Below are 57,671 nucleotides of genomic sequence, written 5' to 3' on the forward strand. Positions count from 1 at the left end.
GGGCTCACCTCTTACCTTTCCGAACAGAGAAGTTAAGCCCGTTAGCGCCGATGGTACTGCACCCGTGGGAGAGTAGGTCGTCGCCTTTTTTGCCTGCCAGGCGGCAGGTTTGCAAGCCCCCAGCATTATTTTGCTGGGGGCTTTTTGTTTTTATGCACTTCACCTTTTATGGCGCATATATTATTTTACTCGTAAAATGACCTCAGTTAACTTGTTCTAAGTGTGGTTATGGTTAATACTTCTATATTCTTTAATAATATACAATACCATTGTGCTGTGTTTTAGTATGAGCTATGGGGTATCGTTAAGTCTAGTCTTCAACTTCCTAAGAGTTAGGTTTTTGCTTTCTTGTTAATACTTAAAGATGTAATCGATTGAAAAAATGCAATTAATTCACAATACTTTCTGTTTAACAAGGTATTTGATTGTGTTATATTCCTAGCAATTTCGGTTATACCAAGTTCTTCGTTGCTTATCTAATAAGTATTGGGTTCTAATTAGGGTGTATCGTTAAAAATTTATTGGTTTTTTTGTAAATATGATAATTAATTTCTACATTAGTGTAATCGATTACAAAATTGTCTGTTGTTTTATCGAGTTACTGGATAGGTGTTTAACTGATTGAAGCTAAACCACCCAAATCGTAATAAATGGAATGCAAGTAACCAACTATAATCATTTAATACATACCTAATGGTTAAAAAACTACTTTCCCTATTAGTGTTGTTGCTATTATCAACCCAAGTCAGTTATTCTCAAGAAGCCTTAATCGATTTTAACTTTCAAACTGCCGAAATGCCCGAAGGTATTACATCGGATGGAGCCATTTCAACTGGAGGTCCAGTTAACAATTGTACAGAATGTTCTGAAGGGCGTCTTGTAGTAAGTACTGGAGGTTATTTGCAGGCCGATGTGTCTAGTTGCGGAGTGTTTTTGGTTAAAATGAAATCTTCCGGGAGCACACCAAGGACTGTTACCGTAAAGTACCAACATTTGGGTTCGGAAGATTATATAATTGCAGGAGATGTTTCTGTGGCACAGTCGGGAACTGGAGTCTACATACTAACAGATCTTTTTCCTGAACTTCAAACTCCGGGATCTACTTCTATTCGTTTGGAAAATGCTCCAAGTGGTGGGCAGGTGCATATTCATGATTTGTTTATAGAATCCAGTGCCGATTTATTTTCAGAAGCTGACATTCTCACGTTTAGCTTACCAGGTCAAATTGGAGAGGAAGTAATAGATACAGATGCCAATACTGTTAGTGTATCGGTTCCTATTGGAATGGATTTGACTTCAGTTGTCCCTGAATTGATAGAAATATCTCCTTCAGCAACTATTTCACCTTCGGTGGACACAGCAAGAGATTTTTCAATAGGAAATAATGTTAATTATACAGTAATGTCACAAGATGGTAATACCATTAAAGATTGGTTGGTAAGTGTTTCCGAAGTGGTGTCTAGTGAAAAAGACATTACCGCTTTCACATTGGTCGAAAATCAAATTGGGGAGGCTATTATTGACAATGAATTGGGGACAATTCAAGTTACCGTACCCCAGTCCGTGGATGTTACTAATCTTGTTCCAACCACGTTGACAATTTCGCCCTTTGCGGGCATAACACCTTCTTCAGATACCCCTCGTGATTATTCAAGTCCAGTTGAATATATCGTGACGGCTCAAGACAACAGCACAAAAACTTGGACGATTACTGTAGTGGAAGAATTGTCTTTTTACAGTTTGGACGTGTCAGTTACAGGAATTGGAAATGTGACTTTAAGTCCGGAAGGCGGTATTTATGAAGAAGGAACGGTGGTAACCCTTACTGCGGAGCCTATTTGGGATGCTACCTTTACTGGATGGGCCGGAGACTTAAGCGGCAATGAAATGGTAGAAACCCTTACTATGGATGGTTCCAAAAGTGTGACGGCTACTTTTTCAGCAGATGTGGAATTGGATTTTGAGATTCCTGTGGGATTTGCTTCCGTTGATACAGGTACGGAATATCAAAATTACGATTTCAGTTTTAATGGTCCTGTAAGTGGTGGTCAAGGAGCAGCGGATACTCTTTGGGTGAATGGTCCTGACGATTTTGACATGCTGGCTTGGCATTTATACTATAGAAATAGGGCCTACAAAGGACTTTCGGGAACCAATGGCGTTACCGCAACGCCAGAAGTCATTGTTTTTACAGAAGGGGTTTACGATGAAGGAACTTCCGATTCTTCGGCTTGGGGGAATCATATGCTAACGATTCAAGAACAAGGAGATTTAACTATTATTGGTGAACAAAACGTGGTTTTAAAGTTTGGACTAAACATTAAGCGTTCTTGGAATGTGTTGATTCGCAACCTGACGTTTTATGATTATTATGATGATGGGATCAATATTGGAGAGCCAGAAACCCACCACATATGGGTAGACCACTGTACAGTTGGACATCCTGATACAAGACCAGAAGATCAAGATCATCCTGATGGCGGTATTGACGTTAAGGGAGGAGCAAGTTATATAACCTTATCTTGGAATATTTTGAGAAATAGTTGGAAGACCAATCTTATTGGGCATTCCGATAGCAATGGATCGGAAGATTTGGGGAAATTGAAAGTGACCCTTTATGCCAACCATTATTTCAATAGTAATTCTAGAAACCCTAGAGTGCGTTTTGGAGAGGTACACGTGTTGAACAATTTGGTGGAAGGGATTACGCTTTACGGTATAGCGGCTTCCAATCAATCGCAAGTGTATGCCGAAAATAATTTCTACCTCAATACCCGATGGCCAATGTATGCCGATAGGTCGGTTTCCGATTTCCAAGCGGTTTATGGGGTGAATACTGATAATACCTTTACCTCAAAAACGGGAAATTACACTGCAACTGCATTAAAACAAATAGGGAATGCCTATGACGATAGTGAACTGCCTGTGATTACCTCGCAAATCAATCCAGAGATGTTGAATCCAGGAGGTCGCTCGATAAAATTTGATGAGTTGAATCCTGAAGGAATTTTTGAACCCTCTTCCTATTATGACTATGAAGCATTTCCCGCCGATGTTGTTGAAGAATTGATTCCTCTTTATGCTGGAGCCGATGTCATTGATTTCTTTCAAACGGAGTCTCTTGGTGTATTGGATTTAAAGGAACAGCCGTTTAAGCTGTATCCAAATCCGGTGGAGGATTATTTGGTGTTGCTGCACACTTCGGCTCAAAAACATGGGACTGTAGAAGTTTACAATTTATCAGGTGTTGTGGTGCTGTCTTTAAAAGTAGAGGAAATGAGTACGCTTACACGTTTGGATCTTACTGAATTGGCCAATGGATTTTACGTGATACAATATAAAGATGCTCAAAAGCAGCAGCAATTCAGAATTGTTAAAGGATAATTTATAAACGTATAGATATTGAATAAAGCCCTGAATAGTTTAAAGAGTTGGTAATTTTTGAGAAAGAGAAAGGTTCTCTTTTGACGGATTATATATTTAATTTTAAAACTAACATTATGAAAAAACAATTACTTAAACTTGTATTGATTGCCATTCCTATTGTAGGATTGATGTCATTTAAGAGCTCCCCAATGTTTTTTGATGCTGGCTGGGTTATTTATCAAGCTGATGTACTGCCAGATGTGTTTGACCCTCCTTTTCAAGAATCAAGTGCAGGAACTAGTTTTACCAATGCCATTGTGGTCGACCCTGACGATGCAACGAATAATTTATTGGAAATGGAATGTCCGGGAACATCATTTTACTGGCGGATGAATTTTGCCAATAATGATGTTACTGTAGACAACTTAACGGTGGTCATGAGGGTGAAAGGGAATCCCAATTATGATGTGCCTATGGATATAGATATGCACTATAATGACGTGAGAACCCGTATATCATTCGACAAAGATTATAACGAATTATCTAATGTAGCACGCGTTAGAAATGGGGAAGGGGAAACAACCGAATTAGGTGTTGATTTGGATGAGTGGCATATCTATCGTTTTACCATGACGGCAGAGCAAGCCATGCTTTATATAGATGAAAGTGACACCCCTGTTATGACAGTTATTCCGCAATCGTCCGAAAGCGGAAACAGTCACTTCCGTTTTGGTGATGGTTCTTCAACAGAAAATGAGTTTGGAGCCTCCGTTGACTGGGTGGTGTGGGATAGTTCTGGAGCATATTCCCCTTCAGAGTTGGCCTTGCCAGAGGCTGTCTTGAGCGTAGATTCGTTTACAGCTAATAGTGCTTGGGTAGGTCCGGTACCTACGAAGGATATGTTATATGTGAACCATCCAAATGCAAGCGGTGATTCTCAAATTAAGGTATTTAACCTTTCTGGAAAATTGGTGAAATCTATCGAAACCCAAGGAAATTTGGAGAGAACTGAAATAGATATGAGCCAATTGGCCGCAGGTTTGTATATTGTGAATTATAAAAACGGAAACCAAGAACAGCAGTTCAAGGTCCTGAAAGAATAATTTCAATTTGGTGAAATAGAAGCAAGAGTTTATCTCAATAAAAAAGTCCAACCAATCGGTTGGACTTTTTCTGTATGTATTGTTTAGATTAGTCTCTCAAGACCCCTCTGGAAATTACAATTTTTTGGATTTCTGAAGTCCCTTCATAGATCTGGGTGATTTTAGCATCACGCATCAAACGCTCGACATGGTATTCTTTTACAAATCCATTGCCGCCGTGAATTTGAACAGCCTCAACAGTTTGTTCCATGGCCACTTTTGAAGCGTATAATTTTGCCATGGCACTAGACATATCATAGTTATTGCCTTGATCCTTGTCCCAAGCAGCTTTGAACACCAACATACGGGCAGCCTCAATTTCGGTTGCCATATCGGCCAATTTAAAAGCAATAGCTTGGTGGTTGCAAATTTCAGTTCCAAAGGCTTTTCTTTCTTTGGAATATTTCAAGGCCAATTCATACGCTCCTGATGCAATCCCTAAAGCTTGGGAAGCAATCCCGATACGTCCACCAGATAAGGTTTTCATAGCAAACTTGAATCCGAAACCATCTTCACCAATTCTGTTTTCTTTTGGAACTTTTACATCGTTAAACTGAAGCGTGTGCGTGTCACTTCCTCTAATACCCAACTTGTCTTCTTTAGGACCAATGTGGAAACCTTCCATGCCTTTTTCAACAATAAAGGCGTTGATTCCTCGGTGTCCCTTTTCACGATCTGTTTGGGCAATTACCAAATACACATCGGCGCGGCCACCATTGGTAATCCAGTTTTTGGTACCGTTCAATAAGTAGTAGTCGCCTTTATCAATAGCAGTAGTAGATTGAGACGTTGCATCACTACCAGCTTCAGGCTCGCTTAAACAAAATGCTCCAAGATTTTCTCCTGTTGCCAATTTGGTAAGGTATTTTTCTTTTTGGGCTTCGGAACCATAGGCTTCAAGGCCATAGCATACCAAAGAATTGTTTACTGATACCATTACAGAGGCAGAAGCATCAATTTTAGACAATTCTTCCATAATTAATACATATGAAATGGCATCCATACCGCTTCCTCCATATTTAGGATCTACCATAATTCCTAAAAATCCTAGGTCTCCCATTTTTTTGACCAACTCATCAGGGAATTCCTGTTTGTTGTCACGTTCTATCACGCCCGGAAGCAATTCTGTTTGAGCAAAATCACGGGCAGCATCGCGAATCATTAGATGTTCTTCGGTAAGCTTAAAATCTATCATGAAAAATAAATTGTTGAATTATTAAAAAATGTGAGCAAATATAGTATTTTGCTACGATTTTTTCAATAAGGGGAATTATTTTTACACATATGATAAAAGACACCTTTAAAATTATAGGAGTAATGTCCGGAACTTCATTGGATGGCGTTGACCTGGTTTGGGCAAGCTTTCATTTTGACCAAAAATGGATGTATAAGATCCATCAGGCTGAAACAGTTGCATATTCTGTGGAGTGGGAAACTAAATTGAAGCGTTTGGTGGACTTTTCCAAAGCGGAGTTGGCACAAATAGACCAAGATTATACCCAATATTTGGTTGGATTAATAGGTCAATTTATCTCCAAACATCAAATAGCTTCTTTGGATGCGGTGTGCTCTCATGGGCATACAGCCTTGCACCAACCAAGTGAGGGGGTGACTTATCAAATAGGAAACTTGCCTATCATTTCACAATTGTTGCAACAGAAGGTAGTATGTGATTTTCGAGTTCAGGATGTGGAATTGGGAGGCCAAGGGGCGCCATTGGTGCCTATTGGCGATGCCCTGTTGTTTTCGGAGTATGACTTTTGTCTTAATTTAGGAGGTTTCGCCAATATTTCAACAGATATTGAAGGAAGCAGAATTGCCTATGATATATGTCCTGTAAATATTGTGTTGAACCATTATGTAAGACAATTAGGCTTCGATTTTGATGATCAGGGTAAAATAGCCCGTTCGGGAAATCTGGATGAAGGGCTTTTGGAACAATTGAACTCTCTTGAGTTTTACCAAAAAGGTTTTCCAAAATCTCTTGGATTGGAATGGGTGGAAACTTCCATTCTTCCATTGATAGATGCAGCTCAACTTCAGTTAAAGGATGTTCTTCGAACGTTTACAGAACATGCCGCCATTCAAATTGCAAAAGAGTTTACTTCAAAAACCAACGGAACTGTTCTAACCACGGGAGGGGGAGCCTATAATTCATTTTTAATAGAAAGAATTCAATCAAAAACTGAAGTAAAAATAATCATTCCAAATCCTGCGATTATCGAGTATAAAGAAGCTCTCATATTTGGATTTTTGGGAGTTCTAAAATTGGAAAATCAGCCCAACTGTCTAGCCAGTGTAACGGGCGCCAGACATGACCATAGCTCAGGTCAAGTGTATTATCCGTAAAATAATTTTAAAATTGATATTTAAGGATTTTTAGTTTTTTATATTTGTTGCGCAAGAAAAATGACGAGAATTTGTATCATTTTTAAAGGAAGCCTTAATGATACAAATTATATACAATACAGATTAATAGCATTACATGAAAGATTTACTTCAAAAGTACGAAGCAAAAGAACCAGAAATAATATTTAATTGGAAAGACCCAGAAACAGAAGCCGAAGGCTGGACAGTGATCAACTCCCTAAGAGGAGGCGCTGCTGGTGGGGGAACTAGAATGAGAAAAGGATTAGACATGAACGAAGTGTTATCACTTGCCAAAACCATGGAAGTGAAATTCACCGTGTCCGGACCGGCCATTGGAGGAGCCAAGTCGGGGATTAATTTCGACCCTCAGGATCCTAGAAAAAAAGGCGTTTTGGAACGTTGGTACAAAGCCGTTTCTCCACTTTTGAAAAGTTATTATGGAACGGGAGGAGATTTAAATGTTGATGAAATTCACGAGGTAATTCCAATTACCGAAGAAAGTGGGGTTTGGCATCCTCAAGAAGGGGTTTTTGAAGGACATTTCAAGCCAACCATTGCAGATAAAATCAACCGTATTGGTCAATTGAGACACGGAGTAATCAAGGTTATTGAGAATCCTGTGTTTTCGCCAGATGTAAGAAGAAAATATACTGTGGCCGATATGATTACGGGATACGGTGTGGCTGAAGCTGTAAAACATTTTTATGAAATTAAGAATGAGTCTGTGGTAGGAAAACGTGCCGTAGTACAAGGTTTTGGAAACGTTGGTGCTGCCGCGGCTTTCTATTTGTCTCAAATGGGAGCCAAAGTAGTTGGGATTATTGATGTTGTAGGAGGTTTGATTAAGGAGGAAGGATTTTCGTTTGAGGAAATCACAGAATTATATCTTAATAAGAAAGGAAACAATCTCGCTGCCGAAAAACTAATTCCTTTTGAAGAAATGAATGAACGAGTTTGGGGCTTGAAAACTGAAATCTTTACACCATGTGCTGCATCACGATTGGTGACCAAAGGGCAAATTGATCAAATGATTGATAATGGATTGGAAGTGATTTCCTGTGGGGCCAATGTACCTTTTGCCGATAAAGAAATTTTCTTTGGACCAATTATGGAGTATACCGATAGCAAAGTGAGCTTGATTCCTGACTTTATTTCCAACTGCGGAATGGCTAGGGTATTTGCTTATTTTATGGAGCAACGTGTGCAAATGACTGATGATGCCATTTTTAGCGATACTTCTAATATTATTAAGGAGGCTATTAAAAACGTACATAGTAAAAACGATACAAAAACTGGTATAAGTGCCACTGCTTTTGAAATTGCATTGAGCCAACTTATATAAATTTAATTTATGGAAACTATAATAGTATTAGTATTTGTAGTGGGCTATTTGGCCATTACTTTGGAACATAATTTAAAAATTGACAAGTTAATTCCAGCTTTAGTCATGATGGCTATTAGTTGGGCCTTGATTGCTTTGGGGATAGATGCATTCCCTCAGTGGTTTGATTCAGCCAATCATACCCTAATGGAAAACTTCGGTTTACTCGGGCATGAAGAAAAAATGCATTTGATGGAGGAGACCCTGCTTCACCATTTGGGGAAAACTGCCGAGATTTTGGTTTTCCTTTTAGGAGCTATGACTATTGTAGAGATTATTGATTATTTTGATGGATTCTCTACTATCAAAGGGTTTATTAAGACAAAAAACAAGAAAACCATGCTTTGGATTTTTTCCTTATTGGCATTTTTCTTGTCTGCAATTATAGATAACTTAACGGCAACCATTGTACTAATTTCTATTTTGCAGAAATTGATTCAGGATAGAAACACGCGTATCTGGTTTGCTGGTTTAATTATTATTGCCGCCAATGCAGGAGGAGCTTGGTCGCCTATTGGAGATGTAACTACCACGATGTTGTGGATTGGTAAAAAAGTTTCGGCAGGACATTTATTTGCCTATCTGTTTGTGCCTTCATTATTATGTATGTTGGTACCTACATTTATTGCATCGTTTTTGCCAGCTTTCAAAGGGAAAATTGAAAATGAAGAATCTGATGACGAAGGACCAAAGTCTAAGTTTAGCGCTACCATGTTTTATTTGGGATTAGGAGGAATTGTATCTGTACCAATTTTTAAGCAGGTAACACATTTACCACCTTATGTTGGAATGATGTTGGCCTTGGGTGTTGTGGCTATTTTTGCAGAAATTTACAGCAATACTAAGTTTACTTTAATGGATTCAGGATCGGATGATGAGGCATTCCAAGGGCATCATAGTCCAGTACACCATTCTTTGTCAAGAATTGAAATGCCTAGTATTTTATTCTTCTTAGGAATTTTATTGGCTGTTGCAGCAATGGAATCTTTAGGAATTTTATTCGGGTTTGCTCAATCTTTACAAGATACCATGCCTATGTTAGGTACCGAATTACATCATGAAGGTGTTTCAGATTTGGTAGTTATGCTTATGGGAGTAGGCTCTGCGGTTATTGACAATGTACCATTGGTAGCTGCGAGTTTAGGAATGTTCTCAGAGCCTTTGGACAATGAGTTGTGGCACTTTATAGCCTACTCAGCCGGAACCGGTGGTAGTATGTTAATTATAGGGTCTGCAGCTGGAGTTGTGGCCATGGGAATGGAAAAAATTGACTTTTTCTGGTACTTGAAAAAGATTGCTTGGTTGGCACTTATAGGATTTTTGGTTGGAGCCGCAGCCTTTATGGTCACTAGAACTTTTATCTAAAATATACTTTCGTAGCAAAACGAACGTTAAAACAATAATTAGAACTAATACTCAAAACTTATAACCATGATGTTATCTTTTAACCTACAAGAAGGTGCAGAATTACTTACTGAAGAACAACCAGTAGAGAAAACACTTTCTATTATTGAATTAATAGGGAGTGGCGGACTTGCTGGACAAGTTATAATTGCTGTTCTGTTTATTTTGTTAATTATGGCCGTCTACATTTATTTTGAACGCCTCTTTGCCATTAAGGATGCCTCCAAAATAGATGCCAATTTCATGAATCAAATTAAGGACCATGTAAGCAATGGTAAAATAGATTCGGCGCAAATGTTATGTGCTCAAGTAAATACTCCAGTATCTAGATTGATCAATAAAGGGATTACTCGTATAGGAAAACCTTTGGAAGATATCAACACAGCTATTGAAAGTGCTGGTAGATTGGAAGTATATGGTTTGGAGAAAAATGTAAGTGTTTTGGCCACAATATCCGGTGCAGCCCCAATGATCGGATTCCTTGGTACAGTAATTGGTATGATTTTATCCATATTCGAAATCGCCAATTCAGGAGGTCAAATTGATATTAAATTATTGGCGGATGGATTGTACACGGCCATGACTACTACAGTTGCTGGATTAATTGTAGGTATTGTTGGATACATTGCTTATAACCATTTAGTGGTAAAAACCGATAAGGTTGTATACCAAATGGAAGCAAATTCTTTAGAGTTCTTAGATCACTTAAATGAGCCTATCTAATGAATTTAAGAGGAAGAAATAAAGTCACGCCAGAATTCAATATGTCGTCCATGACGGATATTGTATTTCTGTTATTGATCTTTTTCATGTTGGCATCTACTCTGGTAACCACAAATGCCATTGACATTTTATTACCTAAGGCCAGTGGAAAAACCGAAAACAAAAAATCGGTAGCGGTTAGCATTACAAAAGATTTAAGATATTATATAGACCAAAAATTGGTAGGAGAAAGTGTGTTGGAAAACCAATTGGTTTCCGCTCTTGCTGGACAGGACAAACCAACGGTTGTATTGCGTGCGGAGAAATCTGTACCGGTAGACAATGTGGTTAAGGTTATGGACATTGCGAATAGAAACAAGTTCAAGGTTATTTTAGCAGTAAAACCGAATAATTAATATGAAATATTTTGAGACCAAATATGAGCGCAACTCGGCCAAGATTACCGCATTGATTATGGTGATCTTGATATTGTTGTTATTTGTAGTTGGTCATAAATATTTGGATCCCCCAGAAGAATACGGGGTAGCTGTAAATTTTGGGAATTCTGCTGTGGGTAGTGGTGATGTACAACCAACAAAACCTTTGGCGCCCCCTACGGAAACTGTTGAAACACCGGTAGAAGAGGTAAAGCCAGAAGAAACTGTGCAACCGCAACCAAAGGAAGTAGTAGAAACAGCTTCCAAAGCTGAAGATGTGCTTACAGAGGAAAGTGCCGAAGCTATTGCCGTCAAGAAGAAAAAGGAAGCTGATGCGAAAGCCAAAGCTGAAGCTGAACGCGTAGAGCGTGAAAAGCGTGAAGCAGCTGAGAAAAAACGTTTGGAGGAGGAGAAGAAAAAGCAGGAAGAGGCTAAAAAGAAACAAGCCCTTGATGCGTTGATTGGAGGTGTCAGCAATTCCAAAGGTACCGAAACCGGAGGCGAAGGTCCAGATGGAAAACCTGGAGATAAAGGCCAATTAGATGGTGATCCTTATGCACCAAGTTATTTTGGAGGTAGTGGTCCTGGTAAAGGAGGCGTTGGCTATGGTCTTGGAGGACGTGGAAGACCAAGTAAGGAAATATTCAAGCAAGATTGTAACGAATACGGATTGGTAGTTGTACGTATAGAAGTAGATAGAAGTGGTAATGTCGTTGCCGCCGAACCTGGTATTAGAGGTACAACAAATACACACCCTTGCTTATTGGAACCTGCTAAAAAAATTGCCCTATCCCATAAATGGCCAGCAGACCCCAAAGCACCTGCCAGACAGGTAGGATTTGTAAGCATTAATTTTGATGTAACCCAGTAGAGATATGAATTATCAGGAAACTGTAAACTGGATGTTTAAGCAGTTACCTATGTATCAAAATTTAGGTACATCTGCCTATAAGAAGGATTTGAGCAACACTTTGTTGCTGGCTTCAGAGCTACATCATCCGGAAAATCATTTTAAAAGCATACACGTGGCTGGTACCAATGGAAAAGGGTCTACCAGCCACATGTTGGCTTCTATACTTCAAGAAGCGGGGTATAAAGTGGGGCTTTATACATCACCACATTTAAAAGATTTTAGAGAGCGTATCAAAATCAATGGTGGAGAGATTTCGGAGGATTTCGTTGTTGATTTTATAGATAAGCATCTAGACTTTTTTCAAAACCATCACCTGTCATTTTTTGAAATGACGGTTGGTATGGCATTCGATTATTTTGCCAAATCCAAAGTGGATATTGCGATAGTGGAGGTTGGCTTAGGAGGTAGGCTTGATTCTACCAATATTATCACGCCTTTGGTTTCGGTGATAACAAATATTGGTTTGGACCATACGCAATTTTTAGGCGATAACTTATCCGCTATAGCCAAAGAAAAGGCTGGTATTATTAAAGCAAGTGTACCTGTAGTGATTGGCGAAACCCAGGAGGAAACCCAAACAGTTTTTCAAGAAAAGGCTAGGGAAGAGGGAGCTGAGATTTATTTTGCAGATCAGGAAATAAGCGCTGTTTATGAATCTGATTTAAAAGGCTTGTATCAACAAAAGAACATCAAAACCGTATTACAAGCTATTAAATTGTTGCCCGAGGAAGAGTTTATTATTTCAAATGAAGCTATTCAGTCAGGTTTAAATAAGGTGACTGTGAATACGGGATTGAAAGGACGTTGGCAGATTCTTGGGGAAAACCCAAAAATTGTTTGTGATACAGCGCACAATAAAGAAGGGCTTAAATATATCGTCGAGCAATTGGCCAATGAAGTTTATGAACAGCTTCATATAGTTTTTGGAGTAGTTAATGATAAATCTTTGGGACCAATTTTGGGATTAATGCCTAAAAATGCCACTTATTATTTTTGCAAACCGGACATGCCTCGAGGATTGGATTCTGATGAGTTAAAAAATTTATTCGAGGAGAATGGCTTTCAAGGAACGTCTTATTCTAGTGTAAATGAGGCGTTAAAAGAAGCTAGGAAAAGTGCAGGAAAAAATGACTTGATTTATGTTGGTGGAAGCACTTTTGTGGTGGCCGAAATAATTTAAAAAATATTTCAAAAAAGCTTTTGAGATATGGAAAACTAGACTATATTTGCAGTCCAATTAGGAAGGGCGCGTAGCTCAGTTGGTTCAGAGCACTTGGTTTACACCCAAGGGGTCAGGGGTTCGAATCCCTTCGCGCCCACAAAAAAAGCTTCTCAGATCGAGAAGCTTTTCTTATTTATGGAGGGTCTTATGTTTATTGAAATTAACAAAATCTAGTTTTTTCGGGGTTTTAAAATTTTTTAAAAAAATGTTTTGAGATTTGAAAAACTAGACTATATTTGCACCCTCAACAAGCAAGGGCGCGTAGCTCAGTTGGTTCAGAGCACTTGGTTTACACCCAAGGGGTCAGGGGTTCGAATCCCTTCGCGCCCACAAAAAAAAGCTTCTCAATTTGAGAAGCTTTTTTTATTTAAACTAGTTCCAGAATCCGTTCCAGAGCCATTCCTCGAGACCCCTTTATCAAGATAAATTCATTCTCAATTGAAATCCCTGACAAATGGTTTTTCAAGTCTTCAAATAATTCAAATTTTAAGGTGTTTTTGCTATTGGACATGGTATTGTTGAAATGCTTTCCAATAATATAAACAGAGCCATTGAAATGCGTTTCTAGATAGTTTAAAATAGCCTGATGTTCTTCGGCAGAAGTGCTTCCCAATTCAAACATATCACCTAGGAATACTGTTTTGTGCTGCTCTGTGGTGTACTGAATAAAATTCTCCAAAGCAGCCTTCATGCTAGTAGGATTGGCATTGTAGGCATCCAATATAATCTTGTTGGTTCCTTTCTCAATTAACTGTGATCGATTGTTACTTGGAATATAGGTTTCAATACCCTTTTTTATGTTGGTTGTTGAAATTTTAAAGTAGGATCCAATTGCTATGGCACTACAAATATTGTTGAAATTGTAAATACCGGTAAGATTGGATTTGATCTGAGTATTATCATAATGTACGATGACTTCGGATTGGGCATTGACCAATCCTATATTAACATCCACATTAGTTCCTTCTCCAAAAGTGCAAATAGGGGAGTAGGAGCCTATTTGTTTTAATTGGGTTGCATCGTTTGCATTAATGAAAACTGTTTTGTTGTGTGCTTTTAAATATTCGTATAACTCAGATTTAGCAGTAATCACCCCTTCCAAACTACCGAAACCTTCCAAATGTGCTTTGCCAAAATTGGTAATCAAACCATAATCAGGTTGAGCGATAGAGCATAGGAAGGCTATTTCTTTGTGGTGATTTGCACCCATTTCAACAATACCTATTTCTGTTTCTGAAGTCATTTCCAAAAGTGTTAGGGGAACACCAATATGGTTGTTTAGATTACCTTTTGTTGCGGAAGTTTTAAACTGCGTTGAAAGCAACCCATTTATCAGCTCCTTCGTTGTTGTTTTGCCATTGCTTCCGGTTAAGGCAATGATTGGAAGTTTTAATTTAGTACGATGGTAAGAGGCCAATTCTTGTAAGGCTGTTAAAACATCATCTACCAATAGCATTTGTTTATTGGTAGCATATTCCTTCTCATCAATTACAGCATATTTTGCACCATTTTCAATAGCTTGTTGAGCAAAAGTGTTGCCATTGAAATTGTCGCCTTTCAGGGCAAAGAAAATGGCGTTGGATGTCACTTTTCGAGTGTCGGTTGTTACGGAGGCACACTGCGAAAAAGCACTATATAATTGTTCTATATTCATGAATTAAAAGTAATAAAAAAGTCCTAACAGTAATGTTAGGACTTTTTAGATTTTTAACTAAGATATGATTAGTTCTTTGTTTTGTTTTTCATTTTAGATTTAGATCCAACTCTAGACATTGCACATCTGAATCCGATGTAATCTGTAGCCATATCCTGAGGGAAATATCTACGTTGTGCAGGGTCTAACCAGTAGTCTCTATCTTTCCAAGATCCACCTTTGTAAACTCTTACGTTATCGTTGATCAAAGAAGTTCTAGCGTTAGACTTGTCGTATTCTTTAATTAAAGCTCCAGCAGAGTCTCTTTCGATGTGGTGCATTGGAGAGTTGTACATCTTTCTAGTAGAGGATACGTCTTCTCCTTCTTCACTCTCGTCGAAGTTGTCTTGGTAGTAACGAGATGATCTAACATCACCGTCTCTAAAGTTTCTGTTGTCAGAAGTGTCAAAGTTTGTTCTCAAGTAAGTTTCGTTGTCATCTACAGGAACCTGTAAGATTTCACCTGGAAGGTTTCTTGCAACGATTTTACCATTACTTAAAGTGTCATAAACAATTTCGTCAGGAGTCACAATCTTTACAGTTCCGTCTTCTCCGATAGCGTTTTTAGTATAAACGTTTCCACGGTAGTAGTTGAAATCGTTGAATTCATCATCAACAATAGGTCTATAAACGTCAGCTACCCATTCTGCAACGTTACCAGCCATGTCGTATAAACCGTAATCGTTAGGAGCGTAAGACATTACTTTGGCAGTGATATCTGCACCATCATCAGACCATCCAGCGATTCCACCGTAATCTCCTTTTCCTTGCTTGAAGTTAGCTAACTGGTCTCCTCTTGATTTTCTCTTTCCAGATCTAGTGTAAGCACCAGTCCAAGGATATTTCTTTCTTCCTCTATAAACGTTGTAGCTTCTCAATTCGCTCATACCTAAAGCTGCATATTCCCACTCAGCTTCAGATGGTAGACGGTATTTTGGAGAGATAACCCCAGTTTCTCTGCTTGCGTAAACATTGATTTCGTTTCCTTCAGCATCAGTCATTGGCTTAAGGTTCCCGCCTCTCAATACTTCTTCGTTTCCTCCAAAAGTTTGTGTTGGAGCGTTGATATAAGTATCGGTGTTAAAGTTGCTATCTGCAGATGCATCTGTTAAGTGAGAATCTCTCTTAAGGTAACCTGCATCTTGTAAGTACATTTCGTTAACACGGTCTGTTCTCCAATTTGCAAATTCTACAGCTTGAATCCAGCTAACTCCTACAACAGGATATTCTCCATAACCTGGGTGACGAAGGTAGTTTTCTGTCATCATTTCACTGTAACCTAAACGGTTTCTCCATACTAAAGTGTCAGGAAGAGCTCCTTCGTAAATTAACTTAAAGTTTGGATCGTCTGGTGGGTACACTCTTTTGATCCAATCTAAATACTCTAAGTACATCATGTTGGTTACTTCCGTTTCATCCATGTAGAAAGACTGAACGTGTTGTTGATTTGGAGCATTGTTCCAATCGTGCATCACATCGTCTTGTACTTTACCCATGGTAAAAGTTCCTCCTTCAATGAAAACTAATCCAGGAGCAGTTTCTTGTTCTTTAAAGCTTGTGTTGTATTGGAAACCTCCTTCTCTGTCATTAATCGTCCAGCCGGTGGCTCTCGAATTATTCTTCGACGAGGAAGATTTGTTACAACTAAACAATGCTAAAGATAACGTTAGGGCTAACAGTATCCTTAGATTTAAAACGTGTTTCATATCCATACTTTTAAGTAAGCTAAATTAATTTTTAGAGACGCAATATAGTAATTAACGGCAAATTAACAACCTTTTTTTTGAAAATTTACCGATAAAAGCTGTATTTCATCCTTTTTTTTGAGCATTACATCGGATTTTTTACGGTTTATCGATGTATTTTGTCTTTAAATAACGGTGGGCTAATTTAATTATTGTTGTAATTTTGAAGAAAAATATAAGGCCTAATACTATATAAGTCATACAGTCGTTAATTGATTATGAAAAAAAGTTTACACATTCTTGTTCTTTTAATAACATTTTTCGGGTTTTCCCAACAACAGCAATTTCAAATTAATTGGGAAGGGGAGAAAGTTTTTGAGACTTCCATTTCAAAAATGACATTACCAGCTTTTAATGCTTCCAATTATGTATACGATGAAGAGAGAGGTCTTTTGTTTTTTGCTGCTTTGGAAAACGTTTCGAGGATTGATGAGAGTTCAATTACATTATCCAATATAAGTTTTAGTACGATTTCCAAAGCCGATTTAAAGGATTTGCCTCTTAATAGTATTCCAAAAGAACCTAGAGTAAAAGCTTATAATACTAACGCTCGTGGTGTGTTGGGAGTGAAAGTAGAAGTAAGTCCTATCATTGAAGAGCAAGGCGTATATAAACGAATCAACAGTTTTAGTGTACAGTATAGTTTAGGTAACTCTGCATCTAGAAATGGTCTGAGCACTATGGATGTTCCTGAAATTGTGAATTCTGTTTTGGCAAATGGAGATTGGTATAAATTTTATGTGGATAAAACTGGAGTGTTCAAATTAACGAGGAGCTTTTTAAACGAATTAGGGGCAAATACCAATGTAGATCCAAGGACTATAAAAATATTTGGAAATGGAGGCGCTATGTTGCCTATGGCCAATGATGTGGATTATCCTTTTGATTTAACTGAAAATGCAATACAGTTTGTTGGAGAAGAAGATGGTGTTTTTGATAGTAGTGACTATATATTAATGTATGCTGAAGGACCAACAGGGTACAATGATGAGAGCGAAACAAATATCAATGCGTATACCGATAAGGCTTATTATTATGTCAATATAAGTAGCGGAGAAGGAAAAAGAATTCAACCCCTTTCTCAACCAGAAGCAGAAGCAGATTTAATTATTGACACTTTTCAAGATTATCAATTTCACGAAGTAGATGATTACAATTTGGCAAAAATTGGTAGACGTTGGTTCGGAGATCGTTTTGGCATAGAAAATCAAAAGGAGTTTATGTTTAGCTTTCCAAATCTAGTGACTTCAGAGCAGGCTAAGGTAAGAGTGTATACCGCAGCGGTTTCTGAAGTGCAGACGTCCATGACGGTAAAACTAAATGGTAATCCCTTGACCAACTTTAATTACGCAGCCATTAATAGTCCTAATTATGCTAGTGGCGGGAATTATGATGGAAATGTTGCGTTGAGTTCGTCTGAATTGGTTTTTGATTTAATATACAGCAATAATGGCAACCCTTCATCCTACGGTTATCTAGATTTTATTTCGGTAGAGGCCACTAGGGAGTTAAGGTTCGAAGGAGTGCAATTACGCTTCAAAAACAATAGTGTAGCTAATGTTGGTGGCGTGGTTGAGTATCATTTGTCAAACAGTAGTGCTGTTTCTCAAATTTGGGATATCACCAATAAATATGAAGTTGCAAGTTTGGAAAACGAAGAAAGTAGTTCCGAGTTTAGTTTTAAGGCTCAAGCAGGAGCATCTCGAACGTACTTAGCTGTAGCGACTTCCGATTATTACCAGCCTTTAAGAGAGAGCAATACTTCTGTTGCTAATCAGAACATTAAAGGAACTATTTTTAAAAATAGCCAAGGTGAGTTTGAAGATGTAGATTATATAATTGTTGCTCCTAATGTTTTTGCCTCGCAGGCTGAGCGTTTGGCCCAAATTAACAGAGACCAATATGGTCTGGTTGTAAAAGTGGTTACTTTAAATGAACTTTATACGGAATTCAGCTCAGGGAATCAGGACATAAGTGCCATTCGCAATTTAATGAGATATGTCTACCACAATGCCAGTGTTCCAGAAAACCGGGTAAAATACCTGTGTCTTTTTGGAGATGGTTCTTATGATTACAAGGATCGATTGTCAGGAAACACTAATATGGTGCCATCTTGGCTATCTAAGAGAAGTTTTGATTTGAGAGATTCTTATATATCTGATGATTTTTATGGGATGATGGATGTTAATGAAGGAGATATGACTAATTCCAACTTGTTGGATATAGCAGTGGGAAGAATTTTGGCTGAGGATTTACAGAGAGCTACTGAAATGGTAGATAAAATAGATACTTACCACAAATCTAGTTCTTACGGAAGTTGGCGTAATAATTTTGTCCTTATAGCGGATGATGTAGATGTAGCTTGGGAAAATGAGCTTCAGGATACATCTAACTCCATTGGGGATATGGCCACGAGCGAACACCCATCCATTAACGTGGTGAAAATCTTTTGCGATGCATATCAACAAGAAGCCTCTGCTGGAGGAAACACATATCCGCAGGCGGAAGAAGCGATTATAAAGTCAATTGAAGCAGGAGCTTTGGTAGTGAATTATTTTGGTCATGGGGGAGAAGATGGTTTGTCGAAAGAACGTATTTTCTCAAAAGCAGATTCCCAGGAGTTGCAAAACACTTGTAAATATAACTGTTTTGTAACCGTTACTTGTGAATACACCAAGTTTGATGATCCACATCGACCTACTGCAGGAGAGTATACTTATTGGAATAAGGAAGGAGGGGCCATTGCTTTAATTACAACTACGAGGCAAATTTATATGAGTGTTGCTGTTCCATTTAACAATCAACTAGGAGACTATCTTTTTGAGTTTGGTGGCAATCCACATGTGTCTATAGCAGAAGCCTTGAGGCAAACTAAAAACGCGGCATCAGTTTCTGGCTATGCCCAAAAGTTTATGGTGTTCTGTATTGGTGATCCAGCTTTAAAATTGGCTATGCCAAGACCAGATATTCGTTTGACCAAAATTAATGATGTGCCTTTGGGAGGGGATACCGATGTCTTACAAGCTTTGGGTAGAGTGAAACTTTCGGGAGAAGTTATGGATGAACTTGGAAACCCAATGACCAGTTATAATGGAGTGCTGACAGCTACAGTTTTTGATAAAAATATCCAAAGACAGACCTTGGGTAATGATGGCACTACTGATAGCAATGGTGTCATCAAAATGGATTTTGAGACTCTAGGAGAAATCCTTTTTAAGGGACAGGCAACCGTGACAAATGGTCAATTTGATTTTGAATTTGTGGTTCCTAGGGATATTGGTATTCCTGTAGGGAATGGAAAAGTGAGTTTCTATGCTAAGACAGAAAATCCTTTGCAGGATCAAGCGGGGGCCAGTTTTGATATTCAAGTAGGAGGTATCAATGAAAATGCAGAGGAAGATAATATTGGACCGGTTATTAATCTATATATGAACGACACTAATTTTGTATCAGGCGGTATTACCAATGAATCCCCAACATTTTTGGCGAAGTTACAGGATGATAATGGAATTAATACAGCTAGTGGAATTGGGCATGATATTGTAGCTATAATTGATGGCGATGAAACAAATCCTATTGTGTTAAATGATTACTATACAGCCAATATTGACGACTACCAAAATGGAGAAGTGTCTTATCCATTTCGTAACTTAGAGGCAGGTTTACACACTTTAACACTTAAGGCGTGGGATGTGTATAATAATTCTGCGACTTCAGAGTTACAGTTTGTGGTGCATGATAAGGACCAGGAATTGGTGATTAACAATGTGTTGAATTACCCAAATCCATTTGTGGATTACACCGAATTTTGGTTTAACCACAATAGTTCAGACAATTTGGACGTTTCTATACAAATATTTACTGTTTCAGGTAAATTGGTGAGAACACTTAATGGTCAAACGAATGCCGATGGAGGATGTTGCAATGAAGGAGCTTCATCATTATCAAGAAGTATCACTTGGGATGGAAGGGACGATTTTGGAGAAAAAATAGGCAAGGGTGTTTATGTCTATAAACTAAAAGTAAGATCAAACTTATTAAATAAGCAGGTTGAGAAAATCCAAAAGCTTGTGATACTCTAATAAACAATTATATTTGCGAGTGCTTGTTAGCACCAATACAGAAGAATTTTAACTAATAACATGAAAAAATACTTTTTAATACTTATCACATTAACTGCTTTCAATGTTTCAAGAGCTCAAACCAATACGGTTGTAATCCCTGATCAAAACGATTCTAGAGTTATTACAACAGGAGTGCCGTTTTTATTGATTGCATCAGATGCGCGCGCTGGAGCCTTGGGAGACATGGGAGTGGCAACTGGAGTAGATACTTATTCTCAGCAATGGAACCCTTCAAAATATGCATTCTCAGAAACCAAATCTGGTTTTGGGGTTAGTTATACGCCGTATTTAAGTAAGTTGGTAAATGACATTTTTTTGGGAAATATTACTTACTTCAATAGAATTAACGAAAACAGTGCCTTTGGAGCTAGTTTTAAATATTTCAGTTTAGGTGAAATAGAATTGGTACAGGATGAATTTTCTCAGGCTTTGATAGAGAAACCAAATGAATTGACTTTGGATGTATCCTACTCACTTAGATTGGCAGACCAATTTTCTATGGCGGTAGCAATGCGTTATTTACGTTCAGATTTAAGAATTCAAGCAGTTGATGCCAATGCTTCTTCCGCCAGTTCGATAGGGGTGGATATTGCTGGGTATTATCAATCGGAAGAAACGGCTTATAACGATTTTAATGGTCGTTGGAGAGGAGGTTTTGCTATTCAAAACATTGGACCAACCATTAAATACGATGATGCAGGAAGGGAAAACTTTATTCCTACCACCTTACGTTTGGGAGGTGGATTCGATTTTATTTTTGATGACTATAACAAATTGTCCCTTACCGGGGAGGTTACAAAGTTATTGGTGCCAACACCTCCAATTAGAGGAAATGAGTATGAATATATAGACAATAATGGAAATGGTGAGTATGATGATGGAGATGACGAATTGGTTGGTTATCCCAACAGTCCTGTTAATAGCGATATTATAGTGGATGGAAAGGATGACGATGTAAGTTTCTTTAAAGGTATGTTCCAATCCTTTGGTGACGCTCCAGGTGGTTTTAAGGAAGAAATGCAGGAGATAACTTGGGCCCTAGGTGCCGAGTACCGTTATCAAGAAGCTTTTGCTTTTAGAGCCGGGTATTTCCACGAAAGTGAGGAAAAAGGAGCCCGTCAGTTTTTTGCTTTAGGGGCGGGGTTTAAATACTCAATGGTAAACATAGATATGTCTTACTTGTTTTCGGCGTCAAAAGTACAAAGTCCATTGGAAGGGACATTGCGTTTCTCATTATCGTTTAATTTTGGAGATGGCGAGTACATGGAATATTAATAGTTTTCCAATTAATAAATCAAAAAGCACTATTCTTTTGAATGGTGCTTTTTTGTTTTGAAGAGCAGTCCATTCATAATTCTAAAGGGGGGAAAGTTAATTAGTGAGGATATTTTTTTACCTTTAAGAGATAACTCACAATATGAAAGAGGTTAAAATTGAGACCGTTTTTCAGGTTTATAAAACTATTTCTGAAACGCCTGAAGATATTCAGAAGCTTATGATAAGAGCCGTTGAGGCTAGACAAAAAGCATATGCACCATATTCCAAATTTCATGTAGGTGTAGCACTTCTGCTTGACAATAATGAGGTGGTTTCAGGGAGTAACCAAGAAAATGCCTCCTATCCATCGGGGCTTTGTGCCGAAAGGACGGCCATCTATTACGCCGGAGCACAATACCCAAAAGCCCGAATTTTAAAAATGGCGATAACTGCTGCCTCTCAATTAAAAACAACCTCAGAACCTATTCCTCCCTGTGGCGCCTGTAGGCAAGCAATTGCAGAATATGAACTTCGGCAAAAATCCCCAATCGAAATATATTTTATGGGTGAGAAAGGGAAAGTTGTAAAATCAGAATCTTTATCAAACCTGTTGCCTCTTATATTTGACAGCTCTCAGCTATAACGTTTTCGGTAAATTTTTGTGAAATACGGTTTTTTCATTAATAAGTAATGTAGTATTTTTGTTATTCCGTTTATTAAATTAACGCCAAATGCAAAAAATAACAAAAGAAGTTTACCTGAAATGGTATGAGGACATGTTGTTCTGGAGAAAGTTTGAAGATAAGCTTGCTGCAGTATATATTCAACAAAAAGTAAGAGGATTTCTTCACTTGTACAATGGTCAAGAAGCCGTTTTGGCAGGAGCTTTACACGCTATGGACCTGTCCAAGGATAAAATGATAACAGCTTACCGTAACCACGTTCAGCCAATCGGTATGGGAGAGGATCCTAGACGTGTAATGGCCGAATTATATGGAAAAGCAACGGGAACCTCACAAGGACTTGGAGGGTCAATGCACATTTTCTCTAAAGAATTCGGTTTTTATGGAGGTCACGGTATTGTAGGAGGACAAATCCCATTAGGAGCAGGTATGGCCTTTGGTGATAAGTACAAAGGAAGCGATGCGGTAACCATTTGCTGTTTTGGGGATGGTGCAGCGCGTCAAGGATCTTTGCATGAAACCTTTAACTTGGCAATGCTTTGGAAGCTTCCAGTAGTATTTGTGTGTGAAAACAATGGGTATGCCATGGGAACCTCTGTAGAGCGTACTGCAAACCACACCGATGTTTGGAAGTTGGGATTAGGGTATGAAATGCCATCTGGACCAGTAGACGGAATGAACCCGGTTAAAGTTGCCGAAGCCTTTGATGAAGCCATTCAAAGAGCTCGTAGAGGTGAAGGACCAACTTTCTTGGAGTTGAAAACTTACCGTTATAGAGGACACTCTATGAGTGATGCTCAGCATTACAGAACCAAAGAAGAAGTAGAAGAGTACAAGAAAATAGACCCTATTACTCAGGTTAAGGATATCATCTTGGAAAAGAAATATGCCTCAGAGGCCGATATTAAGAAAATTGACAAGCGCGTTAAGGACTTGGTTACAGAATGTGAGAAATTTGCAGAAGAATCTCCGTTCCCAGAACTTAATGTGATGTACGATGCGGTTTACGAGCAAGAAGATTATCCATTTATACAAACTAAACTATAAGTAAGTTATGGCAGAAGTAATTAACATGCCGCGTTTGAGCGATACAATGGAAGAAGGAACTGTTGCTTCTTGGTTGAAAAATGTAGGTGATAAAGTTGAGGAAGGAGATATCCTTGCTGAAATTGAAACCGACAAGGCAACCATGGAGTTTGAATCCTTTCATGAGGGAACCTTGTTATATATAGGAGTAAAAGAAGGAGAGACCACAAAAGTAGATGAGCTTTTGGCGATTATAGGTGATGAAGGAGAAGACATATCAGGCTTGATTAATGGTGGAGGAAGTGCGCCTGTTGCAACTGCAGAGAATGCAGAAGCTCCTGCACCAGCCAAAACTGAAACGTCTAGTGCAGAGGTTGCTATTCCGGAAGGTGTAACGGTGGTAACCATGCCACGTTTGAGCGACACTATGGAAGAAGGAACTGTTGCCTCTTGGTTGAAAAAGGTTGGAGATGTTGTTGAAGAAGGCGATATCTTGGCTGAAATTGAGACCGACAAGGCTACTATGGAATTTGAATCATTCCAATCTGGAACTTTGTTGTATGTTGGTTTGCAAGAAGGGGAATCCGCAAAGGTTGATTCCTTGTTGGCTATCATTGGTCCTGCAGGAACAGATGTATCTGCCATTGCAGCTAACTTTACAGTAGGAGGAAGTGATTCTGCTCCTGAGACAGCTCAGACAGAAGCGCCAAAAACAACAGAAACTCCAAAGGCAGAAGTTGTCAAGGAGGCTACTCCAGCTGTTTCTACAACTACTAATGGAAGATTATTTGTGTCTCCGTTAGCTAAAAAAATGGCTGAAGAAAAAGGTGTGGACTTATCTCAGGTTAAAGGTTCGGGAGAAAATGGACGTATCATTAAGCGTGATATCGAAAACTTTAAGCCTGCAGCGGTAGAAAAAACTGCGGCTCCGGCATCTTCGACTCCAGTGGCTACTGTACAAGGAGAAGAGCAGTTTGATGAGAAATCAAACTCGCAAATGCGTAAGGTTATTGCCAAGCGTTTATCTGAGTCAAAATTCACAGCACCACATTATTATTTGAATGTGGAGTTTGATATGGAAAATGCCATTGCTTTCCGTAAGCAGGTTAATGAACTTCCAGATACTAAGATTTCATTCAATGATATGGTTGTGAAAGCCTGTGCCATGGCGCTTAAGCAACATCCTCAAGTAAACTCTCAATGGTTTGCAGATAAAATGAGATTGAACCACCATGTACATATTGGTGTAGCGGTTGCTGTTGAAGATGGATTGGTGGTGCCAGTGGTTAAGTTTGCAAACGAATTGAGTTTGTCGCAAATTGGAACTGCAGTTAAAGACTATGCAGGAAGAGCTAGAAACAAAAAATTGACACCTCAAGAAATGGAGGGTAGTACGTTTACAGTTTCTAACTTAGGTATGTTTGGAATTGAAAGTTTTACTTCAATTATCAACCAACCAAACTCTGCAATTCTTTCTGTAGGTGCCATTGTTGAAAAGCCAGTGGTTAAGAATGGACAAATTGTTGTTGGGCATACCATGAAGTTGTGCTTGGCATGTGATCATAGAACCGTTGACGGTGCAACAGGAGCTCAGTTCTTACAAACTTTAAAGAACTACATTGAAAACCCAGTGGCAATGTTTGTATAAGCATAGCTTCATTTTAAATATTAAAAAGCCATTACAATTGTAATGGCTTTTTCTTTTTTCAAGTCCCAGGTTTTAAGATTAGTTTCCTATAGGGACGGCATTAAAAGGTGTCACCATGGCAATAAAAAGAACGCATGGGCCACTGTTCAGGCATTTTGCTTTGTGAGGTTTCCCTGCAGGACCATAGGCATAGGCGCCAGCCTTTAGAAGTGTTGTTGGTTCATTTTCATAGGTAACCTCCAACTCTCCAGAAATCAGTATCATTCGTTCTGGGGAATTGTGCGTATGCTCGATCACTTCGGTATTTGGTTCAATTTTAAAAAAGAAATCCAAATTAGGTTCTGTAATATCCCCATGTAAAATGGTAAACGTGCAACCGGGAAAAAAGTCTGGTGCAGGATTCCACTTTAGATCTTTGTCGTGAATGGTCTTTGCGATAGATATTTCACTATCCGCCATATCTCCCTTTTGTGCAATTGCCTGTGTTCCGTACCCTAAAAAAAGCAAAGCAATAAATAGATACTTCAATGGGTACTTGTTAGTGTTGATATGCATAATATAAAGTAATTGATTACAATTTAAAATTGTAGGAATAATGTTTGAGAGATAGAGTTGGCTGGCACTATTTTTTTACCGTGGCAGTTGAAGGATCTATTATCACCTTTACAGGTGCTACAGAATTGGCCGGAAAGCCTCCTTTTTTAGCATGTTCTCTTACGAGGTCTTCATTTTTGGCCATGTAAATGCAGTACACTTTGTCGCCTGTGACATAGCTGTGAAGCCACTTTATACCAGATCCCATGCTATCCAAAACACCACAGGACGTTTGGGAGATAGCCTGTAGCTCTTCTGTGGTTAAATTTCCGGCACCGGGGATATTTCTTTCAATAACATACATGTTTAGCCCTTTATCGTTGACCAATTCGCTATTTAATAGCTCCACGGATTTTTCTTGGCTAAATGCATTGAAAGAGGCAGTCAAGATCATTAAAATTAGTAAAGATTTTAAAGTTTTCATAATAATAGTGGTTTTAATGGTTAATAGAATTTCGATTTCTATAAGTGTTTTGCACTTAAATAGTTTTAAAATTATTTAGAATAAGAGCATTTCCTTTCTAATTTTAGTTCAAAGACTATGACGTATAGTTCATTGCTTAAGCTTTAAGAGTATAATACGAATAGGTTTTTCCTTAATATTTATGGACACGTGGAGTTTTAAGAGGTGTTGATATTTATTATTTTTACATCTTTAATCAAATTCTATATGAAAAAAATCTACCCTTTACTATTATTAGTTTTAGTAATCAATTGTAAGAGAGCTGATAGGCTATTGTTGGCAACAACAGAATCAGAAGTAAGAGAAATGGTTTCTTTTCTAGCTTCGGATAATTTAAAGGGAAGGAATACTGGAACTCCAGAGATTGATAAAGCGGCAAAGTATATTGAGGAAAACTTCAAAAGTTATGGCATCAAACCTTATTTTGAAGGGTATCTAGATGAGTTTGAAATAGACAGTTTAAAAGGCTACAATGTGGTTGGAGTTATGGAAGGGCAAGATCCAAAACTAAAAAAGGAATATGTGATTTTAGGTGCGCATTATGACCATATAGGTTACGGTAACAAGGTAGCACAAGATTCTATCGCCAATGGAGCTAACGATAATGCTTCAGGAACGGCGGCCGTTTTGACATTGGCTAAATATTTTGCCGAAACTAGAAACAATAAACGTAGCATTATCTTTGTGTTGTTTTCGGCAGAGGAAAAGGGGCTTTTGGGGTCCGAGCATTTGGCTCAAAAATTAAAACAGGAAAACTGCAACCTCTATACCATGTTTAATTTTGAAATGATTGGTGTGCCTCTTGTCGGTCGAGATTATGATGTGTTTGTAACGGGGTATGATAAGTCCAACGTGGCTAAACAATTAAATACCTACCATGGAAGTAAGTGGGTTGGAGTCTCTGAAGTTGCCAAAAAACACAACCTATTTAGAGCTTCAGATAATTATCCTTTTTATCAAGAATTTAATTTGCCATCTCACACTTTGTCAAGTTGCGATTTAACAAACTATGATTTTTACCATAAAGTAGGGGATGAGGCACAACGATTGGATTATAATTATATGGCCAATATTATCAATAAAATGGCGCCAGTTATAGCGTCCGTTTGTAATACACCTGTAAGAGAAATTAAACTGAACTAGGCAATGAAAAAAAATATCATTATAACGGGAACAAGCAGAGGAATTGGCTTTGAATTGGTGCAGATTTTGTCCCGTCAAGGACACAACGTGTTGGCTTTATCCCGAAATGCAGTCCCCGTTTCAAATCTTAATTTGGAAAATGTATCGACCATGCCTTTTGATTTGGGAGATTTGGAGGCGTACAAAAAAGTAAATGATTTTATTAATAAGGAATGGGACCATGTGGATGTGCTGATTAATAATGCCGGTGCTTTATTGAACAAGCCTTTTGAAGGAACTTCCTTTTCTGATTTTGAACAGGTATACAGAACCAACGTTTTTGGTGTAGCTGAATTAACTAGGAACGTATTGCCATTTATGGAAAAAGATGGCCATGTTGTCACCATTAGTTCTATGGGAGGCGTGCAAGGCAGTATGAAATTTGGTGGCTTGGCAGCCTATAGTTCCAGTAAAGGGGCTGTCATCACCTTAACGGAATTGTTGGCTGAAGAGTATAAAGAAACAGGACCTTCCTTTAATGTATTGGCGTTGGGAGCTGTGCAAACTGAGATGTTGGAAGAGGCTTTTCCTGGTTATCAAGCGCCTACTACAGCAAATGAAATGGCAAATTATATAGCGGATTTTGGACTAAATGGACATCAGTATTACAACGGAAAATTATTGCAGGTATCCAATTCAACACCATAACAAATGAAAAAGTACAAATGTGTCATTTTTGATTGTGATGGGGTCTTGGTAGATAGTGAGCCTTTAAGTAATCAGGTGCTGGCAGACATGACCAATGAATTGGGAGGTAATATTGATTTGGAGTATGCCTTGACACATTTCAAGGGCAGGTCCATGCAAATGTGCTATGATAAAATTGCCAAATTGGTTCCCCAGCCACTTCCTGATAATTTTAAGGACCAATATCGAGAACGCAGTTTTGAGTTATTTAAAACAGCTTTAAAGCCTATAGAGGGCGTTCCGCAATTGCTAGAGAAGTTAAGGTTGCCATTCGGGGTGGCATCCAGTGGTACTGAAGAGAAAATAAAACATAATTTGGCCTTGACGGGCTTATCTCCTTATTTTGAAAAAAACATTTTTAGTTGTTACCAAATTCAAAAATGGAAACCCGATCCCGATGTGTTCATATGGGCAGCCAAAACCTTGGGATATCATCCTGAAGAGTGTGTTGTTATAGAGGATTCTTTTCATGGGGTTACAGCTGCCAAAGCAGGTGGTTTTGATGTGTTTGGTTTTGTGGCTCACGATTACAATAATGAATTACCGGCTATTGCTACCCGCACTTTTCAACAAATGGATGAATTGGGTGAATGGTTAGCAAATTAGAAGAATTCCTGTATTTTTGAATAATGCAAAAGACCCTCCAAAATTTTATTCCAAAAGCTGCCGTTGCTTATGTTGCTGAGCTTTTAGATCATGACCATTTATCGGTTAAGGTAAAATCGGAGCGGAAAACCAGACATGGTGACTACAGAAGCTTGCCAAATGGGAAACATCAAATTACGGTAAATTCAAACTTAAATCCTTACAGGTTTTTAATTACACTTGTTCATGAAATTGCCCATTTTGAGGCGTATAGAAATTTTGGAAGGTCCATAAAACCACACGGTAAGGAATGGAAATACACTTTTCAGCATTTAATGTTACCCTTATTGCATCCTGAAATTTTTCCAAGCGAATTGCTGCCGCTTTTAGCTAAACATTTCAAAAATCCAAAGGCCAGTAGCGATACCGATGTTAATTTAGCGTTAGCATTAAAGCAATTTGATGAGGCAAACGATAAAACCTATATTTTTGAAGTACCTTTTGGTAGCCAATTTAAGTTGTACAACGGACGTGTTTTCAAAATGGGGAAGCGGCGTACCAAGCGTTACGAATGTTTAGAGCTTAGTACAGGAAAGCTGTATTTGTTCAACCCCAATGCAGAAGTGGAAGTATTGGCTTAAAATAGAATCAATCAAAAAAAAGAATAGAAAGAAAGAGAAAAGTATTTATGAATAAAAATTATTATGCCATTTTAATGGCAGGAGGTGTAGGATCTAGATTTTGGCCAGTTAGTACAGAAAGTTATCCAAAGCAGTTTCACGATATGTTGGGTACAGGGGAAACCTTGATTCAAAAAACATTCGAGCGATTGGCAAGGCTGATTCCTAAGGACCATATTTTTATTCTTTCCAATGAGCGTTACAACGATTTGGTTTTGGAGCAATTGCCGGAGGTGTCGCAAGACCAAGTAGTGCTCGAGCCAGAGATGCGCAATACAGCACCTTGTATTTTGTATGCTTCTTTAAAAATTCAAAAGGAAAATCCGGATGCCGTAATGATAGTGGCGCCAAGTGACCATTGGATTGAAGATGAACAGGCTTTTGTAGATAACGTTCAACATACATTTGAATATTGCTCCCAGCATGACGCCTTAATGACCTTGGGAATTCAGCCAACATTTCCTAATACAGGATATGGTTATATAGAATATGATAAAACCTCTGAAGATTCCATTAAACTCGTAAGTCAGTTTAGAGAAAAACCAGATTACGAAACGGCCAAGCAATTTCTTGCGCAAGGTAATTTTTTATGGAATGCAGGAATTTTTATTTGGAGTGCCAAAAGTGTGGTGAAGGCATTTCAAAATAACCAAACTGAATTGTTTGCCTTGTTTGAATCTGGTATGGATACTTATAACACAGATTTGGAAAAGGACTTTATTGCAGAAAACTATAAAAGGGCAGAAAATATCTCTGTGGATTACGCCATTATGGAAAAAAGCGATAATGTGTATGTATTGCCGGCAACTTTCGATTGGAATGATTTAGGGACTTGGGGTAGTCTTTACGACAAGTTGGAAAAGGACAATGATGCCAACGCAATTGTCAATGCTCAAACCTTGTTGGAAGATGCTTCAGGCAATATGATCCGAAGCAAAAAGAATAAAATTGTCGTAGTTGATGGCCTAAATGATTATATTATTGTTGACAAAGACGAAGTTTTACTTATCTTTCCTAAGTCTAAAGAACAAGATATAAAGCAAGTCCTCCAAACGGTGAAGGCCAAGTTTGGTGAAAATTATGGGTAACTATGACCGAAAATAAATTCAATTTTTCTGAAGAAGAGGAGCAGAAAAAGCAGGCTTTAGAAGACCAAAAAAAAGATCAGGCGGTCGAAGAATCTAAACAAGCCGTAAAGGAAGATGCCAAAGGCCTTCTAAGAAGTAGCAAGACTTTTTTAAGTGAATTATTGGATTTTAGGGAAGACACCGATCGTGATGCCACGATTGAATCCATAAAGAATGACATTCCTTTTCAAGGTGCCACAGCTTGGATTTTAATTTGCTCCATTTTTGTGGCCTCCATTGGTTTGAACGCCAACTCTACTGCTGTAGTTATTGGCGCCATGTTAATCTCTCCACTTATGGGCCCTATTTTGGGTGTCGGTTTATCCATTGGAATCAATGATATTGATACTCTTAAAAAATCATTGATTAATTTGGCGACCATGATTGTTTTGAGTTTGCTCACTGCGTTCATGTTCTTTTACATTTTTCCCTTAAGTGAAGACAATTCGGAACTTTTAGGTCGTGTAAAGCCTGACATTCGTGATGTACTCATTGCATTTTTTGGTGGGTTGGCCTTGATTATTGCCAAAACAAAAAGAGGTACAATCGCTTCGGTTATATTTGGAGTTGCTATTGCAACAGCCTTAATGCCGCCACTTTGTACGGCTGGATATGGTTTGGCCAAGGGCAATATTACCTATTTCCTTGGGGCAATGTATTTGTTTACCATTAACACGATTTTTATTGCCTTGGCAACATTCTTAGTGGTAAAGGTGCTGCGTTTCCCAATGCTGAAATACGCCAATTCCCAAAAACGGAAAATGATAGCAAGGGCTGCTTCTATATTAGCTGTAATAGTGATGGTTCCTGCTATTTGGACCTTTATTTTGGTGTTGAACCAAAGTAATTGGGAACGTGATGTACGTAATTTTCTGAATAACGAAATAGTATCGCCACTGCCTCACCCAGATTACATGAAGAAAAATGCCAATTATCAATATTTGAATGGTGAAAATTCTATTATTGAGTTGAACTCTTTTGGTTTGGATGATATCTCAGAAGAAACCATTGCGGTTTTGGAAAACAGAATGAAAGCTTACAAAGCCTTAAAAAACACAACGCTTTTTGTAAATCAGAATAGGTCTAAAAATCTAGACAATCTTAAGTATATGGAGCAGATTCGTTATCGGGATTCCATAGATTTAATGTCGCAGGGACAACGCATTGTATTTCTGGAAGGTGAATTGAAAAAGCTCAATAAACTGGAGAAAAATTTGATTCCTTTTGAAGAGCTCACCAAAGAGGTCAAAATCAACTATGAGGATGTTGATAGAATATCGTATTCCAATGTGATTACCTCCAATTTCAAAAAGATAGATACACTTTCGGTATTTACCGTGGACTGGAATGATAAATTAAAGGAGAAAGACATTCCGGAGCGTCAAAAACGTTTGGAAGAATGGCTAAAAGTAAAATACAGTTTGGATAGTTTGGTTGTAAAGAGAGAATAGTGAAAGCTATCAACTGTTCTCGTCCATATACATTCTGCGTACTTTCTTAAAGAGTTCAGAAGAATAAACAAAATCGGTTACAGCCTCATTGTCTGTTTTAAAAATGGTTTTGTTGGATCCTTCCCATTCTTTGTAGCCGTTTTTAAGAAATACGATTTTTTCTCCAATTTCCATTACCGAATTCATGTCATGCGAATTGATAACTGTCGTAATCTTGTATTCGTCTGTAATTTCCTGAATTAAGTTGTCTATTACAATGGAGGTTTTTGGATCTAATCCAGAGTTGGGCTCATCGCAAAACAGATATTTGGGACGGTTAACAATGGCGCGGGCAATAGCGACCCTTTTTTGCATACCTCCAGAAGCTTCACTAGGCATTTTGTGGTGGGCGCCATCCAAATTCACACGCTTCAAAACAAAGTCTGCACGGTCTTCCATTTCACTTCGACTTTGTTTGGTAAACATGCGCAACGGAAACATGACATTTTCCATAATGGTCATGGAGTCAAACAAAGCACTTCCTTGAAACACCATACCTATTTCGGCACGTAGATCCCGCTTTTCGTCATCTGTAAGGTTATTGTATTCTCTGTCTTCATAGATAATACTTCCTTTTTCATAAGGGAATAGACCTAATAGGCATTTTAAAAAAACGGTTTTTCCAGAACCACTTTGGCCAATAATCAAGTTGGTTTTCCCTTTTTCAAAAACAGTACTGATACCCTTTAAAATATGGGTGTCTCCAAACGATTTATGTAAATTCTTTACTTCAATCATTAGCTCAATAACATTTGTGTGAGTAAATAATTTAATAGGATGATCGTTACACTGGTCCAAACAAATGAGGTTGTACTAGCCTTACCAACTTCCAAGGCCCCACCTTTCATGTAGTAGCCATAAAAAGAAGGAATCGTAGCCAGTATAAACGCAAATACAAATGTTTTAATGAAAGCGTATGTAAGGTGAAAAGGTGTAAAGTCTTGTTGAACACCAATAATATAATTGTCTACAGAAACAAAGCCTCCAAAATAACAGGCTGCCATTCCTCCCAAAATTCCTAAAAACATAGCGATGGAAATAGCAAACGGATATAATAATAAGGCGATTACTTTGGGAAACACTAAATAGTTTATGGCATTGACCCCCATGACTTCCAATGCGTCAATTTGTTCTGTAACTCGCATGGTTCCTATACTTGAAGTAATAAAAGATCCTACTTTTCCTGCCATAATTATGGAAATGAAAGTAGGGGCAAACTCCAAAATTACCGATTGCCTTGTAGCAAAGCCAACAAGGTATTTTGGAATTAGTGGACTATCAATATTCAAGGCGGTTTGAATGGTGACAACTCCGCCCACAAAAAATGAAATGAAGGCTACAATCCCCAAGGAACCAATAATTAAATCGTCAATATCCTTTAAAATCAATTGTTTCATGACAGACCATTTAGTTGGTTTGCGAAACATGTCTGCAATCATCAAAAAATATTTACCGATATTATTAAGGGCCGTCATATGAGTTTTTGTTAGCGCTAAAGTATAAAAAAGTTACAGGTATTTAACCTTAAATTCTAATTATGATAATTAAAAAACAGTAATTTTGAAATCGTTAAAAAGAATAGACCTGAATCATTTCATGAAAAACCTTGTATTTCTGTTTGTTATTTGTGCCTTTAGTTTTACTGGTATGGCTCAAAACAGTGCTGTTGGCCAAAATTCTTCAAATAAAAACCCTCAGTTTTCTAAGCCTAAATTGGTCGTGGGAATAGTTGTAGATCAAATGCGTTACGACTATTTGTTGCGTTTTTATAACAAATATGGAGAGGGAGGTTTTAAGCGTATGATGAATGAAGGTTTTAACTGTAAAAACAATCACTTCAATTATATTCCAACCAAGACAGCGCCCGGACATGCTTCGGTGTTTACAGGTACTACACCAAAGTATCATGGTATTATTGGTAACGATTGGTACGATAAGGAAATTAAAGCCGATGTTTATTGTGCAGGTGATCAAAATGTGGTGCCAGTTGGTACAACTTCCAAAGCTGGAAAAATGTCGCCTCATAGAATGTTGGCCACCACGTTTGCTGATGAAAACAAATTGTTCACTCAAATGCGAGGGAAAAGCATTGGAATTTCCATTAAGGACCGCGGGGCAATTTTACCAGCTGGGCATACGGCAAATGCAGCTTATTGGTTTTATGGGAAAAGGGAAGGTAATTTTATAACGAGTAGTTTTTATCTGGATGAACTTCCAAAATGGGTCAAGCAATTCAATAGCTCTAAAACAGTAAAGTCATACCTTAAGGATTGGAACACTTTGTATGACATAGATTCTTATACTGAAAGTGGCGATGACCTCAATACTTTTGAAGAAGGATTTAAAGGAAAGGAAACTGCGACATTTCCGTATAAATTGAAAAAATTGTCAGCACACAATGGTGATTTTGATATTTTGAAGGAAACACCATTTGGCAATAGTATTGTGGCCGATTTTGCTATTGCGGCTTTAAAAGGAGAACAGCTCGGTAAAGATGACCATACAGATGTATTGACGGTTAGTTTTTCCAGTACCGATTATATAGGCCATAATTTTGGAGTGAATTCTAAGGAGATTGAGGATACCTACATTCGTTTGGATAAGGATTTGGAACGCTTGTTCAAGGCCCTTGATGCTGAAGTAGGCGCAACTAACTATACTGTATTTTTAACGGCTGACCACGCCGCTGTTGAGGTGCCTTCCTATCTTCAGTCCTTAAAAATCCCTTCGGGATATGTTAACGCAAAGGACTTAAAAGAAGCTCTTAATTCATTTATGGTATCAACATATGGGACTTCAGATTTGATTGAGAACATTAGTAATAATCAAATTTTCCTTGACCGAAAAAAAATTAAGGAAATGGACTTGAATCTTGGAGTGGTACAAGAAGCCATCGTTAATGAAATTATTGCTTACAAGCATGTGGATAAAGCCTATACGGGAACCACTATGGTGACTACCGAATTTTCTAAAGGGGTTGAAGGTTTGTTGCAAAATGGATATAACCAAAAGCGTTCGGGAGATGTGCTGTTTGTGTTTTCGCCTGCAACGATTTCTTATAACAAAACAGGCTCTACTCACGGTTCAGGCTTTAATTATGATACGCATGTACCTTTGTTGTTTTTTGGTAGTGGTATTGCCCATGGAGAGACGTTACAAAAGACATCTATCACCGACATTGCCCCAACCATTTCTGCTTTGTTGGGAATAGGATTGCCTAATGCAGCCACTGGAAATACTTTGGAATTTGTATTGTTGAATGACTAAGCGTTTTGGCTATGCTGTTTTGGCATTCGTACTTGCGGTAACTGTCCTTTGGTTCAATGAGTATTTGCGGGAGCTTCCCAAAGAAGACATATATGCCGAAAGTGTTTTGCATGAGGGAGATACCAAGCTTCAGTATCTACCTGGTAGTACAACCGGACAAGTAGTGCACCATGGGACGTATTCTTTGTCCTATAATGAAACTCACGAACAGGCAGAATGGGTGGCCTATGAGCTTAAAAAGACTCACCTTTCAAATTTAAACTTAAAACGGCCATATTTTGAAATTGACCCAATTGTGAAAACTGGAGCCGCCCATTGGCGCAATTATAAGAATTCTGGGTATGATCGAGGACATTTGTGCCCTGCAGGGGATAGAAAGTATAGTGTGGAAGCCTATAATGAAACATTTTTAACCAGCAATATAAGTCCGCAAAATCATTATTTCAATGCAGGTGTTTGGAATCGACTAGAACAGCAAACCCGAAGATGGGCCAACATTTATAAAGACCTTTTCGTTGTGACAGGAGGTGTCCTTACCGAGAATTTGAAAACTATAGGAGAGGAGCAGGTTTCTGTCCCTGAATATTTTTACAAGATTGTTTTTAATATCTCTTCACAAGAACCAAAACTGATTGCCTTTTTGATTCCAGCTCAAGAAAGTAGTGCGCCTCTAAACAATTTTGTAGTATCTGTGGATTCCCTAGAGGAAATGACAGGCATCGATTTCTTTCCTGAATTGGAAGATTCTTTGGAGACAACATTAGAAGCGTCCGTAGACTATAGTGATTGGGAATTTAGGTAGGTTATGCTATTTTCCAAGAATGCCTTTCCAGCGTAAGGCCCTAATAAAATCACCTTCTTTTTTAGAAACCAAGTACTCCATACCATTTTGTTTGGCCTTAAAGTAGCCTATCAAATAATCTTTAAGTAGGTTGGGACTTTTCTTTTTAAGAGCCAATTTTAAAGCTGCAATGCTGGTGATGGTAATTCCATAACGCATTTTGTACATAGCCTCTCCTTGTTTGTATTTAGAGGTCTTTTGGTATTGGGTTCCTGTAGGTTTCAAGTGTTTTACTTTGAGGCTGGTTTCAGTAGCCATTTGCCATGTATGATATTGTGCCAAAAGGGTATCTACGGTGTCCCACCCAATAGATCTTTTTAGGCCACCAATTTCTTCAAAACATTGTTTTCTATAGGCTTTTATTGGGCCCCTAACATGAGTTTGTTTGGAGATGCTTTCATATACCCAGTTGTCATTTTTTTTGATGTAGAGATTGCCTCCAGCAATTCCAATAGCGTCGTCGCTTTTGAAAAGTGCAGCCACTTTTTCTAAATAGTTTGGAGGGAAAATTAAATCGGCATCAAACTTACAAATGATGTCATAGGCACTGTCTAAAGTTTCAAACCCTTTATAGAAGGCATTCACAACTTTGGAGCCTGGTTGGTGTTCCTGTGATGTAGAAATGTCAAGTACCGAGATCCAGGGATATTTGTTCGCGAATTCCTGCGCCACCTGTAACGTACTATCGGTTGAATTGTCGTTTACCACTACCAATTGTTTGGGCAATAAAGTTTGAGCAATCAAGGACTCCAAAGTCAGCTTTAGGGTAACTTCTTCGTTATGGGCTGGTATGACAATGCTAAAATCCAAAAGATAAAGGCGCTTTCAGTTTAAACACGTTCAGCATATACAATATAGTATCTTGGCGTGAACCAACGTAAGATAGGTCTAATTCCAATCTTTTTGGTAGGATTGGTCCATTTGTCTGTAGCAATAATTTTCCAACCAGATTTTTCCAAAAGCCAATCAAATTGCCAATCTTCAAATTCGTGGTAATGACGGTCCCAAGGATCTGTTTTGCTTCGGTAGGCAGAGGAAAACCAAAGTTTTAAAGGGATGCTGGCAACCAATTTATCCGCTTTAATGGATTTAAGAACTGTATAAGGAGACAGCAAATGTTCGAATATTTCAAAAGCCGTTACCACATCTGCATTGGAATTGACAATGTTGGACAGGTCTTCATCCAAATCTTCTCCCGTGGTATTGGTTACAGAAAACCCATGCTCCTTCATTACTTCAGTAAACGGGTTGGGAACGCCGAGGTCTAAAATATTAGCACTTTTTGGGACGTGGCTTTTTAAAAAATCTATGGTTTTTTTATAGCGCTTATGCGGAAATTTTCCTTCGTACATTATTAATATTTGTAAACTATGGCGTTGATGTGCATGCCTGCACCAACACTTGCAAATATAATAACATCACCTTTAGATAGAGATTGATTTTCAATTTTATTCTGAAGCACCAAATCCAACAAGGTTGGTACCGTGGCTACCGAGCTGTTTCCTAGTTTGGAAATGCTCATGGGCATAATGCCTTCAGGAATATTGGTTCTATAAAGTCTATAAAAACGCTTTAAAATGGCTTCATCCATCTTTTCATTCGCTTGGTGAATGAAAATCTTTTTTACATCTTCAATGCCATAACCACTGTTGTCCAAACAGGTTTTCATGGCCTGGGGCACATGGGAAAGGGCAAATTCGTAAATCTTACGCCCGTCCATTTTAATGTATCGAGTGTCTGGGTTAAGATCTTTATTATAGGAATTTCCAAAATGAAGATAATAGGCTTCGTCATAGGAGTAGGTGGCAGTCTCATGCGATAAAATACCGCCTTCTTCATTAGTGGCTTCAATAATACTGGCTCCAGCACCATCGGAATAGATCATGGAATCCCTATCGTGTTTGTCCACTACGCGACTTAGTGTTTCAGCGCCAATTACGAGGCAGCGCTTAGCAATTCCAGCTTTAATGAAGGCATGTGCCTGAATGACTCCTTGAATCCATCCTGGGCATCCAAATAGGATGTCGTAGGCTACGCATTTAGGATTTTTGATTCGCAAATTATGTTTAACCCTAGAGGCTAAACAGGGCACCATATCACTTTGTATGGTGTTGTGCTTAACATCTCCAAAATTGTGGGCCACGATGATATAATCCAAAGTTTCTGGATCGATGTTGGCATTGGATATGGCTTTTTCGGCGGCAAAGAAGGCAATGTCAGAACAGCTCAACATGGGATTCACGTAACGCCTTTCCCCAATTCCAGTAATGGCCTTGAACTTTTCAATGATCACTTCATTGCTGTGGCCGAAACTGGATCCGTCTGAATTTAAAAAAATGTGTTGATTGAAGTCTTCGTTTTTCTCTATGGTGCTTGGAATGTAGCTTCCAATACCAGTAATTTTAATATTCATAAAGAAGAATGCCTTTAATTTCCGCTAATGTACGATTCGAAAATTAAAGGCATTGAATATTTGGTGACGAATTACGACGTCCAAACTAGTATTTGAACATGTTTAGGCATCCATGTACTCTTCAATTGGAGCACAAGTACAGATAAGGTTTCTATCTCCAAATGCGTCATCCACACGTCTTACCGATGGCCAAAACTTGTTTTGTTTCACATAATCCAATGGGAAAGCAGCCTCTTCACGAGTGTATGGGAACAACCATTCATCCGATGTCAACATCTCCATTGTGTGAGGTGCATTTTTAAGAACGTTATTGGTATCCTCTTTAGAAACTTGGTCAATTTCATTTTTAATGGAAATCATCGCATTACAGAAACGATCCATTTCGTCTTTGCTTTCACTCTCAGTAGGCTCGATCATCAAGGTTCCTGCTACTGGGAAAGATACCGTAGGAGCATGGAAACCGTAGTCCATCAAGCGTTTTGCGATATCGGTTACTTCAATACCGTTGGCTTTAAAGGCGCGACAGTCTACAATCATTTCATGGGCAGCACGGCCACATTCTCCAGAGTACAAAGTATCAAAACTTCCTTGTAAACGAGACTTGATGTAGTTGGCGTTCAAAATAGCAGCTTTTGTAGCTTCAGTAACCCCCTCAGCTCCTAACATTTTAATATATCCGTAGGAAATCAAACATACCAAAGCAGAACCAAATGGCGCAGCCGAAATAGCTGTAATGGCTTTTTTGCCTCCAGTTTTCACCAATGGGTTTCCTGGAAGGAATGGTACCAATTGCTCGGCAACACAGATAGGTCCAACACCAGGTCCTCCACCTCCGTGAGGAATGGCAAATGTTTTATGTAAGTTCAAGTGACAAACATCGGCACCAATGTTACCTGGATTGGTAAGTCCAACTTGTGCGTTCATGTTGGCTCCGTCCATATACACCTGACCTCCGTTGTCGTGGATTATCTTTGTGATTTCCTTAATGGCAGACTCGTACACCCCATGTGTTGAAGGGTAGGTTACCATGATACAAGAAAGGTTGTCCTTGTGTAATTCTGCTTTTTCACGTAAATCATCTACATCTATATTCCCTTTGTCTGTAGATTTGGTAACCACTACTTTCATTCCAGCCATTACAGCACTTGCAGGGTTAGTTCCGTGTGCCGAAGATGGAATTAAACAGATGTTTCTGTGGTGGTCTCCACGAGATTCATGGTAAGCCTTGATGACCATAAGACCAGCAAATTCTCCTTGAGCTCCAGAGTTTGGTTGCAAGGAAGTCCCGGCAAATCCAGTGATTTCTGTTAATTGGTCCTCAAGAGACTTTAACATCGTCAAGTATCCTTTGGCTTGTTTTGCAGGGACAAATGGGTGAATATTGGCCCATTTAGCCCAACTTAAAGGCAACATTTCTGCCGCGGCATTAAGTTTCATAGTACAAGACCCTAAGGAAATCATGGAGTGGTTTAAGGAAAGATCCTTACGTTCCAAGGATTTGATGTATCTCATCAATTCTGTTTCAGAATGATACTTGTTGAATACATCTAAAGTTAAAAAGTCTGAGGTTCTTTCAAGACCTTCAGTGATATGATTAGCTTCTTCAATAGAAGTTAATTTGATCGTTTTCTTTTTGGCGGCCTTGGCAAAAATTTCAATGATTTCGTTCACATCACTTAAAGATGTTGTTTCGTTGATTGAAATCGTTACCGTGTGCTTGCTAGGGTAGAAGAAGTTTACTTTATGGTCTTTAGCAATCGCTTTTATCTTTTTTGCTTTAGCTTCAATTTGAAGGGTATCAAAGAAACTCTCATTTAATTGCTTGTAACCCAATTTCTCCAGGGCAGCAGATAAACTGGCTGCAGAGTGATGTACTTTATTGGCGATGAATTCCAAACCTTTTGGTCCGTGGTACACGGCGTACATTCCAGCCATAACAGCCAAAAGCACCTGTGCTGTACAGATGTTTGAAGTCGCTTTATCACGTTTAATATGTTGCTCACGGGTTTGAAGCGCCATACGGAGAGCTCTATTGCCGTTGGTATCTTTGGTTACCCCAATGATACGTCCTGGAATATCACGCTTGTAAGCTTCCTTGGTAGCAAAGTAAGCGGCATGAGGACCACCATATCCCATAGGGATTCCGAAGCGCTGGGTGGTTCCCACCACAACATCGGCACCAAATTTCCCTGGAGCTTCCAATTTTACCAAACTCAAAATATCGGCAGCAACGGCCACTTTAATTTGAGCCAATTGTGCTTTTTCAATGAAAGTTTTGATATCTGTAACCTGACCGTCTTTTCCTGGATACTGTAAAATAGCGCCAAAGAAATCTGAAGAGAAGTCGAATTCCTCTTCTTTACCAACTACTAATTCAACACCAATTGGTAAGGCACGGGTTTCAAGTAGCGAAAGGGTCTGAGGTAAAATTAAATCGGAAACGAAGAATTTGTTTACGCCTGCTTTCTTCTGGTCTCTAGAACGCACCGCAAACAACAAGCTCATAGCTTCGGCAGCAGCAGTACTTTCATCCAATAAAGACGCATTGGCAAGCTCCATACCTGTAAGGTCGCTTACCATGGTTTGGAAGTTTAACAAAGCTTCCAATCTTCCTTGTGCAATCTCTGCCTGGTAAGGTGTGTAGGCAGTATACCATCCTGGATTTTCCAAAATGTTACGTTGGATTACAGCAGGAAGAATGGTAGGGTGGTAACCCAAACCAATATATGTTTTGTAAACTTTATTTTTATTAGAAAGTTCATGAATATGGTTGAGGTATTCGTTCTCGGTCATTGGAGCCTCAAGCTTCAAGCCTTTTTGTAATCGAATATCATCCGGAATTGTTTCGTAAATGAGTTGGTCTAAAGAGTCAACACCTATTGTTTCTAACATCTTTTTTTGGTCTTCCTCTCTTGGACCAATGTGACGCAAAGCGAAAGCATTTGTATTCATTCTAAAAAAATTGTGTTTTTGAGGCGCAAAATTACGGAATTAATCATGGTTTTATGTTAATGATAATGAAAGTTTTTTAACCAAATGAAGCTCTTATTAACACTTTAATTATTTTTGTGGGGTGAGGTTCCTAAAACGTATTTTCAATTTTTATATCAATAGTAGTATTCACGTGGCTTTGGCGGTATATGCCCTATCCTGGATTACCCTTATGGAATACGATTTGCCTTACGATGAAGCCGTGCTGTATTTTATATTTTATGCCAGTATTACGGGATATAATTTTGTTAAATTTTTTGGCTTGGCCAAGTTTCACCATCGAAGTCTGGCCTATTGGCTCAAATTCATCCAAGTTTTTTCCTTTGTTTGTTTTGTGTTGATGTCCTTTTATGCTGTACAATTACAACTTAAAACATTGCTGTATATTGCTCTTTTTGGTATGATTACCTTTTTGTATGCAGTTCCATTTTTGCCAAAGAAAATGCTGTATGACAAAAATCAAAACCTGAGAAGTATCAGTGGGATTAAGGTGTATGTCATTGCGTTGGTTTGGGCAGGTGTTACGGTGCTATTGCCATTGCTGAATGCTGGGTATGATATTGGATTGGAAGAGCTATTGCCATTTTTGCAACGATTTATTTTGGTATTGGTATTGATATTGCCTTTTGAAATACGGGATTTAAATTATGACAGTTTGAAATTGTCAACCATTCCGCAGAAAATTGGAATCAAGCGTACCAAAATATTTGGAGGGGCGCTGTTGTTGGTTTTATTGGGATTGGAACTGTTTAGGGAAGTGTCAACTTTAAAGTATAAACTTTGCCTTCTGGTGGTATCATTGGTTATGGGAGTCCTATTGTATTTTGCAAAAACAGACCAGAAAAGGTATTACAGTAGCTTTTGGGTGGAGGGAGTGCCTATATTTTGGTTAGTATTGGTCTTGCTTACGTAGAAAGGCATCAAAAGTTTGATGCAAGTCCTGACGTTCTTCTTCCTTAAGACACTCTACATTGGAATCCTTGACAATTTTTGTGAGTTTTTTGTTTTGTTTGGAGTAAGAACGGGTCATTTTACACCAACAAAACCTAAAGTTTAATTTTAATTTTTCCCAAAAAGAGGCTTCTCCGTATTGAGAGCGGTCACAAATTTCCATTGCTTCATCACAGGATATAAAGAGGATGCTTTTTTTCATAAAATTAAAACCAATTTTGTTCGAGGCATTCGGCCATTGCAGTTCTAGCCCTATGGATGATAACCCAAAGATTAGACGGCGTTATTTTTAATTCATTACAGATAGTTTCGGTATCCATACCCTCAATAGTTTTCATTCTAAACACCAAGGCTTGCTTTTCTGGAAGTTTGCTCATGCATTCATGTATGGCATCTCCCAGTTCTTTGTTTTCAAGTTTATCCTCAGCTGTTTTGTCATACGGGTCTGCAACACGTTCGGCTAGCCAATCACCTTTGTCTGTAGCAGAACTATAGGAAATCCTGACTTCAGCTTGGCCTTTTTTGGAGTTTGATTTTCGATAATAATCAATAATCTTTCGTTTCAAGATGGAAATTAGCCAGGTACGTTCGCTGGCTTCACCCTTGAAGTTTTTCATGGATTTCAATGCCGAAAAAAACGCTTCCTGAACCAAGTCTTTGGCAATTTCCCTGTCGTTTACCCTTGTGATGGTATAGTTGAACAGATAATCGGAGTAAAGCGCAACCCATTTGGTAGGATCTAATTGGTGTTTTGGCATATGTTCTTACATCTGTTTCTTCTTCAAATGTAGGATAAAAAAATCAGATTTCACGGCTGTCAGGCTGTAAGACATGATGACCATATTCATTTCCAATTGTAAATCGCTGGAATGAATATGGCCATGCACCTTGTTTATGTTTGAATTGTTATTCCTTCTCTATCAAGCCGGCTCTTCTCAAAAGGGCTTCGGGTTGTGGTTCTTTCCCTCTAAAACGCTTGTAAAGTGTCATTGGGTCTTCCGTGCCGCCTTGCGATAATATGTTGTCCATGAACTTTTGGGCCACTTGCTTGTTGAAGATCCCCTGTTCTGTAAAATATTCAAAAGCATCGGCATCTAAAACTTCGGCCCATTTGTAACTGTAATATCCGGAGGAATAGCCGCCTTGGAAAATATGCGAAAATGAAGTGCTCATACAGTTCTCAGGCACATCTGGGTAGAGTCTGGTATCTTCAAAAGCTTCAATTTCGTGTTTCTTCACATTGGTTATAGGAGAAGGGTCTTGACCATGCCAGCTCATGTCCAAAAGACCAAAACTCAATTGTCTTAAGGTTTGCATACCTTCATGGAACGTAGCTGATTCCTTGATTTTATTCACTAATTCCATTGGAATTAATTCGCCAGTTTCGTAGTGCTTAGCAAACAATTCCAAAGCTTCCTTTTCATAGCACCAGTTTTCCAAAACTTGGCTCGGAAGCTCTACAAAATCCCAGAATACGCTGGTTCCTGATAAACTAGGGTAGGTGGTGTTGGCCAACATGCCGTGCAGGGCATGTCCAAACTCGTGGAACAACGTAGTCACTTCATTGAAGGTTAATAATGAAGGTTTGCTTTTTGTAGGTTTTGTAAAATTGCACACAATGGAAATATGAGGTCTTTCATTGGTGCCATTTTTTCTAAATTGTGGTTTGAAAGATGTCATCCAGGCACCGTTTCTTTTTCCTGGTCTAGGGAAGAAGTCGGCGTAGAAAATGGCCACTAAATCACCTTGTTCATTAGTAACTTTATAGGTAAGAACATCTGCGTGGTATTTGTCAATATCATGAATTTCTTCAAAATGAAGTCCATATAGTTTTTTAGCCACCGTAAAAGACCCATCAATCACATTTTCTAATTTGAAATACGGTTTTAGTTTCTCGTCATCCAAATCAAAAAGTTTTTGCTTCAATTTTTCAGCGTAATAGGAAGAATCCCATTTTTGAAGCACTTCAATGCCGTCCAATTCTTTGGCAAACTCTTGTAGGTTGGCAAACTCACGTTCTGCTGCAGGTTTGGCTTTTTCCAATAATTCGTAAAGGAATTTGTTGACGTTGTCTGGGGTTTTGGCCATACGCTCTTCCAAAACAAAATGAGAATGGGTTTTATAACCTAAAAGGTTGGCGCGTTGGTAACGAAGTTTAGCAATTTGCAAAACGTTTTCCTGATTGTCCAACGTATCATTTTTAAAGGCTTTGGCTCCAAAGGCAATAGCCAATTTTTTTCGTAATTCCCTATTGCTGGCATAGGTCATAAATGGAATGTAGCTAGGGTAATCCAAAGTAATGATCCAGCCCTCTACATTTTTGGATTCTGCCAATTGTTTGGCAGCTTCCTTGGCTCCTTCCGGCAGTCCATCCAAATCTTCTTCGTTGGTGATGACCATTTCGAAGTTGTTGGTCTCGGCCAATACATTTTCTCCAAACTTTAACTTAAGCTGACTTAATTTTTTGTCAATTTCTCTTAGTTGCTGCTTTTTGTCCTCGGGTAAATTGGCTCCGTTTCTTGAAAAGCTTTTATATTTTTTATCCAACAAGGTGCTTTGTTCCGTGGTCAACTCCAACTCATCTTTCATCTCATAAACAGCCTTGATACGTTTGAAAAGGTCCTCGTTTAAAGTGATGTCATTACTGAATTCCGACAATAAAGGAGATACCTCTTGCGCTATCTTTTGAATTTCGTCATTGGTCTCGGCAGAATTCAAGTTGAAAAAAATGCTCGAAATGCGATCCAATTGTTCCCCTGAAAAATCCAAAGCCTCTACCGTGTTTTGAAATGTTGGTGCTTCAGGGTTGGCTGTGATGGCTTCAATCTCTGCTTTAGCCTGAGCAATTCCTTCTTTAAAAGCGGGGAGAAAATCTTCGTTTTTTAGTTTTGAAAATGGGGCAGTATTGAACGGTGTATCAAATGGTTTGTTGAGAATATTCATATGGAGGCATTAATTTGACCTATGCTGTAATCCTTTTCTTTAGGGGGGCAATTTTAGGATTAATTAACGATATTTTTTGATTTGTATTTGAATTATATTGCTACTTTTGTCCTCGAATCATTAAAGGCGTCAGAAATGACTCTTAAAATAATTGATTAATAGCTTTAAAACCTCGACGGAAGTCGAGGTTTTTTAATTTAAAGGTTTTTGGCCGATTCTATTACGGCAGCTTTTAGCCCTTCCTTGTATACCATAATTTTATCCAAGACACATTTATCGGAACTACCAATAATTTGTGCAGCCAGGATGCCGGCATTTTTGGCACCATTTAAGGCAACGGTAGCCACAGGTACGCCACCTGGCATTTGTAAAATGGAAAGTACAGAATCCCAACCGTCAATAGAATTACTGCTTTTTACAGGAACCCCAATAACAGGAAGCGGCGATAAGGAAGCAATCATACCTGGTAAATGGGCAGCTCCACCAGCTCCAGCAATAATTACGGAAAACCCTCTAGTATGGGCATGTTTGCCATAGTCGAACAATTTTTCTGGTGTACGGTGAGCCGACACGATATCCACTTCAACTTCAATGTCGAATCCTTTTAAAATATCAATAGCGTCCTGCATTACCGGCAGGTCACTTTTACTTCCCATGATGATTCCTACTTTACTCATATCTTATTCGCTTATTACTTTTATTGTACTTTTTACTTGTTCGGCAACCCTTCTTGCTTCATTGATGTCTTCATTCACAATGGTCACGTGTCCCATTTTTCTAAATGGTCGGGTTTGTTTTTTACCGTAGATGTGCGGGGTTACCCCATCCAATTTCATAATGGCTTCAATGTTCTGGTAAACCACATTTCCTGTATGACCTTCGGCACCTACTAAATTAACCATAATTCCGCCAACTTTGTTGTCGGTGTTTCCTAAAGGTAAATTTAAAATGGCTCTTAGGTGTTGTTCAAATTGCGAGGTGTAGCTAGCCTCAATGGTTTGGTGACCAGAATTGTGAGGTCTTGGAGCTACTTCGTTCACCAAAATTTCGTCATCTTTTGTTTGGAACATCTCTACCGCCAATAGCCCTACATGCTGAAAGGCCTCCGATACTTTTAAGGCTACTGCCTTAGCTTTTTCGGCTACTTTATCGTCTATCCTTGCAGGACAGATAACATACTCTACTTGGTTGGCCTCTGGGTGAAATTCCATTTCTACTACTGGATACACTTTCATTTCTCCGTCTGGAGTTCTTGCCACGGTAACTGCCAATTCATTTTTAAATGGCACCATAGTTTCTGCAATACACTCAACATTTGGCAGTTCTTCCAAATCGGATAGTTCTCGAACAATCTTTACACCATTCCCGTCATATCCAAATTGGGCACTTTTCCAAACAAATGGTAGAGTAAGACCTCCGTTGTGGATGGCTTCCTCGATTTCTGAAGTATAGGCAAATCGGTTAAAATCGGCGGTTGGGATGTTGTGGTCTCTATAGAAGAGTTTTTGAGTGGCTTTATTTTGAATGCTTCTCAAGGTTTTGGAAGCAGGATATACCTTAATCCCTTCTTTTTCCAAGGCTTCAAGCGCATCTACATTAACGTTTTCAATTTCAAAGGTAAGCACATCTACCTGCTTGCCGAAGTTATAAACGGTATCAAAATCCATTAAATCCCCTTGTTGGAATTGGTTGCAGGCAATTTTACAAGGCGCTTCGTTACTTGGATCAAGGACGTAGGTGGCAATGTCGAACTTTCTGGTGTCATAGAGCATCATTTTGCCCAATTGCCCACCACCAAGAATACCTAGTTTAAAGTCAGAAGAGAATAAATTCATATGTATTTCCCAGAAAAAAGGGAGTTGTTTTAGTTATACTTTAATCTTATAATGAGGCTACAAAAGTACAAATCAAAACCCTGTGAAAAAACTAAAAAACAAAACAATCTAAAGGAGAATTCGTAAATCCTTACTCAAATGATTATCTTTGCCTTTCTAAAATTAAATACAAGTGATTAAACTTCACGACTTACACTTTAAACCGTTTGTTTCAGAACAAGAATTGGAAGGGACCGTACAGCGTATGGTGGACCAAATTTCTGAAGATTTGAAGGATGAGGTGCCCGTGTTTGTTGGGATTTTAAACGGATCGTTCATGTTTGTGAGCGATTTTGTTAAAAAATACCCCAAACCATGTGAGGTAACCTTTATTAAACTGGCATCCTACGAAGGCTTGAAGTCTTCCGAGGATATCCAGAGGTTGATTGGCCTTACCCAGGATTTGACAGGGCGTACGGTTGTAATTTTGGAAGACATTATTGATTCCGGAAGGACATTGGCAGAGGTGCACAGGATCTTTAAAAATGAAAATGTGAAGCAGCTGATCATTGCCACCTTGTTCTTTAAACCGGAGGCGTACAAAAGAGATTTTAAACTTCATTATGTAGGTTTGGAAATTCCCGATAAATTTATTGTAGGCTACGGATTGGATTACAATGGATTGGGGAGGGACCTGCCTACCATATACCAATTAAAAACCACACAACACATGACAAACTTGGTGCTATTTGGACCTCCAGGGGCCGGAAAAGGAACGCAAGCAGAATTTTTAAAAGGGAAATACAATTTGGTACACATCTCCACAGGAGATGTGTTTCGATACAATATTAAGAATAAAACAGCCTTGGGGATGTTGGCCAAGTCCTACATCGACAAAGGTGAATTGGTTCCAGACCAGGTTACAATAGACATGTTGAATGCTGAAGTTGAAAAGAATGCCGATGCCAATGGATTCCTTTTCGACGGATTTCCACGTACCAATGCACAAGCCGAAGCTTTGGATAAATTAATGGATAGCAAAGATTCTCAAATCAATGCTATGATTGCTTTGGAAGTTGACGATGAGGTATTGGTTGAGCGTTTGTTGGAACGCGGAAAGACTAGTGGAAGAGCTGATGATGCCGATGAGAGCATCATTAGAAACCGAATTGTGGAGTACTACAATAAAACAGCAATTTTGAAAGATTACTATTCAGCTCAAAACAAATATTTTGGAGTGGACGGTGTTGGAAGTATCGAAGAGATTACCGAGAGGTTAAGTACGGTAATTGACAAGCTGTAATGGAGACTATTCACTTAAACTCAGGGTCTTTTGGAGTGTTGCAGATAGCTCTAATAATAGCTGTTTTTTTACCGATATTGGCTCTTATCAGTCTTTTGAAAAATAGGTTCAATGGAAATGAAAAAATGCTTTGGATTCTTATAGTAATATTTGCCCCTTTCATAGGTTCTATTTTGTATTTCGCTATTGGAAGATCCAAGCGTTTATCTTAAGTAGCTATTTAGATATTAAAACACAGACCTTTATATACAAGGAATAATATGACGGAAGGAAATTTTGTAGATTATGTAAAAATCCATGTGTCTTCTGGTAAGGGAGGCCAAGGGTCTGCTCATTTACATCGTGAAAAGTACATTGCCAAAGGTGGTCCCGATGGGGGCGACGGTGGTCGTGGAGGCCATGTCATTATTAGAGGGAATAGTAACCTTTGGACATTACTTCACCTAAAGTTTAAACGACATGTCCGTGCCGGACATGGGGAAAACGGAAGTAAGGCCAGAAGTACCGGTGCCGATGGTGAGGATATGTACATCGATGTGCCTTTGGGAACGGTTATACGGGATACAGAAACCAATAAAATTCTATTTGAAATCACCGAGGACCAAGAAGAAAGAATCTTGGCCGAAGGTGGTATGGGAGGTCGTGGAAACTGGCATTTCAAGTCGGCAACAAACCAAACACCTCGCTACGCGCAACCAGGAATGCCTCTTGAAGAAAAAGATGTCACTCTTGAATTAAAGGTATTGGCAGATGTTGGTTTGGTTGGATTTCCAAATGCAGGGAAATCTACTTTGTTGTCTGTGATTACTTCAGCTAAACCTAAAATAGCCGATTACGAATTTACCACGTTAAAGCCCAACTTGGGAATTGTGAAATATCGCGATTTCCAAACCTTTGTAATGGCTGATATTCCTGGGATTATTGAAGGTGCTGCCGAAGGGAAAGGGTTGGGACATTATTTTTTACGTCACATCGAGCGAAATTCTATTTTACTGTTTTTAGTTCCAGCCGATGCCAATGATATTTTGGAGCAATACAATATTTTGTTGGACGAGTTAAGACGTTACAATCCTGAAATGTTGGATAAGGAACGTATGGTAGCCATCTCAAAATGCGATATGTTGGATGATGAACTGAAAGCTGATTTGAAAGCCGAGCTTGATAAGAGTTTGCCAATTCCGTATATGTTTATTTCCTCTGTGGCCCAACAGGGTATTACCGAACTTAAAGACAAGCTATGGAAAATGCTTAATCCATAAAGACGTCTATATTTAAAATATAAAAGGCTTGAAAAGTTTCATTTTTCAGGCCTTTTTTGTTTGTCGGCAAATTCTGTTGTGAGCTCATCCTGTTGTCAGTTAATTAGTATAATAGGTGTCAAAATTTACATTTCACTTTTTGTATCTTTATAAGAAAAATGAAGAACCGTTTTTCTGCCTTTATCTGCCTTACTTTTTTTGCCCTGATGGCTTGTGCCCCCGTTAGGGTTAATTATGATTATGATAGGAACACTGATTTTTCCAAGTATAAAACCTACAACTACTTTCAGGATTTAAATATTGGGATGAGTGAATTGGATGCCAATCGGTTTTTGGATGCCTTGGATTCTGCTATGGCTGCTAAAGGCATGGTACTGTCCGATACTCCAGATTTTTTAATAAATGTGCAAAGTAATGCCTATAACGTGGGCAGTCAAAGTTCCGTTGGTGTAGGTATTGGTGGTAGCGGCAGAAACATGGGAGGTGGGATTTCTGTTGGGATTCCAGTTGGCCAATCTACCTTAAATAGGCAGATTCAAGTAGATTTTGTGGATCCGCAAGGAGGAGGCTTGTTTTGGCAGGCGATAAGTGAGGATTCCTTTTATCAAGATGACGCTCCTGAAGCCAAAGAAGAGAAATTCAATGCAATCGCAACTGAAATTTTAAAGGGCTATCCTCCAACAAAGAAATAACATTGAATTAAATAGTTAGATAAATAGAAATTGAAACTAAAATTATGGAAACATTAGAACATAAAGTGGCCTTAATTACAGGGGGGACCAAGGGAATAGGTTATGGCATTGCCCAATCGTTAATGGAACAAGGTGTAAATGTGGCAATCACTAGTAGAAGTAGTGCTACGGCACATGAAGCAGCAGGGGTGTTGAATGCGCATAAAACTACCAAAGCCAAAGCTATTGGTGTGAAAGGAGATGTCAAAGATCTTGAAAGTTTAAGGGAAGCAGTGGCTGATGTCATAAGTGAGTTTGGTCAATTGGACATTTTGGTGGCAAATGCCGGCGTAGGGCATTTTGAGTCTATTGAAAATTTAAGTGCAGAACAGTGGCAGGATACTATTGATACCAACCTAACCGGAGTGTTTTATACCATTAAGGCAGGGGTTGAAGCTTTGAAAAAATCAAATGGGTATTTTATAACCATATCCAGTTTGGCAGGAACCAATTTTTTTGCGAATGGTTCGGCTTATAATGCCAGTAAATTTGGAGTCACAGGATTTACGCAAGCCGTGATGCTTGATTTAAGACAACATGGAATAAAAGTAAGTACGATTATGCCTGGGTCTGTGGCTACGTATTTTAATAACCATGTGCCTGATGATAGTGATGCCTGGAAAATACAGAGCGAGGATATTGGCGAGTTGGTTGTGGATTTAGTTAAAATGAATCCTAGGACATTGCCTAGTAAAATAGAAGTGAGGCCGTCGATGCCGCCAAGTAAATAAAAAAGAGCCCGCTAAAGCGGGCTTACTTTTTGTTAATTTTTAATGACTTTTTTGGTTGCCATTAGAACATTGTTAGCATAAAAATTAGCTAGGTATAAGCCACTTTCAAATTGGCCGATATCAATAGTTGTGCTTGTTCCGTTGTTCAATTGGGTAGAGAGGATTTGCTTTCCGTTTAAATCACTAATTTCCACGGAAAGATTTTGATTTAGCTCACTTTTAAAAGTGATGTTTACAATGTTAGAGGATGGATTTGGAAATAGCGAAATGTTCAAGGCATTTTGCTTACTGGAAATTGAGCCGTTGGATAGTGTGTAGTCTATGGTCCATGTGACACTGTACACGTGTAGGGTCTCGTGGTTGTCAACATTAACCAGGGAGGAACCATCAGTAACGATGGCGGTCAATGTGTTGCTTCCAGAAGCTAAATTCTCTTGGTAAAGACTGATTGAGTTACCTTCTGTTTCCATATCTGAACCATTGAAATTCCATGAAATCTGAAGTGAGTTAGGCTCTGGGTTAATTGTGTACAATTGAAATTGTAAAGGAAATTCAGGATTTCCAACAGCATTGTTTTCAGGGGTGAAGGAAGCAATAGGAGATATCAAGCTATGTATTTTTTCTATAATTGCCTCGGTGCACACCGAACAAAAATCTTCTCCTAGGTATTGCATTTTACAGGATTGATGAGGTTTGTACCACGTGGCAGATAAGCCCGAAGTTCCATAAGAATAAGCTCCAATATTGTTGGTGTTAAACCAATTTTTCCATTTGATAAGCTCTGGATTGTTTTCTTGGGTCATGTTGTATGCTTCTCCAAAATAAACGTCTCCAGCATAGTATTCGTCTTTTAGGTCGGCAAAGGTATGGCCTAACTCGTGAATCGCTATTTCGGTAGCGGCTATTCCTGTAGAGCAAATCGCGAAATCTCCTCCGCTGCCACCATAATACGGCGTATTTACCAATACGATGCCTTCATCATATTCAGGAACATTTGTTGCTAATACGGTTGCAATTAAAGCACTGTTTGGAGTGTAAAGCAGTCTATGGATATTGTAATTGTCAAATGAAGAACCAAAGTAGTTGTCTATAATTGTTATGGGTACTGCTGTTGATGGTTCGTCTGGAGCGTTTCCTGGATGTGAAGCTCCACTTTCGTTAGAGATTACCTTGATGGCATAGAGATTAAAGTAATCTTCGTATTCCAAAAAGGGAGATTGCGAGAATAAGAAATTGGAAAAATTAGTGACATCGGTTATAAATTGGTCCTGTTCTTCGCCAGTATACCCATCGCCCATAACTACAAAATTTATTCTGCTAGTATTGGTTCCTGAGTATTTGATGGTGTCCACTTCAAACACTTGAGAATGGACGATGTTGGAAATAAAAAATAAAACAATAAGGGCTAATGGTTGTTTCATAAGCGATTGGTAGTCAATTCAATTTTTTGGTTGGTTTCAGTGATCAAATATAGAATTATATATTTTGTATTGGGATGATATTGCATTTTTATAGGAAGGTCGATTTCTTGAAATTCAATAAGTTTGCTTTTTAGTGAGCCATCCTCTGCCATTGTTTCAAATCGTTTTGTAAAAGGATGTTTTATTATTGATTGGTTCAATACGGTGTTGTCTTGGGAAAGTAATTGACATTCAATATCTCCAGGCTTTGCTATCGAAGTATTTGATTTTTTAAGTTTACCTTCAGTAATAATGGTATTGATGAGTGCTACTTGATATTCTTGATCCTCTTTTTTTATATGGTAATTCAAGAACAAAAGTTTTGGTGGTTCTTGGGTTTCAATCGAATTAACGGGGGAGGTTTGTTGAGCTGTTTTACATGAAAACAGCAGAATTGAAAATGTAAAGAGCACTAAGGGCCATTTTAATTCAAATCTCATCTTGAGGAAATGCTATTGACTGCCGAAATATACGCATCTTTGTAAAAAGAGGAAGTATTCAATATTTTAAATACTGTAAATTTATACATAAAACAGATTTATGCGTTGGTTGTTTTTTGTCATATTCTTACCAATTTTAGGCCATGGCCAACTGAATTTAACTTTAGTCCAGACATTAGTCGAGGAAGAAGAATACACTCGGGCAGAGGTGTTGTTGCGGCCCCATGTGGAGGATTCTAACAACTTGGAAGCGGTTGAGTTATTGGGAGATGTTTATGGACATCAAAAGGAATGGGATAAAGCAATTGTTGAATACAAAAAACTGGTGGCAAGACAGCCTAATGTCGCTAATTATCAATACAAATATGGTGGTGCCATGGCTATGAAAGCTTTAAGCATTAATAAAATAAGGGCGCTAGGCATTATAGGGGATATGGAGGAGGCTTTCTTGAAAGCGGCGAGTTTAGATCCGGCTCATATTGATACTAGGTGGGCCTTGGTCGAACTATATGTGAAGCTTCCCGTGATTTTGGGAGGAGGCTTTGACAATGCTATGCAATACGCCAATCAGTTGGAAAAACTTTCGTTGGTGGATGGTTATCTAGCTAAAGGCCTCGTGTATTACAATAAAGAAAACTTTAGGCTGGCCGAAACCTATTATCAAAAGGCTTTAAAGGTTGGAGGGTCGCTAACCTGTTATAAGAAGCTCATTGAATTTTATATGGCTCAAGGTGAATTGCAAAAGGCTTTGAAGAATTTACAGGAAGCTTACGCTAAATATCCAAGTGAAGGACTATTGATGGAAATTAAGGAAGTGGAGCAAAAAATGTGAATGCAAATACTGCAAGCAAATCTTATGTGAGGAAACTTCGACCTTACAACAGCAATCCTTATATTTGAACACTTACAAACCTATGTTATGAACGTACATTTTATAGCTATTGGCGGGGCAGCAATGCACAACCTAGCCATCGCATTACACAATAAAGGATATCAGGTAACCGGAAGTGATGATGAAATTTTTGATCCTTCCAAATCGAGGTTGGAACATAAAGGCTTGTTGCCAAAAGCCTTTGGATGGTTTCCTGAAAAAATCACTACTGATTTAGATGCTGTGGTGTTGGGAATGCATGCCAAAGCCGATAATCCTGAACTTTTAAAAGCTCAGGAATTAGGATTGAAAATCTATAGCTATCCTGAATTTTTGTACGAACAATCCAAGCATAAAACGCGTGTTGTTATTGGCGGAAGTCATGGGAAAACAACGATTACTTCCATGATTTTACATGTCATGAATTATCATGATATTGATGTGGATTTTATGGTGGGCGCCCAATTGGAAGGTTTTGATGTGATGGTAAAACTGACTGAGGATAACGATTTTATTGTTTTGGAAGGTGACGAATATTTAAGTTCCCCAATAGACCGTCGGCCAAAGTTTCACTTGTATCAACCTAACATAGCTTTGTTGAGCGGGATTGCTTGGGATCATATCAATGTGTTCCCAACTTATGAGAATTATGTGGAGCAGTTCAAAATTTTTGTTGACAGTATTGTGAAGGGGGGCAGTATTACCTACAATGCCGAAGATGAAGCGTTGAAAGGTGTGGTGGAAGCTAGTGAGAATACAATCCGAAAATTACCTTACTACACGCCAAAGTATACTGTTGAAGACGGGGAAACTCTGTTGGAAACACCAGAAGGACCACTTCCAATTGAAGTATTTGGAAAGCATAATTTGAACAATGTTGCTGGGGCCAAATGGATTTGCCAACATATGGGCGTTGATGAAGATGATTTTTACGAAGCCATTGCAACCTTTAAAGGTGCTAGCAAGCGCTTGGAAAAAATTGCGGTAGGTAAGAGCTCGGTTGCCTACAAGGATTTTGCACATTCTCCGAGTAAAGTGTCTGCGACGACAACGGCTATGAAAGAGCAATACCACGATAAATCTGTAGTGGCTTGTTTGGAATTACATACTTATAGTAGTTTGAATGCCGAATTTTTAAAGGAATACAAAGGCGCACTAGATGCTGCCGATGAGGCTGTGGTGTTTTATTCTCCGCATGCTGTAAAGATTAAGCAATTGGAGGAAGTGACACATCAACAGATTGCTGAGGCTTTTGAAAGGGACGACCTTATTATCTATACCGATCCGGAAGCGTTTAAAGACTATTTGTTTTCACAGGACTTTAGCAATAAGGCTTTGTTGTTAATGAGTTCTGGAAATTACGGTGGACTTGATTTCAATGCTGTAAAATCAATTATCAAATAAAGGCTTTTTCGGTATTTTGAATGTTTTTGGTTTTGAAATACCTATAGCATTCAATATTTAAAAAAATAAGTAACATACCATAAACGCTATCCTCAATGGGGATGGTGGCGATTCTAATGCCAAGGTTTTCACTGTTGTTGTACCAAACAATGGGGGCTTCCAACAAAGAGCCTGTAAGAATACCATTGCTGGCTAAAAAGAACGGAAATATACATAGGTAGGTAAGGTAGTGAAAAGCTAGGTTGACTTTCCTGAGTTTTAGGTAGAGTAAATACATGGCGCAAAGTCCGAAGGCACTTAGCGTGTAAAGTTTATTGAAATTTAAAACTGATACAATCGTAAAAACGGCTATTAGAATTATTGTAATTTTCGACTGAATATTGTTTAAAGGATTATTTGTTATAAGTGAGTTTAGGGCAAAATAAGTAAACACACAGGCAAAGGGAATACAGATAAAAAACAAAATTTCTTCGATGGGTAAATCGGCAATATAAATGTTTAATAAATAGTCGCCATTAAATCCCCAGACGCCAATATTGGTGAAATACCAATCCCAGATTAAAAATAAAAGGGTAACAATCAAATTGCCTTTAAAAAAGGCTTTCCAATCTTTACAAAACGGATATTTCTTATAGAAGCTAGCAATAACAGGAATGAGGATACAGGCAAAATTTACAAGTAGATAGGTGTATGGCCTCATTATGCTTTGAACTGTTTGTGAAACTTTTTAGGCACCCACAGCATCCCGAAGCATTCACCGTCTTCTTTGTTCAAATGTTTGTGATGCACTTTATGTGCTTTCCTTAACCCTATGAGGTATTTGTTCTTCACATTTTTAAACCATTTGAAGCGTTGGTGGATCAAAACATCGTGGATTAGAAAATAGGCAATTCCGTAGAAAAAGATACCCAGTCCAATAAAGAACATAAAGTTTAATTTTGGGACAGCTCCAAAATAAAATAGCGCTATACTAGGGATGGCAAAAATGATGAAAAAGGTGTCGTTTTTCTCAAATACATGGGGGTATTTTGGCTGGTGGTGGTCCTCATGCAGATACCATAAAAAACCGTGCATGATATATTTGTGGGTAAACCAAGTAACCAATTCCATAATGGAGAAAGTGAGGACGGTAATTGCTATGTACAATAGAATTTCCATGTCTATAGGTTTTTTTTAAATAAAATTCAGTTTATATCTTATGTAAGCCTTTGTTAAGATAAGAATTTTTAAGGGGTTCGAGATTCTAATGCGCTCATTTAATATGCGTTTATGATCCAGTCTTTTTAGTTTTTTCAACAGATTTAGATAATATTTATAGGCTAGATAGACGCCTAATCTGCTTTCTAGGGGTAAAAGGACAATGCCTTTGTAGGCTTCTCGAAAATCATTTTCAATATCCTCAATAATATCTTTTTTGTTAGGTTCAGATAACGAATTGTTATTCACATTGGGAAAGTAGGAGCGGCCAAGTATTTCCGTGTCGTCCTTGAAATCTCTGAGGAAATTAACTTTTTGGAATGCCGAACCTAAATACTGTGCTGGGGTTTTTAAAAGTTGGAACATATCTTCATCATTATTGGTAAAGACCCTTAAACACATAAGTCCAACGACGTCGGCAGACCCGTAAATGTAATTTTCATAGGCTTCTTTGGAGCTGTAATCCTTAATTTTTAAATCCATCTCCATCCGTTTTAAAAAATCATCCACATAGGTGTGAAGATGATATTTCCAAACGACTTCCTGAAAGGCGTTTAAAATTGGGTTTAAACTTATTTTACGGTCAATGGATTTTTGATACTCCTGTTTGAACTCTTCAAATAAAACTTCTTGTTCGTAGTCGTGGAAAGAATCCACAATTTCATCAGCATAGCGCACAAATCCGTAGATGGCATAAATGGCGGGCCTAATGGAAGGGGCAAATAGTTTAATACCCATGGAAAAGGACGTGCTGTATTCCTGGGTTACAATTTTGCTGCATTTAAGGCTGGAAGTATCAAATAGTGCTTTCATTGTTTGGTGTGTTTTTGAATGAGTTCGCTAACAATTTTTCCTGAGATAAGAGATGGAGGTACTCCGGGGCCTGGAACAGTAAGCTGTCCGCAGAAATAAAGGTTGTTTACTTTTTTGCTTTTAAGTTTAGGGCGTAATACATGGGTTTGCATTAGGGTGTTTGCCAAACCATAAGCATTTCCTTTGTAAGCATTATAATCCTCTTTAAAATTGTTGATGCAGTAGGATTCCTTAAAAAGGATGTGGTCAAAAAGTGGCTGGTCCGTTAGGTGTTCCAAGCGCTCTATAATTTGTTGGAAGTAATGATTTCTAATCTGTTCA

The 57,671-nt window shown here is 38.5% G+C and carries 52 protein-coding genes, 2 tRNA genes and 1 rRNA gene (1 of these 55 running past the window's edge); 33 read left to right on the forward strand and 22 right to left on the reverse strand.

Going from position 1 to position 57,671, the window contains the following annotated elements; all coding sequences use genetic code 11:
• From rrf to ZA05_RS10600, 3 genes are all read left to right on the forward strand, one after another.
• A 5S ribosomal RNA gene (rrf, locus tag ZA05_RS10590) occupies positions 1-89 on the forward strand; the annotation flags it as partial.
• Positions 90-693: 604 nt separating this feature from the next.
• Positions 694-3,384, forward strand: a complete 2,691-nt coding sequence (locus ZA05_RS10595; RefSeq protein WP_053991675.1) for a T9SS type A sorting domain-containing protein — start codon at positions 694-696, stop codon at positions 3,382-3,384.
• 116 nt (positions 3,385-3,500) lie between these two features.
• Entirely contained in the window at positions 3,501-4,469 is a 969-nt protein-coding gene (locus ZA05_RS10600; RefSeq protein WP_157514687.1) for a T9SS type A sorting domain-containing protein, read from the forward strand.
• An 88-nt stretch (positions 4,470-4,557) separates the two neighbouring features.
• On the opposite strand, the gene ZA05_RS10605 is transcribed toward ZA05_RS10600, so the two are convergent.
• Complete coding sequence (locus tag ZA05_RS10605; protein WP_053991866.1) at positions 4,558-5,700, reverse strand: acyl-CoA dehydrogenase; 1,143 nt, start codon at positions 5,698-5,700, stop codon at positions 4,558-4,560.
• A gap of 92 nt (positions 5,701-5,792) precedes the next feature.
• On the opposite strand from ZA05_RS10605, the gene ZA05_RS10610 reads away from it, so the two are divergent.
• From ZA05_RS10610 to ZA05_RS10650, 9 genes are all read left to right on the forward strand, one after another.
• Positions 5,793-6,857, forward strand: coding sequence for an anhydro-N-acetylmuramic acid kinase (locus ZA05_RS10610; protein ID WP_053991677.1), 1,065 nt, complete (start codon positions 5,793-5,795; stop codon positions 6,855-6,857).
• A 136-nt stretch (positions 6,858-6,993) separates the two neighbouring features.
• Positions 6,994-8,220, forward strand: a complete 1,227-nt coding sequence (locus tag ZA05_RS10615; RefSeq protein ID WP_053991678.1) for a Glu/Leu/Phe/Val dehydrogenase dimerization domain-containing protein — start codon at positions 6,994-6,996, stop codon at positions 8,218-8,220.
• A 9-nt stretch (positions 8,221-8,229) separates the two neighbouring features.
• Positions 8,230-9,624: a sodium:proton antiporter NhaD gene (gene nhaD / locus ZA05_RS10620; protein WP_053991679.1), complete on the forward strand. Its 1,395-nt coding sequence runs from the start codon at positions 8,230-8,232 to the stop codon at positions 9,622-9,624.
• A gap of 69 nt (positions 9,625-9,693) precedes the next feature.
• Positions 9,694-10,386, forward strand: coding sequence for a MotA/TolQ/ExbB proton channel family protein (locus ZA05_RS10625; RefSeq protein WP_053991867.1), 693 nt, complete (start codon positions 9,694-9,696; stop codon positions 10,384-10,386).
• The gene (locus ZA05_RS10630) at positions 10,386-10,781 is read left to right on the forward strand and encodes a biopolymer transporter ExbD (protein ID WP_053991680.1); all 396 of its coding nucleotides are present in this window, start codon (positions 10,386-10,388) and stop codon (positions 10,779-10,781) included. Before ZA05_RS10625 ends, ZA05_RS10630 begins: the two co-directional genes overlap by 1 nt.
• Position 10,782: 1 nt before the next feature.
• Entirely contained in the window at positions 10,783-11,673 is an 891-nt protein-coding gene (locus tag ZA05_RS10635) for a hypothetical protein (RefSeq protein WP_053991681.1), read from the forward strand.
• A 4-nt stretch (positions 11,674-11,677) separates the two neighbouring features.
• Positions 11,678-12,895: a folylpolyglutamate synthase/dihydrofolate synthase family protein gene (locus ZA05_RS10640; protein WP_053991682.1), complete on the forward strand. Its 1,218-nt coding sequence runs from the start codon at positions 11,678-11,680 to the stop codon at positions 12,893-12,895.
• 64 nt (positions 12,896-12,959) lie between these two features.
• Positions 12,960-13,034, forward strand: a tRNA-Val gene (locus ZA05_RS10645).
• Between the two features lie 158 nt (positions 13,035-13,192).
• Positions 13,193-13,267: transfer RNA gene (locus ZA05_RS10650), tRNA-Val, on the forward strand.
• Positions 13,268-13,304: 37 nt separating this feature from the next.
• Here the strand turns inward: ZA05_RS10650 and murF are convergent.
• Together murF and gldJ are read right to left on the reverse strand one after the other, a co-directional pair.
• Positions 13,305-14,591 (reverse strand): UDP-N-acetylmuramoyl-tripeptide--D-alanyl-D-alanine ligase, encoded by a 1,287-nt coding sequence (gene murF / locus ZA05_RS10655; RefSeq protein ID WP_053991683.1) that lies wholly within the window; start codon positions 14,589-14,591, stop codon positions 13,305-13,307.
• Positions 14,592-14,659: 68 nt separating this feature from the next.
• Positions 14,660-16,342: a gliding motility lipoprotein GldJ gene (gldJ, locus tag ZA05_RS10660; protein ID WP_197276085.1), complete on the reverse strand. Its 1,683-nt coding sequence runs from the start codon at positions 16,340-16,342 to the stop codon at positions 14,660-14,662.
• Positions 16,343-16,710: 368 nt separating this feature from the next.
• Between gldJ and porU the strand changes: the two genes are divergently transcribed.
• The 5 genes from porU (at position 16,711) to ZA05_RS10685 (ending at position 25,113) form a co-directional block, all read left to right on the forward strand.
• A complete protein-coding gene (gene porU / locus ZA05_RS10665; RefSeq protein ID WP_369793857.1) occupies positions 16,711-20,457 on the forward strand; it encodes a type IX secretion system sortase PorU in 3,747 nt (1,248 codons plus the stop codon).
• 60 nt (positions 20,458-20,517) lie between these two features.
• On the forward strand, positions 20,518-21,774 hold the full coding sequence (gene porV / locus ZA05_RS10670; RefSeq protein ID WP_053991685.1) for a type IX secretion system outer membrane channel protein PorV: 1,257 nt from the start codon (positions 20,518-20,520) through the stop codon (positions 21,772-21,774).
• Positions 21,775-21,916: 142 nt separating this feature from the next.
• Positions 21,917-22,399, forward strand: coding sequence for a cytidine deaminase (cdd, locus tag ZA05_RS10675; RefSeq protein ID WP_053991686.1), 483 nt, complete (start codon positions 21,917-21,919; stop codon positions 22,397-22,399).
• Positions 22,400-22,487: 88 nt separating this feature from the next.
• Entirely contained in the window at positions 22,488-23,486 is a 999-nt protein-coding gene (gene pdhA / locus ZA05_RS10680) for a pyruvate dehydrogenase (acetyl-transferring) E1 component subunit alpha (RefSeq protein ID WP_053991687.1), read from the forward strand.
• 7 nt (positions 23,487-23,493) lie between these two features.
• Positions 23,494-25,113: a pyruvate dehydrogenase complex dihydrolipoamide acetyltransferase gene (locus ZA05_RS10685; protein ID WP_053991688.1), complete on the forward strand. Its 1,620-nt coding sequence runs from the start codon at positions 23,494-23,496 to the stop codon at positions 25,111-25,113.
• A 78-nt stretch (positions 25,114-25,191) separates the two neighbouring features.
• Here the strand turns inward: ZA05_RS10685 and ZA05_RS10690 are convergent, their stop codons facing one another.
• Positions 25,192-25,668: a cupin domain-containing protein gene (locus ZA05_RS10690; RefSeq protein ID WP_053991689.1), complete on the reverse strand. Its 477-nt coding sequence runs from the start codon at positions 25,666-25,668 to the stop codon at positions 25,192-25,194.
• Positions 25,669-25,735: 67 nt separating this feature from the next.
• Entirely contained in the window at positions 25,736-26,131 is a 396-nt protein-coding gene (locus tag ZA05_RS10695; protein WP_082333749.1) for a DUF4242 domain-containing protein, read from the reverse strand.
• A gap of 246 nt (positions 26,132-26,377) precedes the next feature.
• Between ZA05_RS10695 and ZA05_RS10700 the strand changes: the two genes are divergently transcribed.
• From ZA05_RS10700 to ZA05_RS10725, 6 genes are read left to right on the forward strand one after another with little or no spacing between them, the layout of a single operon-like run.
• Positions 26,378-27,313, forward strand: coding sequence for a M28 family peptidase (locus ZA05_RS10700; RefSeq protein WP_053991690.1), 936 nt, complete (start codon positions 26,378-26,380; stop codon positions 27,311-27,313).
• 3 nt (positions 27,314-27,316) lie between these two features.
• Entirely contained in the window at positions 27,317-28,000 is a 684-nt protein-coding gene (locus ZA05_RS10705) for an SDR family oxidoreductase (protein ID WP_053991691.1), read from the forward strand.
• A 3-nt stretch (positions 28,001-28,003) separates the two neighbouring features.
• The gene (locus ZA05_RS10710; protein WP_053991692.1) at positions 28,004-28,645 is read left to right on the forward strand and encodes an HAD family phosphatase; all 642 of its coding nucleotides are present in this window, start codon (positions 28,004-28,006) and stop codon (positions 28,643-28,645) included.
• Positions 28,646-28,668: 23 nt separating this feature from the next.
• The gene (locus ZA05_RS10715) at positions 28,669-29,265 is read left to right on the forward strand and encodes a SprT-like domain-containing protein (protein WP_053991693.1); all 597 of its coding nucleotides are present in this window, start codon (positions 28,669-28,671) and stop codon (positions 29,263-29,265) included.
• A 47-nt stretch (positions 29,266-29,312) separates the two neighbouring features.
• Positions 29,313-30,392, forward strand: coding sequence for a mannose-1-phosphate guanylyltransferase (locus tag ZA05_RS10720; RefSeq protein ID WP_053991694.1), 1,080 nt, complete (start codon positions 29,313-29,315; stop codon positions 30,390-30,392).
• Between the two features lie 2 nt (positions 30,393-30,394).
• Positions 30,395-31,882 carry a DUF389 domain-containing protein gene (locus tag ZA05_RS10725; RefSeq protein WP_053991695.1) on the forward strand — a complete coding sequence of 496 codons (1,488 nt, stop codon included), beginning with the start codon at positions 30,395-30,397 and terminating at the stop codon, positions 31,880-31,882.
• Between the two features lie 9 nt (positions 31,883-31,891).
• Here ZA05_RS10725 and ZA05_RS10730 read toward each other — a convergent pair whose 3' ends face one another.
• Together ZA05_RS10730 and ZA05_RS10735 are read right to left on the reverse strand one after the other, a co-directional pair.
• Positions 31,892-32,659, reverse strand: a complete 768-nt coding sequence (locus ZA05_RS10730; RefSeq protein ID WP_053991696.1) for an ABC transporter ATP-binding protein — start codon at positions 32,657-32,659, stop codon at positions 31,892-31,894.
• The gene (locus ZA05_RS10735; protein ID WP_053991697.1) at positions 32,659-33,396 is read right to left on the reverse strand and encodes an ABC transporter permease; all 738 of its coding nucleotides are present in this window, start codon (positions 33,394-33,396) and stop codon (positions 32,659-32,661) included. The genes ZA05_RS10730 and ZA05_RS10735 overlap by 1 nt, the downstream gene beginning before the upstream one ends.
• A gap of 121 nt (positions 33,397-33,517) precedes the next feature.
• On the opposite strand from ZA05_RS10735, the gene pafA reads away from it, so the two are divergent.
• Together pafA and ZA05_RS10745 are read left to right on the forward strand one after the other, a co-directional pair.
• Positions 33,518-35,188: an alkaline phosphatase PafA gene (gene pafA / locus ZA05_RS10740; RefSeq protein ID WP_053991698.1), complete on the forward strand. Its 1,671-nt coding sequence runs from the start codon at positions 33,518-33,520 to the stop codon at positions 35,186-35,188.
• Positions 35,181-35,990: a DNA/RNA non-specific endonuclease gene (locus tag ZA05_RS10745; RefSeq protein ID WP_053991699.1), complete on the forward strand. Its 810-nt coding sequence runs from the start codon at positions 35,181-35,183 to the stop codon at positions 35,988-35,990. Before pafA ends, ZA05_RS10745 begins: the two co-directional genes overlap by 8 nt.
• 6 nt (positions 35,991-35,996) lie before the next feature.
• On the opposite strand, the gene ZA05_RS10750 is transcribed toward ZA05_RS10745, so the two are convergent.
• The 4 genes from ZA05_RS10750 to gcvP all read right to left on the reverse strand — a co-directional run bounded on the left by ZA05_RS10750 (position 35,997) and on the right by gcvP (position 41,394).
• Positions 35,997-36,839: a glycosyltransferase family 2 protein gene (locus ZA05_RS10750; RefSeq protein ID WP_053991700.1), complete on the reverse strand. Its 843-nt coding sequence runs from the start codon at positions 36,837-36,839 to the stop codon at positions 35,997-35,999.
• A 20-nt stretch (positions 36,840-36,859) separates the two neighbouring features.
• Positions 36,860-37,381: a methyltransferase gene (locus ZA05_RS10755; RefSeq protein ID WP_053991701.1), complete on the reverse strand. Its 522-nt coding sequence runs from the start codon at positions 37,379-37,381 to the stop codon at positions 36,860-36,862.
• A 2-nt stretch (positions 37,382-37,383) separates the two neighbouring features.
• Positions 37,384-38,442, reverse strand: coding sequence for a 3-oxoacyl-ACP synthase III family protein (locus ZA05_RS10760; RefSeq protein WP_053991702.1), 1,059 nt, complete (start codon positions 38,440-38,442; stop codon positions 37,384-37,386).
• Positions 38,443-38,544: 102 nt separating this feature from the next.
• Positions 38,545-41,394 carry an aminomethyl-transferring glycine dehydrogenase gene (gcvP, locus tag ZA05_RS10765; RefSeq protein ID WP_053991703.1) on the reverse strand — a complete coding sequence of 950 codons (2,850 nt, stop codon included), beginning with the start codon at positions 41,392-41,394 and terminating at the stop codon, positions 38,545-38,547.
• A 121-nt stretch (positions 41,395-41,515) separates the two neighbouring features.
• On the opposite strand from gcvP, the gene ZA05_RS10770 reads away from it, so the two are divergent.
• Positions 41,516-42,346: a hypothetical protein gene (locus ZA05_RS10770; RefSeq protein ID WP_053991704.1), complete on the forward strand. Its 831-nt coding sequence runs from the start codon at positions 41,516-41,518 to the stop codon at positions 42,344-42,346.
• On the opposite strand, the gene ZA05_RS10775 is transcribed toward ZA05_RS10770, so the two are convergent.
• From ZA05_RS10775 to ZA05_RS10795, 5 genes are all read right to left on the reverse strand, one after another.
• Positions 42,323-42,586 (reverse strand): hypothetical protein, encoded by a 264-nt coding sequence (locus ZA05_RS10775; protein WP_053991705.1) that lies wholly within the window; start codon positions 42,584-42,586, stop codon positions 42,323-42,325. The genes ZA05_RS10770 and ZA05_RS10775 overlap by 24 nt on opposite strands.
• A gap of 4 nt (positions 42,587-42,590) precedes the next feature.
• On the reverse strand, positions 42,591-43,142 hold the full coding sequence (locus ZA05_RS10780) for a sigma-70 family RNA polymerase sigma factor (protein WP_053991706.1): 552 nt from the start codon (positions 43,140-43,142) through the stop codon (positions 42,591-42,593).
• 148 nt (positions 43,143-43,290) lie between these two features.
• Positions 43,291-45,327 (reverse strand): M3 family metallopeptidase, encoded by a 2,037-nt coding sequence (locus tag ZA05_RS10785; RefSeq protein ID WP_053991707.1) that lies wholly within the window; start codon positions 45,325-45,327, stop codon positions 43,291-43,293.
• A gap of 197 nt (positions 45,328-45,524) precedes the next feature.
• Positions 45,525-46,004, reverse strand: a complete 480-nt coding sequence (purE, locus tag ZA05_RS10790; protein ID WP_053991708.1) for a 5-(carboxyamino)imidazole ribonucleotide mutase — start codon at positions 46,002-46,004, stop codon at positions 45,525-45,527.
• Positions 46,005-46,007: 3 nt separating this feature from the next.
• The gene (locus ZA05_RS10795) at positions 46,008-47,162 is read right to left on the reverse strand and encodes a 5-(carboxyamino)imidazole ribonucleotide synthase (protein WP_053991709.1); all 1,155 of its coding nucleotides are present in this window, start codon (positions 47,160-47,162) and stop codon (positions 46,008-46,010) included.
• 172 nt (positions 47,163-47,334) lie between these two features.
• Here ZA05_RS10795 and ZA05_RS18055 point away from each other — a divergent pair, with 172 nt between their 5' ends.
• From ZA05_RS18055 to ZA05_RS10820, 5 genes are all read left to right on the forward strand, one after another.
• Positions 47,335-48,444 carry an adenylate kinase gene (locus ZA05_RS18055; protein WP_082333750.1) on the forward strand — a complete coding sequence of 370 codons (1,110 nt, stop codon included), beginning with the start codon at positions 47,335-47,337 and terminating at the stop codon, positions 48,442-48,444.
• Positions 48,444-48,656, forward strand: a complete 213-nt coding sequence (locus ZA05_RS18555) for a PLD nuclease N-terminal domain-containing protein (RefSeq protein WP_082333751.1) — start codon at positions 48,444-48,446, stop codon at positions 48,654-48,656. The genes ZA05_RS18055 and ZA05_RS18555 overlap by 1 nt, the downstream gene beginning before the upstream one ends.
• 48 nt (positions 48,657-48,704) lie before the next feature.
• Complete coding sequence (gene obgE, locus ZA05_RS10810; RefSeq protein WP_053991711.1) at positions 48,705-49,703, forward strand: GTPase ObgE; 999 nt, start codon at positions 48,705-48,707, stop codon at positions 49,701-49,703.
• 158 nt (positions 49,704-49,861) lie between these two features.
• A complete protein-coding gene (locus ZA05_RS10815) occupies positions 49,862-50,395 on the forward strand; it encodes a DUF4136 domain-containing protein (protein WP_053991712.1) in 534 nt (177 codons plus the stop codon).
• Between the two features lie 44 nt (positions 50,396-50,439).
• Positions 50,440-51,165 (forward strand): SDR family oxidoreductase, encoded by a 726-nt coding sequence (locus ZA05_RS10820; protein ID WP_053991713.1) that lies wholly within the window; start codon positions 50,440-50,442, stop codon positions 51,163-51,165.
• A 32-nt stretch (positions 51,166-51,197) separates the two neighbouring features.
• On the opposite strand, the gene ZA05_RS10825 is transcribed toward ZA05_RS10820, so the two are convergent.
• Both ZA05_RS10825 and ZA05_RS10830 read right to left on the reverse strand, forming a co-directional pair.
• Positions 51,198-52,586: a M64 family metallopeptidase gene (locus ZA05_RS10825; RefSeq protein ID WP_053991714.1), complete on the reverse strand. Its 1,389-nt coding sequence runs from the start codon at positions 52,584-52,586 to the stop codon at positions 51,198-51,200.
• Positions 52,583-52,936: a hypothetical protein gene (locus ZA05_RS10830; RefSeq protein WP_157514689.1), complete on the reverse strand. Its 354-nt coding sequence runs from the start codon at positions 52,934-52,936 to the stop codon at positions 52,583-52,585. Before ZA05_RS10830 ends, ZA05_RS10825 begins: the two co-directional genes overlap by 4 nt.
• Before the next feature lie 229 nt (positions 52,937-53,165).
• Here ZA05_RS10830 and ZA05_RS10835 point away from each other — a divergent pair, with 229 nt between their 5' ends.
• Entirely contained in the window at positions 53,166-53,897 is a 732-nt protein-coding gene (locus ZA05_RS10835) for a lipopolysaccharide assembly protein LapB (protein WP_053991716.1), read from the forward strand.
• Positions 53,898-53,984: 87 nt separating this feature from the next.
• The gene (gene murC, locus ZA05_RS10840; RefSeq protein ID WP_053991717.1) at positions 53,985-55,340 is read left to right on the forward strand and encodes a UDP-N-acetylmuramate--L-alanine ligase; all 1,356 of its coding nucleotides are present in this window, start codon (positions 53,985-53,987) and stop codon (positions 55,338-55,340) included.
• Here the strand turns inward: murC and ZA05_RS10845 are convergent.
• The 4 genes in view from ZA05_RS10845 to ZA05_RS10860 are tightly spaced (at most 15 nt apart) and all read right to left on the reverse strand, a layout consistent with a single transcriptional unit that may run on beyond the window.
• Complete coding sequence (locus tag ZA05_RS10845) at positions 55,333-56,040, reverse strand: lycopene cyclase domain-containing protein (protein WP_053991718.1); 708 nt, start codon at positions 56,038-56,040, stop codon at positions 55,333-55,335. The two genes, murC and ZA05_RS10845, sit on opposite strands and share 8 nt — an antisense overlap.
• Positions 56,040-56,498, reverse strand: coding sequence for a sterol desaturase family protein (locus ZA05_RS10850; protein WP_053991719.1), 459 nt, complete (start codon positions 56,496-56,498; stop codon positions 56,040-56,042). Before ZA05_RS10850 ends, ZA05_RS10845 begins: the two co-directional genes overlap by 1 nt.
• A gap of 15 nt (positions 56,499-56,513) precedes the next feature.
• Positions 56,514-57,350, reverse strand: a complete 837-nt coding sequence (locus ZA05_RS10855) for a squalene/phytoene synthase family protein (RefSeq protein WP_053991720.1) — start codon at positions 57,348-57,350, stop codon at positions 56,514-56,516.
• Positions 57,347-57,671: the 3' portion of an NAD(P)/FAD-dependent oxidoreductase gene (locus ZA05_RS10860; RefSeq protein WP_053991721.1), read on the reverse strand. The gene runs 1,145 nt beyond the window's last position; only the last 325 of its 1,470 coding nucleotides appear in the window; its start codon lies beyond the right edge, outside the window; it ends in the stop codon at positions 57,347-57,349. The genes ZA05_RS10855 and ZA05_RS10860 overlap by 4 nt, the downstream gene beginning before the upstream one ends.

Source organism: Mangrovimonas sp. TPBH4 (assembly GCF_001280505.1).
Taxonomy (GTDB): Bacteria; Bacteroidota; Bacteroidia; order Flavobacteriales; family Flavobacteriaceae; genus Mangrovimonas_A.

What these genes read in the sequence shown, in the direction of transcription:
- ZA05_RS10595 (WP_053991675.1), top strand. Translation starts at nt 694, where the DNA reads ATGGTTAAAAAACTACTTTCCCTATTAGTGTTGTTGCTATTATCAACC.
- ZA05_RS10600 (WP_157514687.1), top strand. Translation starts at nt 3,501, where the DNA reads ATGAAAAAACAATTACTTAAACTTGTATTGATTGCCATTCCTATTGTA.
- ZA05_RS10610 (WP_053991677.1), top strand. Translation starts at nt 5,793, where the DNA reads ATGATAAAAGACACCTTTAAAATTATAGGAGTAATGTCCGGAACTTCA.
- ZA05_RS10615 (WP_053991678.1), top strand. Translation starts at nt 6,994, where the DNA reads ATGAAAGATTTACTTCAAAAGTACGAAGCAAAAGAACCAGAAATAATA.
- nhaD (WP_053991679.1), top strand. Translation starts at nt 8,230, where the DNA reads ATGGAAACTATAATAGTATTAGTATTTGTAGTGGGCTATTTGGCCATT.
- ZA05_RS10625 (WP_053991867.1), top strand. Translation starts at nt 9,694, where the DNA reads ATGTTATCTTTTAACCTACAAGAAGGTGCAGAATTACTTACTGAAGAA.
- ZA05_RS10630 (WP_053991680.1), top strand. Translation starts at nt 10,386, where the DNA reads ATGAATTTAAGAGGAAGAAATAAAGTCACGCCAGAATTCAATATGTCG.
- ZA05_RS10635 (WP_053991681.1), top strand. Translation starts at nt 10,783, where the DNA reads ATGAAATATTTTGAGACCAAATATGAGCGCAACTCGGCCAAGATTACC.
- ZA05_RS10640 (WP_053991682.1), top strand. Translation starts at nt 11,678, where the DNA reads ATGAATTATCAGGAAACTGTAAACTGGATGTTTAAGCAGTTACCTATG.
- murF (WP_053991683.1), bottom strand. Translation starts at nt 14,591, where the DNA reads ATGAATATAGAACAATTATATAGTGCTTTTTCGCAGTGTGCCTCCGTA.
- gldJ (WP_197276085.1), bottom strand. Translation starts at nt 16,342, where the DNA reads ATGGATATGAAACACGTTTTAAATCTAAGGATACTGTTAGCCCTAACG.
- porU (WP_369793857.1), top strand. Translation starts at nt 16,711, where the DNA reads ATGACATTACCAGCTTTTAATGCTTCCAATTATGTATACGATGAAGAG.
- porV (WP_053991685.1), top strand. Translation starts at nt 20,518, where the DNA reads ATGAAAAAATACTTTTTAATACTTATCACATTAACTGCTTTCAATGTT.
- cdd (WP_053991686.1), top strand. Translation starts at nt 21,917, where the DNA reads ATGAAAGAGGTTAAAATTGAGACCGTTTTTCAGGTTTATAAAACTATT.
- pdhA (WP_053991687.1), top strand. Translation starts at nt 22,488, where the DNA reads ATGCAAAAAATAACAAAAGAAGTTTACCTGAAATGGTATGAGGACATG.
- ZA05_RS10685 (WP_053991688.1), top strand. Translation starts at nt 23,494, where the DNA reads ATGGCAGAAGTAATTAACATGCCGCGTTTGAGCGATACAATGGAAGAA.
- ZA05_RS10690 (WP_053991689.1), bottom strand. Translation starts at nt 25,668, where the DNA reads ATGCATATCAACACTAACAAGTACCCATTGAAGTATCTATTTATTGCT.
- ZA05_RS10695 (WP_082333749.1), bottom strand. Translation starts at nt 26,131, where the DNA reads ATGAAAACTTTAAAATCTTTACTAATTTTAATGATCTTGACTGCCTCT.
- ZA05_RS10700 (WP_053991690.1), top strand. Translation starts at nt 26,378, where the DNA reads ATGAAAAAAATCTACCCTTTACTATTATTAGTTTTAGTAATCAATTGT.
- ZA05_RS10705 (WP_053991691.1), top strand. Translation starts at nt 27,317, where the DNA reads ATGAAAAAAAATATCATTATAACGGGAACAAGCAGAGGAATTGGCTTT.
- ZA05_RS10710 (WP_053991692.1), top strand. Translation starts at nt 28,004, where the DNA reads ATGAAAAAGTACAAATGTGTCATTTTTGATTGTGATGGGGTCTTGGTA.
- ZA05_RS10715 (WP_053991693.1), top strand. Translation starts at nt 28,669, where the DNA reads ATGCAAAAGACCCTCCAAAATTTTATTCCAAAAGCTGCCGTTGCTTAT.
- ZA05_RS10720 (WP_053991694.1), top strand. Translation starts at nt 29,313, where the DNA reads ATGAATAAAAATTATTATGCCATTTTAATGGCAGGAGGTGTAGGATCT.
- ZA05_RS10725 (WP_053991695.1), top strand. Translation starts at nt 30,395, where the DNA reads ATGACCGAAAATAAATTCAATTTTTCTGAAGAAGAGGAGCAGAAAAAG.
- ZA05_RS10730 (WP_053991696.1), bottom strand. Translation starts at nt 32,659, where the DNA reads ATGATTGAAGTAAAGAATTTACATAAATCGTTTGGAGACACCCATATT.
- ZA05_RS10735 (WP_053991697.1), bottom strand. Translation starts at nt 33,396, where the DNA reads ATGACGGCCCTTAATAATATCGGTAAATATTTTTTGATGATTGCAGAC.
- pafA (WP_053991698.1), top strand. Translation starts at nt 33,518, where the DNA reads ATGAAAAACCTTGTATTTCTGTTTGTTATTTGTGCCTTTAGTTTTACT.
- ZA05_RS10745 (WP_053991699.1), top strand. Translation starts at nt 35,181, where the DNA reads ATGACTAAGCGTTTTGGCTATGCTGTTTTGGCATTCGTACTTGCGGTA.
- ZA05_RS10755 (WP_053991701.1), bottom strand. Translation starts at nt 37,381, where the DNA reads ATGTACGAAGGAAAATTTCCGCATAAGCGCTATAAAAAAACCATAGAT.
- ZA05_RS10760 (WP_053991702.1), bottom strand. Translation starts at nt 38,442, where the DNA reads ATGAATATTAAAATTACTGGTATTGGAAGCTACATTCCAAGCACCATA.
- gcvP (WP_053991703.1), bottom strand. Translation starts at nt 41,394, where the DNA reads ATGAATACAAATGCTTTCGCTTTGCGTCACATTGGTCCAAGAGAGGAA.
- ZA05_RS10775 (WP_053991705.1), bottom strand. Translation starts at nt 42,586, where the DNA reads ATGAAAAAAAGCATCCTCTTTATATCCTGTGATGAAGCAATGGAAATT.
- ZA05_RS10780 (WP_053991706.1), bottom strand. Translation starts at nt 43,142, where the DNA reads ATGCCAAAACACCAATTAGATCCTACCAAATGGGTTGCGCTTTACTCC.
- ZA05_RS10785 (WP_053991707.1), bottom strand. Translation starts at nt 45,327, where the DNA reads ATGAATATTCTCAACAAACCATTTGATACACCGTTCAATACTGCCCCA.
- purE (WP_053991708.1), bottom strand. Translation starts at nt 46,004, where the DNA reads ATGAGTAAAGTAGGAATCATCATGGGAAGTAAAAGTGACCTGCCGGTA.
- ZA05_RS10795 (WP_053991709.1), bottom strand. Translation starts at nt 47,162, where the DNA reads ATGAATTTATTCTCTTCTGACTTTAAACTAGGTATTCTTGGTGGTGGG.
- ZA05_RS18555 (WP_082333751.1), top strand. Translation starts at nt 48,444, where the DNA reads ATGGAGACTATTCACTTAAACTCAGGGTCTTTTGGAGTGTTGCAGATA.
- obgE (WP_053991711.1), top strand. Translation starts at nt 48,705, where the DNA reads ATGACGGAAGGAAATTTTGTAGATTATGTAAAAATCCATGTGTCTTCT.
- ZA05_RS10815 (WP_053991712.1), top strand. Translation starts at nt 49,862, where the DNA reads ATGAAGAACCGTTTTTCTGCCTTTATCTGCCTTACTTTTTTTGCCCTG.
- ZA05_RS10820 (WP_053991713.1), top strand. Translation starts at nt 50,440, where the DNA reads ATGGAAACATTAGAACATAAAGTGGCCTTAATTACAGGGGGGACCAAG.
- ZA05_RS10825 (WP_053991714.1), bottom strand. Translation starts at nt 52,586, where the DNA reads ATGAAACAACCATTAGCCCTTATTGTTTTATTTTTTATTTCCAACATC.
- ZA05_RS10835 (WP_053991716.1), top strand. Translation starts at nt 53,166, where the DNA reads ATGCGTTGGTTGTTTTTTGTCATATTCTTACCAATTTTAGGCCATGGC.
- murC (WP_053991717.1), top strand. Translation starts at nt 53,985, where the DNA reads ATGAACGTACATTTTATAGCTATTGGCGGGGCAGCAATGCACAACCTA.
- ZA05_RS10845 (WP_053991718.1), bottom strand. Translation starts at nt 56,040, where the DNA reads ATGAGGCCATACACCTATCTACTTGTAAATTTTGCCTGTATCCTCATT.
- ZA05_RS10850 (WP_053991719.1), bottom strand. Translation starts at nt 56,498, where the DNA reads ATGGAAATTCTATTGTACATAGCAATTACCGTCCTCACTTTCTCCATT.
- ZA05_RS10855 (WP_053991720.1), bottom strand. Translation starts at nt 57,350, where the DNA reads ATGAAAGCACTATTTGATACTTCCAGCCTTAAATGCAGCAAAATTGTA.